The sequence below is a fragment of the Anaeromonas frigoriresistens genome, from assembly GCF_016820655.1.
GTDB classification, from domain to species: domain Bacteria; phylum Bacillota; class Clostridia; order Tissierellales; family SIT17; genus Anaeromonas; species Anaeromonas frigoriresistens.
The window spans coordinates 1-57,671 of record NZ_WSFT01000050.1; the positions used below are offsets into that span (position 1 = coordinate 1).

Consider the following 57,671-nt stretch of genomic DNA (forward strand, 5'->3'; position numbering starts at 1 on the left):
GAGTCAGTTTAGTTTGGCAATATGCCTCTTTTTTAAACTGTCTACTTTATAGGGTCCATTTTATAGTTTAGTCTTATGGTCCCTTTTTATTTCACATTCACAAATCTAATAACCTCTTATTTTCGTTTTATTAAATAGCCTTTATTCTTGTAGTAGTAATCTTTCCTTCTACCTTGTTCAGACTTTTAATCTTTAAGGTTGGATCTGTTACACCACATTCATTCATAATACCTTCAAGTATTTTGAATTCTTTTCTTCTTATAACAACTTCTAACTTATATCTTCTATCTCCGTTATTTCCTCTAGCTAAAAAGTTATTAACTGTATATCCTTCCGCTCTAAGTTTTTCTGCTAGTTCTATCATTTTGTTTTTATTATTTAAAAACAGATCTACTTCTAAAATACCCAGTGCAATTCGTTCTTCAATTTTACCACCTATAAAAACTCCTAGTGTTTTACCTAGAGCATAGGCCACTGCAAAATGAATACCTTTTGAACTAGTTACTTTTCCTAGTACAGTTGCAAAAATAATAGCATCTATGAATACTAGGAAGTATACTGGATTCATTATGTTCTTTGCAAGCAATATACTCTTTAATGTGGCTAAAATATTTGTAAAAGCTGTTACTAAAAATAATACTATAAGTGTCAACATTATACTTTGTGTCATCAAGACACCTCCTTTTAATTTCTATTTTCTTTTAATATAATTAGATATATTTGTTCTTATATTATTTGTTGAATTTAAATATTTCACAATAAAAAAACTAACATAAGAATATGTTAGCGAATAATCAATGTTTTAAAACACTAAATTAAGCCTAAAATAAGTGCAGAGAATATGTACTTTCTACCATTAGAGTATAATAGAAAACATCCTATACAAAACTTATAAGGATTAACCATATAATTATTTATTTAAAAAATTCATATTGAAAATTCCAGAATAGAATAATCTACTTTCATCATGAGATATTTCAAATATCTCTAGTATATATAAGGAAGGCACCTAAATTCTCATACTCTTTAGATATAAAATGAAAAGCATTTTCATAGCAGTTTTAACTCTAACCATAAAATAAATATAAAAAATAATTTAACTTTAATCCGACTAACAATCAACCTTATAAGTATATCATGGGTTTATTTATATTGCAAGCTATATTTTTATGAAAAAATTGACTTAGTTATGTTCCTAGTGAATATCTATATAAATTGATTTTATCTATTTGCTCTTTAGCTATTTTACCAGTTATAGGAAACTCATACCATTTATTTTTATATTCTTATATTATTAGAGGATTCCTTGAATTATTCAAAGAATCCTTTAATACTCTATGACTGGTTTTTACATTTCTATACTTTCATAATAATTTATTATAAAACTTACTTCATCTCCATGATATAAAAGTATAGTGCTAGTTTTTATAGATTTATTAGGGTATAACTCTTTACTTTCTACAGAATCTTCTTCATATACTCTCCCTTAGCTCTTAATTATTTCTGCTTTTCATCAATGCCTTAACTTGAGCAGTAAGTACTAATTTATCATCTTGATTATGTACAGTAACCTTATTAACCAGAACTCCCTTTCCCCCTTTTGAAGATGGAATTAAATCTACTACTTCTATTATTCCTCTTAAACTATCTCCTGGATATACCGGGGACATCCACCTTAAGTCATCTATCCCTATTCCCCCAATAACTTCACTATCAGTTTTATTCATCTTTACCCATTGACCCCAAATAGCTACTAAGGTGTGAAAACCAGAAGCAATTATCCCTTCAAACCTACTTGATTCAGCAAATTTTCATCAAGATGTAATGGAAGAGGGTCATATTTAATAGCAAATTCTTTAATTTCTTCTAATGATAATTTAATAGGCTCTAAATAGAATTTTTGATTTATGTAAAATTCATCTAAGTACATTATTCAATTTCCTCCTTGGTTATAGTTTATTTGTTTCTATTCTTTTCTTAACAGATATCTCTTTTTATATTTTATACTGGCATACTTTCCTATTTTATTTATAATATTATAGTTAACTATACCTCCAACGGCTCCAATAATGGGAATACCTTGAACGAATTTTGCAGCAAGCATTGAATCTGATAAGATATTAGATGTAACTCTTATTTGCTCCTCTAGATTTACCTCATTATAAACACCTTGATCTATATTGTGACCTAGCCTATCTATTTGGTCATTAAATGCTAATTGAGGTTTTCCTTGGGTCATTGCACCACATATTATTAGAAGGATATACACCCTTTCTTCCTCTCGTTCATAATCATATCCATAACTAAGAGCAATTTCATAAATGTTCTTCATAATAGTAGCAATAAAAAGAGGAATATCTGGTAATCCAATACCAAGGACACCTAGAGCTCCTCCTTCTAGTATAGAAAAAGAAGAATTGAATATTTTAGATCGTCTAGATTGTCTATCTAACTCTTTGATATGCTTTCTGTTTACTTTCTCATCTATTTTATAATTATTTAAATCATGCTCCAATTTAATCTTATCTTTATCATAGGTTTTTTCAATATATTGATTTCCCTTTTCAAAAACTAAATGAAATCCCTTGAAAAAAGCTATATCTAATGCATTCTTTACTTTATCTGGTATTTTACTTTCAATTTTATCTCTAATGGGATTTATCTTTAATTTTACTAATTTGTTTTCTTTTTTATTTAAAATTTTCTTTTCTTGTTTATTTAATTTTTTTAATTGCCTTTTAAATTTTGAGTTCATCTTTTTCCTCCCTATTAAATATCTACTTTAATTATATATCTAAATTTCTAATAAATAAAAGTCACTCTAAAATAAAAATTTTAGAGTGACTTTTATTTATTACTTCATTTAACCTTCCGAGTTTTTCTAGTCCAAATATATGCTGAAACAATAGTGGCGATGGATAATAGCATAACTTTAAGAATAGCTTTACCTATAATAAATATAGTAGAAAACCCTATGGTTAACCATATTAAAAATATTGCTTTCTTTTTTGCCTTTATTGGAATTCCCTTGCCGGAGATATAATCATTTACATAGGGACCTAAATATTTGTTAGTAAGAACAAAATTATATAATTTTTTACTACTTCTCATATATAACCAAAGAGATAATAATAAAAAAGGAGTAGTGGGAATTACCGGTAAAAATATACCTATAACCCCCAAACCTAAGCTAATACTTCCAAGTACAATTAACAATATCTTCTTCATTAGTACCTCCAATGTTTCTACTTCTTAGTATCTATTTCATCTACTATTTTATCAATAAGTCCTTGAGTTTTAAATCCTCCTCTTTTACTAACCATTTCTAATGTGGCCATAGAGGACATGGTTTTAAATAATACTGGGTTCTTTAATTTACTAAACTTAGGTGATAGATTAATTAAGAAACCCTTTATAAATGGGTATTCTTTTACTAAATTTCCTATATTAGTTTCTTTAGTAATTCTATATTTATTTTCTTTTTCCTCAGAAATATTATCTGAAGTATTATTATCTTCTTTTTTATCATTCCAAGATAATAACCTTTGGCTTCCCTCTAAACTTCTGATATGGGTAACATCCTGCATCATCTCTAATACTCCTCTGAAATTTCCCGTTTCATCTCTTACGGCATTATAGATAATATAGATAAACTTATCTCCCATCTCTAGCCAGAACTCAGCTTCATCCTGCTCCCCTTCTCTAAAGGCTTTAATAATTTCTTCTACCGTATCTACACTTTCCCTTGGATGGCAATTTTGAACCTTTCTTCCAATTACTCCTGCACTTCTAGGGAATACCCTATGCTTAGTATCACTGTAAAATTTTACAATTTCATTTTCATCCACATAGGATAAATCTACTTGTAAATGTTTAAAAATAAGATTGATCTGTTCTAAAGTTAATTTTCCTTGACTAACATCTAATACTTCACCTTTTGAGGATGGATTCATTACTCCATGCTTTTGAAGAACACTAGCTAAATCTTTTAATAATTCATTATTTGAAGATTTACTTTTCTCTTCATTCGTAGTATTGCCATAAGCAGGAGGGGAATCTATCAGACAATATCCTATTTCATCATCCCCTTTTCTCATTTGGACGAAGTCTTCCTCTGAAAGAAGATCTATAGAAGTTGGCAATAATATTTCTTCTTCTTTTACCATCATATCTTCTACCATTTCAATTACTTCATCTTGTAATTTTAAGAATTCATCATCTTTATCGGCCTCTAAATATTCCTTTGCTTTCTTTATTATATCTCTTATATCATTATCTAAAGTCCACATAATTTGTGAAGGTTTGTCAAAGCCTTTTCTTTCTAGGGCAGCAAATAACTGATTCTGTTTTCTAGAAAAATGAATGTTAATTTCATTTAATTTATCATAAAGTTCAGCCCACTGATTCTTTATAAACTTCCTATGAAGCATACCTCTCATTTTATCTAGGACCTTTCTGATATTTTCTATTTCATCTAAGTAAGTCCTTATAGGATGGCCTTTGGGTACTTCTAGTTTATTAGTTACCAATACTCCCTCAAATATTTCTAGTATTTCATCCATTCTTTCCGTTAATTCATCATCACTTATCTCATATTGTTGAAGATATTGTTCACATATAGCAAATTCCTGAGCAGTTACTTGTTTAAAATTAGCCTTCATTTCTTTTTTTGCATCTTCTAAAGAAATATTTCCTTTTAGATAATCCAGTTTAATTTTTATAATCTTATTAATTTTTTCATCATCACTATTTATATATTCTTCCATTTGAAGCTTTTTAGGCTTAACTTTTGGAATAAAATAAACATGAAATTCTTCATCACTTACTTTTTCTAAGGTGTAATCAAATCCTTTTTTATCCATCATTTGATACATTGGAAAGGGTTCAAAATCTTTGATTACATGAATCCCTTCATCAGGCTTCAGATCCTTAATTGTTTGAGTGATACAATCTCTAAAAGACTCATGCTCTCCTCGACCATCGATAGTAATATACTTTATATCTTTTTTCACTAGCTATCATCCCCTCTTTTTATTTTACTTATTTATTTTTAATCAATGATTTCATTATTCTAGATGTATATTTAATTGATAATTCTTCTCATCTATATCCTATCATTTTAAATAATCTGAATATGTGATTACCGTCACATATAAGTAAAATCTCTTTAACAAAATAAAAATCTCCCCAAAAAACTGGGGAGATTTAATATGATATAAAGTTTTTATAGTTGCTTTGCCTTAAAACTAGGATTTACTACAATTACCATCCTTATATTGGGAACACTTATAACAACTAATTCCACTTCCCTTTTCTTTTTTAAATCTTATAATTGGTTTAATGGCAAAATATAATATTGTAGCTATAACTAATATTACAATTAAGTTTTCCATATTATCCCTCTCTCTTTATTAGTTTTATGCAACTTCACTTGCTAGAACTAGAGATTTTTCTTTCTTACCAGCATTAATTAATTTCATTAAATAAATACTAATAGCTGTTAAAATAACTACTGAAGCCATAAATCCATCACCTAATCTCCCATAAGCTATTAATGTACCAACTTGATATACAATCATAGCAACCGTATACCCTACACCAAACTGTAACATTACTCCTCTTCTAAGCCATGTGGAAGATTTTAATTCTGCTTTCATAGCTCCTATAGCAGCAAAACAAGGGGGTGTAAATAGATTAAAATACATAAATGCAAGGGCTGCTACTGCTGTTATTCCCATATTTTCCTTTAATAATAATGAATTAGTTAATTCAAAGTCTTCATTAATTGCTGCTCCCATAGAATATACTACTGCTAATGTTCCAACTACTTCTTCCTTTGCTATAAATCCTGTAATAGCTGCTGCTGCCAGTTGCCATACTCCTATTCCTACAGGAATAAGTAGAATAGCAAAGGGTGATGCCACATTAGCTAAAATAGAATTTTCTACTGCATCTCCTACAAGAGTAAATCTAAAGCTAAAGGATGCCATAATGAATACTATTGTATTACATGCAACTATTATTGTACCAGCCTTCATAATAAATTCTTTACCTGTTTCTAACATTTTCATAAAAGCTCTTTTAACACTTGGTATACGATACTCAGGTAATTCTACAATAAAGTAATTATTTACATCATCTGCTCCTGTAATAGCCTTTATTAAAAGTCCTACTAAAATAATCACTGCAAAAGCCACTAAATATGTTAGTGCAAACAAATATCCGTGATTAGGGAAGAATGCTGCTGTAAATAAAGCTATAATAGGAACTTTAGCTCCACAAGGTACAAAAGGTGTTAATAATGCAGTCATACGTCGTTGTTTTTCATCTTTAATAGTTCTTGAAGCCATAATTCCTGGTATACCACAACCATATCCTACAATCATAGGTACAATTGATTTTCCTGATAAACCTATTTTCTTAAACAATGGATCAAATATCATTGCTATACGGGCCATAAATCCACTATCCTCTATTAATGCTAAACCGAACATTAATACCATAATAAGAGGCAGGAATCCCATAACAGCTCCAAAACCACCAATTATACCATCAGTTAGTAATGAGTTAAGGAAATCACTAACACCTGCATTTGTCATCATCTCTGCCAAGCTCCCTTGGAACCCTTCGATTATACCCACTAAGAAGTCTGCGATATAAGCTCCTAAAGTATTGATAGATAAATCAAATATAAAACTCATTATTAAAACAAATAGTCCAATACCTATAATAGGATTTGTTACGAATTTATCTACTTTATCTTCTAAAGTTTCATCAGTAGACTTTACTTTTTTCATCTCTACGTTTGATGCAATCTTATTTACTATCTTAAATCTAGCTTTATCTTGTTTCTCAATATTATTATACTTAGAAAGCTCAGAAAAAACATTTTCCTGCTTCTTATTATTTGAAACTTCAATAGCATTATCGATAAGTTCTTTTAGTCCCTTCCCTTTTAGGGCAATAGTTGGAACTACTTTACATTTTAACTCATCTTCTAATTTACCAATATTTATCTCTGTTTTAGCTTTGGCTAAGTCTGACTTATTCAAAGCTACAATCAACGGTATTCCAAGCTCTAATAACTGCGTTGTAAAGAAAAGACTTCTATTTAGATTAGTACCATCCACTACATTAATTATCACATCAGGAGCTTCATTCTTAACGAAATCCCTTGTTATACTTTCTTCACTAGTAAAAGGTCTTATAGAATATGCTCCCGGGAGATCGACTACCGAAACATTCTTTCCAAAATTCTCTTTAAGTCTTGCTTGTTTTTTATCAACTGTTACGCCAGCCCAGTTACCAACATGTTCTTGCTTTCCAGTAATTGCATTATATAATGTGGTCTTCCCACTATTGGGATTACCAGCTAAAGCAATTTTCATAATAGCACCTCCAAAATATTTTATTACTTGTTTTTAAATTATAGATAAGGATGAATCTAAATCACTTCTATAACACTAGCAAGCTGTTTATCTATACCATATCGTCCATCTTTAATATTAATAATAAAATTAGAACGCATTTTTTTAACTATAAGTATTTCTTCTTCCTCAAAACAACCTAAAGAAAAAAGAAAGGTATTCATTTCTTCATTTCCATTTACTGACTTAATAGTATAGGGTACACCTTTTTTACCTTCTGATAATTTCATATCTATTATTAATCCCCTTTCAGTTTCAAAATCCTAATTAATATATTAATTTAATCATTGTTTATTATTAAAATACTGGAAATGATAATCATTGTCAATAAGAAGACAAAAAATATAGATTTGCTATTCTATTATATTTATTAGGTTATTTCTACTCTATTATGTATTTAATTTTTTATCTTACTACATGATATATAGAATTTTATAGACATTAATATCTTAGATAAATCATATAAAACAGCTATTTCCTGTTATAAAAAGTTATTTAAAATCATCTATATTAATTCAGTTAAATGATATTGATAATTGTTATCATTTATCTTTATGATAAGATATTAACAGTTAATTAATGCTATGTCAATAACTAAATTAAAAGTTTTGTTTTTATAATTTTAAGGACTCACTTTTAATTAAAAGTGAGTCCTTTTATTTCAAAATCAACTATTGTAATTTATTTGATGAATCAATATATCCATCTTTAGCTATATTACCTTCACGATCGATTAAATGATCCATTCCTCTTACTAAGGTATCATCTTCTAATACGCTGTATAGATGATAACCTAAATCCTCTCTATCTACTAACACTTCTTGTAAAACTTGAGAAGTTCCATAGTCCTTTAGCGCATGGGCACGATCTATAGTTTTTCTCAACATATTTTGAAGTTTTAATTCATGCTCTAAATCATTACGAATAAAATCTCTCATTGTATATCGGCCTTCAACCTCATGTTTGATATAAGAAAGTTCGTGTTGTGTCACTGGATGGGCTGTTGGTACTCCCCCTAATCTTGCAACCCTTTCTCCTATCATATCTATATGTTCTACAGTTTTATTACGATGTTCTTCTAATAAATGATGTAAACTTAGAAAAGATTCAGCCCCTTCTGTTAACCAGTGATGTTTATTATATTGATGTAATGCCACAGTTAAAGCACATTGATGATCATCAAGTTGAAGGGCCATTTCTTTTCTTGTATCTATTGGCAATCCAATTCCTGCATTGGTTTCCTTTATTGTCCTGGGTTCTTGACGAAATATCATATGGTGATTACTGTTATGACCGGGCATATTTTTGTCAAATCCAGACTTTGTCATATTAAATTCACCAGCAAAATTAGCCATGTTTTCATTTATTATAGCCATATCATTATTAGATTGATTAGTATGATTCATAATTTACCTCCCTAAATTTTAATTATTACATCTATATTATTATCATTATTAGTATTTATATGTAAAAATACTTAATTTTCTTTATATAGCTTCTCTTAGTTATATCTCATAGATATTAGAGACTTCTGCTTTTTCTTAATAATCATTGACAGTTGAACTAGAAAGGAATATGCTTAAGAAAGCTATGCTTTTAAATATGGATAATAATAAATAATATAGATAAAGGAAGATAAAAATGACTCAAAAAAAATTAAGCTTTATTGATGAGGTTAAAAGAAGAAGGACATTTGCCATTATTTCTCACCCAGATGCTGGTAAGACTACATTAACAGAAAAATTCTTATTATATGGAGGAGCTATCCGTTCAGCAGGATCAGTTAAATCAAGAAGATCTAGCAAACATGCTGTATCAGATTGGATGGAAATTGAAAAACAAAGAGGTATTTCTGTTACATCAAGTGTTCTTCAATTTGAATATAATAACTTTTGCATTAACATTTTAGACACTCCTGGTCACCAGGATTTTAGTGAAGATACTTATAGAACTCTTATGGCAGCAGATAGTGCTGTTATGGTTATTGATTCATCAAAGGGTGTTGAGGACCAGACAAAAAAGCTTTTTCATGTTTGTAAAATGAGAGGTATTCCAATCTTTACATTTATCAACAAACTTGACCGTGCCGGAAAAGATCCCTTTGAATTGCTAGAGGATATTGAAAAGGTGCTAGGTATTCGCTCCTACCCTATGAACTGGCCTATTGGTGAAGGAAAAAACTTTAAAGGTGTTTTTAACCGTCATAAGAAACAAATCGAAGCTTTTGGCGGTGGTAACCATGGCCAATCTATCGCAAAAGCAGTAAGAGGAGATATCTATGATGAAAAATTTAGTGATTTATTAGGAAGTGACCTTCATGAGCAAATAAAAAGTGAAATGGAACTTTTAGATATTGCAGGAGATGACTTTAACCTTGAAGAGATATTACAGGGTAATTTAACACCTGTATTCTTTGGAAGTGCTCTTACCAATTTTGGAGTAGAACCCTTCTTAGAATCTTTTCTAGATATCACTATGCCACCAAAACCTAGGGAAAGTAATTTAGGTGAAATTGATCCTAAATCTGATAATTTCTCTGGATTTATATTTAAAATTCAGGCCAATATGAATTCTGCCCACAGAGATCGAATCGCATTCTTAAGAATTTGTTCAGGTAAATTTGAAAAAGGTATGGTAGTTAATCATGTCCAAAAAAATAAGAAAATACGTTTAGCTCAGCCCCAGCAGTTTCTAGCTCAAGATCGTGTTATCGTAGATAATGCTTATCCTGGTGATATTATAGGAATACATGATCCTGGAATATTTAATATTGGTGATACCCTATCTGAAAATCAGTCAGATTTAAAATATCAAGGTATCCCTCAATTTGCTCCTGAACATTTTGCTAAAGTATATACTAAAAATGCCCTTAAAAGAAAGCAATTCTTAAAAGGTATTACACAACTCTCAGAAGAGGGTGCTATTCAAGTATATAGAAAACCTAATATTGGTGTAGGAGAATTAATCATTGGTGTAGTTGGTGTCCTACAATTTGAAGTATTAGAGTATCGTCTGAAAAATGAATATGGCGTTGATCTTGTAATGGAACGTCTACCATATCGTTATATACGTTGGGTGGAAATGGATAACTTTGATTCAAGCACTTTCTCTATTACTATGGATACCATGATTGTAGAAAATGAAGAGAAAGATCCTGTACTTTTATTCCAAAATGAATGGTCAATTAAAACTGTAGAAGAACGAAATAAAGGTGTAATATTAAGAGAAGTTTCCTTATTAAGATAATAAGTCTACAATATAAGAAAGAGGTAATAACTTGAGATTATTAAAGAAGATTGTAAACAATAATTTAGATACACTAGAAGGGAATGTATTTGAAAGAATAACAGGTAGGGGCATCATTTTAAAAGGTTCAAAGATTCTTCTACTCTATACAAAAGTATATAATGATTATAGTTTCCCTGGGGGTGGGATTGACCCGGAAGAAGATATCATTCAGGGACTTAAAAGAGAGTTATCAGAAGAAACTGGAGCCAAGAATATAAAAATAATAAATGAGTTTGGCTTTATTGATGAATATAGACCACATCACAAGCCAGAGTATGATTTAATGCATTTACTATCTTATTTTTATATATGCGAAATAGATGAAGACTTTGATAACACTAAGTTTGAAGATTATGAAGTAACCAATGGCATGTCTCCTGTTTGGGTTGAGATAGATGAAGCAATCTCTCATAATAAAAATGTTATGGCTAAAAAAGAAGCATCTATGGGCTTTTCTATTCAGAGAGAAACCCTTGCTTTAGAATTGATTGCTAGAGAATTACTAGGGAAAAAATAAAATAGATGACGATTATACTATAGTATAATCGTCATCTATTTTATTCTTTTTGAATCATTAAGAACTTTTCTAAAAGAAAATTTTAAAATACTAGCAACTATAGATCATAAGTTTGTTATAATATCTTTATTTTGCTATAATGTAGATAACTAAATATATTGTAATATTTCTAATTTAGACATATTATTGATAAAAATTTAAAAAGCTAAAAGCATTTTTTATATTCTATACATAATGACTGTACAAGAAATATTAAGTGTAAAAGCAATTTGAAAATAAGAAGGTGGAGTTGTTTAATATGGTAAAAACTTTTAAAACAGATCTTGGAGGCAGACCTTTTGTTGCTGAATTTGGTAAAGTAGCAGGACTTGCTCAAGGATCTTGTAGAATCACTTACGGAGATACGGTTGTTTTAGTTACGGCATGTGCGTCTAAAGAACCTAGAGAAGGTCTAGACTTTTTCCCACTAAGCTGTGATTACGAAGAAAAACTTTATTCTGTTGGTAAAATACCAGGAGGATTTATAAAAAGAGAAGGAAGACCTAGTGAAAAAGCAGTATTGACTTCTAGACTAATTGATAGACCTATTAGACCTTTGTTTCCAAAGGGATATCATAATGATGTACAAGTTATAGCTACTGTTTTATCAGTAGACAATGATTGTCCCCCTGATATTACAGCTATGATCGGTGCATCTCTTGCTCTATCAGTATCTAGCATTCCATTTATGGGACCAACAGGATCTGTCTCAGTTGGTATGATAGACGGAAAGTATATTATAAATCCTACTAGCTCAGAGAAAGAAGAAAGTGTTTTAGATCTTATAGTTTCAGGTACAAAAGATGCAGTTATGATGATTGAAGCTGGAGCTAATGAGTTAACAGAAGCTGAAGTTTTAGATGGAATTATGTTTGCCCATGAGGAAATCAAAAAGATAGTTACATTTATAGAAGATATCGTATCAGAGATAGGAGAGCCTAAATCTGAAGTAATAATTAAGGAAATAGATTCAAACCTTGAATCAGAAGTTGAAACATTTTTAAGTACTAGATTAATCGATGCTATTAAAATTCCTGATAAGACAATGAGAAATGAAAGCATTGATCTAATTAAAACAGAAACGGTAGAGTATTTCGAAGAAAAATATGAAGATTCTTCAAAAGATGTTAAAAAAATTATATCAAATCTTATAAAGTCAGAAACCCGTAAAATGATTATTTCTGAGGGTCTTCGTCCAGATAAGCGTAAGCCTGAGGAAATTAGACCAATAAAAAGTGAAGTAGGACTTTTACCTAGAACTCATGGTACTGGTCTATTTACAAGAGGAGAAACTCAAGTATTAAGTGTTGCTACACTAGGAAACTTAAGGGACGTTCAAAGGATAGATGGTATCGGTGAGGAAGAAGAAAAAAGATACATGCACCATTACAACTTCCCTCCTTATAGTGTTGGAGAAACTCGATTCTTAAGAGGTCCAGGGAGAAGAGAGATTGGCCATGGTGCCTTAGGAGAAAGAGCCCTTCTACCTATGATTCCAAGTAAAGAAGACTTCCCTTATGCTATTAGAGTGGTATCAGAAGTTCTTAGTTGCAATGGTTCTTCATCCCAGGCAAGTATTTGTGGTAGTACCCTTGCTTTAATGGATGCCGGTGTTCCTATTAAAAGTATGGTAGCTGGAATAGCTATGGGACTTATTAAAGAAGAAGATAAAATTACAGTCTTATCAGATATCCAAGGTATGGAAGATGCCCTAGGAGATATGGACTTAAAAGTAGCTGGTACTGATAATGGAATTACTGCAATGCAAATGGATATTAAAATAGCAGGGATTGATAAAGCAATCATGGAGACTGCTCTAGAGAAGGCTAGAATAGGAAGACTTCATATATTAAATAAAATGAAAGAAGCCATAGACACACCTAGAAGCGAATTATCTCCTTATGCTCCTAAAGTTACTAAAATGAAAGTTCATCCTGATAAAGTTAGAGAAGTTATTGGTGCAGGTGGTAAGGTAATCAATAAAATTATTGATGAAACAGGTGTTAATATAAATATAGAAGATGACGGTACAATATTCATATCTTCACCAGATCAAGCATCTGCTAAAAAAGCTTTAGAAATGATTGAAAACATCGTTAAAGATCCTGTTGTAGGTGAAGTATATACAGGTAAGGTTATAAAGATCATGAATTTTGGTGCCTTTGTAGAGATTCTACCGGGTAAAGAAGGATTAGTACACATTTCTAAACTAGCTCACGAAAGAGTTAATAAGGTAGAAGATATCCTTAGTGAGGGTGACTTAATCGAAGTGAAATTAACAGAAATTACTCCTCAAGGAAAAATCAACTTATCTAGAAAAGCTTTGTTACCAAAGCCTGAAAAGGAAAACGAAGATAAAGGTGAATAAAGAAAAAATAAAAATGAGTATAAATAAACAATTGTTTATTTATACTCATTTTTTAATTTATATTTTTTTGAAAAAAGGAATAGAATATATCCATTTCTTCTTTAATTAATTCATTTTTTAAATGAATAAAATTAAATTCTCTTTTTACAATAAAGTCAGATACTTTAATCTCTGCTAGTTGGTTATTTTTTATTTCCTCATTTACAGAATCTTTATATAAAAAACTAATACCTACTCCCTTTTTCACCATGTTTTTCATAGCATTCACATTACCTATTTCAATAGTATTTTTAAAGTTTTCAAGGGTGAAGTTCCTATCAAATAGTCCCCTCTCTAATATTTCTCTAGACCCCGAACCCTTTTCCCTTATTATTACTGTTTCATTTTTTAAATCCTCCAAAGATACTACTTCTTTACTAGCCAAGGGATGAGTAATAGGTGCTGTTAATATAAAATCAGCAATTTTACATAGTTTGCTTTCATACTCTGCTTTATTAAATAAACCTTCAACTAGTGCAAAATGTACTTCTCCGTTATTTAACATTTTTAGAGCAGTCTTAGTATTATCAACATACATAGTTATATCATATTTATTAAACTCATTTATAAAATCATTGAGAATTGGTGAAAGAGTAAATTCCCCTATTGTTAAAGTGGCTGCAAATTTTAGCCTTTTACTTTTTTTACTTATTTCCTTTAGCTTTTGGGCTATAATATTATCATTTGTCTTTGCATTCTGAAAATGTTTATAAAGAAGTTCTCCACCCTTTGTAAGTTTTAATTCTTTATTTGAATAATTAAAGAACTTACACTCATATTTCTTCTGAAGATATTGAATATGCTGAGTTACAGCAGGTTGAGATATAAAAAGTTCTTCTGATGCTTTAGTATAACTTTTATATTTACATACTGATAAAAATGACTCCACTCTAGAATCTAACATTTTATTTCCTCCAACTATTAAAATATTTATAAGTATATATTATAGATATATAAGTATTTATAATTAGATTTTATGGTAAATAGATGGTAGAATCAAGTGTAAAATTAAAAAGGAGTTGAGTTTATGGCATTCATCAAAAAAAACATGGGAGGAATATTCCTTTCTGCTATTCTTGCAACCTTATCAATCTTTATAAGTAGATTTGTTCCATATCATATAATAAGTGCAGGAGTTTTTGCATTATTAATTGGTATGGTTCTAAATCCTGTAATTTCAACACAAAATATTTTTATTGAAGGTCTTAGTTTTACCTCAAAGAAAATATTACGGCTTGCAATTATACTTATGGGATTTACCCTTAGTTTTTCCCAAGTATTAGAGGTTGGTAAATTCTCATTAATTGTTATGGTATTCACTCTTTTTACAGCCTTTGGAGGTGGATATCTAGTAGGTAAGCTTTTTAAAATGAATTGGAAGTTATCTGGACTTATATCTGCTGGTACAGGAATATGTGGTGGATCTGCTATTGCTGCTATTTCCCCGGTAATTGACGCAGAGGATAGTGATATAGCTTATGCAATCTCAGCTACATTTATTTTTGATATTATCATGGTTATTCTTTTCCCAATAATGGGTAAGTACTTTGAAATGAGTAATTTAGGATATGGTCTATGGACAGGAACTGCAGTTAATGATACCTCATCAGTAGTAGCAGCTGGATATGCTTTTTCTGATGTAGCTGGTAACTTTTCTGTTATAGTAAAACTAACTCGAACTTTATCTATTGTGCCCGTGGTCATCATATTTTCTTTTATCAATGAAAGACTTATGAAAAAATCAAATAATGAAAATATTAATATAGATACTAAAGTGAACATTAAAAAGATTTTTCCATGGTTTATACTTATGTTTCTAGGAATGGTTTCTATTAAAAGTACAGGATTAGTCTCAGATGATGTTAGTCAATATGTTTCTAATACAAGTAAATTTTTAATGGTTATGGCTCTAGGAGCAATAGGTCTAAAAACAAACTTTAAACATCTTTCTAAGTCAGGACTGGCTCCTATGTTCCATGGTTTTATTATTTCTTCTATGGTGGTTATAGTTTCTTTTTTAGTACAAATAGTTTTAAAACAAGTTTAAAAGATTATTCTTGTAAAGTCTTATTGATCTTAGTTAACTGTTTTCTAGCCTGGAATAACTCAACTAATATAAATAAGAAAACTATAACGATGGCTCTACCCATAGCTTGACTTTTTGTTTTATGAGAGAACTCTTTAATCAATCGATTTAAAATATATCCTCTGAATAGTAATTCTTAAGCTAATCCAACAAAAATCCTCCCAGGCATCAGCTTAAGAGGATCTAATAATATATTAACTTATATTACTTATTTAGAAGTGTTTTAAGAGTTTGAATGCCTCCAGAAATAACTTGAGGATCATATCCTTTACTCTTTATAAAAGATGCTGCAATAGTAGATCTTTCTCCTGTCCTACAAAGAACGTATATAGTCTTATTTGAAGGTATTTCTTCCCAATCTTTATAAAGGTTTTGAAGAGGAATATTCATTCTATTTTTAGAAGGATCTTCTTCTTCAAGCTCATTGTTTTTTCTAACATCTAGTAGTATATAATCCTCATTTTCATTAGCAATCTCTATATATTTTTCTGCAGTTATAGTTTGAAGTGTTTCTAAATCTTTGCCTATACTTTCCCACTGGCTGATTCCATTAGCCACAAATCCTTTAATCTTTTCAAATCCCATACGTCTACTAAACCAATATAAATCTTTCAACTTTTCTTCTTCATTATCATCAATTATAAATGCAATCGGTGTATCAGGGTGTAGTACAGAACCCATATAACTTGAAATGTTTTCTCTAATAAAGTAAATAGACCCTGGAATATGACCTCCAAAATAAGCCTCTTTAGATCTAGTATCTATCAAAGTAAGGTCTTTATCACTTTTTTCAATTTCTTCAAGCCACAATGATTTTAATAGAACTTCTTCACCTACAAATTCTGCCCCTTTAACATTACATTCTTCAATTCTCTCAAAATAACGAGGTTTCAATCTCATCCGAGCAAACCCTTCAATGAATTCTTCTTTAGATCTTACTTGAAGTTCACTGTTATTTGCTTTTTCATAACCTAAAGTAGTATAGGGCCTTTCATCTATAGTATCTCCACAGGCAGATCCTGCTCCATGAGCTGGAAAAATTAATACTTCATCTCCCAGGGGGATTAATTTATTAAATATACTATCATATAATAAACCTGTCATTTTCTCTAAATTTTCTTCTCCATAAAAGTCTGTTCTTCCTAAGTCCCCCATAAATAAACAATCTCCAGTAAAAATCATATAAGGTTTTTCATGATTTTCTTCATAGAGACCATAACTCATATGTCCTAAAGTATGACCGGGGGTATGAATCCCTTTGATTGTAAGACTTCCCACCTTTATTGTGTCTCCATCGTATAGTTTTTCACCGTATACATGTCCTAAATCTTCGTGCCCTGAAATATAGACTTTAGCATCAGTTTTCTCTTGTATTTCTAAAGAACCAACAATATAATCCTCATTTCGATGAGTTTCAAATACATATTTAATGTTCATTCCAGCTTTTCTTGCCTCTTCTAGATAAATTCCTATATCTCTCCGTGGATCAATAACAGCCATTTCTTTTCCGTCTCCTATTAAATAAGAAAAATGAGCTAATCCTTCTGTTTTTATTTGTTTGAAAAACACAGAATAACCTCCTATAATTTAACTTTATATTATATTTAATTCTATTATTTGATACCCTAATTTAAGGTTTTTAAATCAATATTGATTTTAAAAAAAGACTTCATTCCCTATTTTAAGGGTAATAAAGTCTTTTTTACTCTATAATCATTAATTAGTTATTTAAGTCCTATAATTACAAACATTTCTTCATTATCAATTTCTTTTACCACCTTTAATCCTGCTTCCAAGAAATATTCTATTATGATTTCCATTTTAGGTAAATTGTCTTCTTTAACTGTATCCTCTGCCTTTTTATGAAGATTATTGATAGTTTCTCTACTCTTAGAATGACAAATGGTAAGTTTTCCGCCCACTTTCAATTTTTGTGAAAGTTTAACTATTGCTTCTCTTTTTCTAGATTGAAAATGAGGAAACATGGAATAGCAGATGACATGGTCATAACTATTCTGATCTTCATTAGTTTCTAGGACATCTCCACATTTAAAGATAATATTTTCATACTTATTTTTTTGTCGGGCAACCTCTATCATTTTTTCAGATACATCTATTGCCTTTATATACCCTGAATTAGTGACTTGCTGATACAAACTGGGGATAAGCACACCCGTACCTGTACCTACATCTAATATATGACTTCCAGTATCGATATCAATTAAATCCAATATAAATTCAACTTTCTTCATATCGTGTTTACAAATTTCATCCCAATCCTTTGCTACCTTATTAAAAAAATCCTTTTGTTCTTTCATTAAATACATCCATCCGATTGTTGAGATTCACTTCTACTTTTATATTTTTTTATTGAAATAATAATTACAGGTATAAAGATCAACTGAATCATTATTCCTGGGATGCCCTTAATAACTGCCCCTTGTATAAAAATAATAGGACTTGGTAGTTCAGCCATAAAAAAGGTTGCCAATATCCATACCATCATTCCAGCCATAATCCGACCAAATAACATGCTAGTAATAAGTGATACATAAATATTCATATTATATTTTTTAGAAAGCAAGCTTATTATAGCACCATAAGTGGCAAGTTCAACAGCCATGAAAGGTAGTACTGGAAAAATTGGTGGCATACCCGTCAATAAAGAACTTAATAATGGTGTTAGTACACCCACTGCCACCGCAAATGGTATATTTAGAAAAAATCCTCCAATCAATACAGGGATGTGCATAGGCAAAAACATAGAACCTCCCCCACCAATAGTATGGAATACTATTGGTAACACCAATCCCAATGCTATAAATACAGATGATAATATTAGTTTTTTTGTCATTTGATTTTTCATAATAACCTCTCTTTCAACAAGCAATTATTTCTTTAATTAAAAACTCTTTTCCGCTAAGTAATTCCCATTCATCACTACTGCAGTTCGGACATTGACTGTGGCTCTTGATCAAATTAAAAACCTTATAACAGTTATTACATCTACCATTCCCTGGTAGTATCTCAATTTTCAACTTAGTATCCTGCATAAGAGTCCCATCAACAGCTGCTGGATAACAAGCTTCAATATATCTAGGTATCATTGAAGATAGCTCCCCAATCTGAAGAACCAATGTATCAATTTTTTTGACCCCATTTTTTTTTGCAAAATCTTCAACAGTTTTAACTACTTTAATCACAACACCCAATTCATGCAAATTACCTCACCCCTACTTCAAAGTTTAACTATAACCATTAGCAACTCTAATTTGCCATATGCTTTGATTTTTCGTATCCTTTAGTATCGGTCCAAATCTCATCATTTAACGGATTAAGACGATATTTTACAATTCGATATAATTGCCAAATAGCAAGAAGAGCATTAGATGTTAAAGCTAACAAAGCAAGGGTCCAGTTGGCTGTAGGATTGTAACTCAAAGCTACTCTAAAAGCACTATCTGTTCCTGCAAAGAAATATGGGAAGGTCATTACCCATATCATCCATACTGACAAAGTATGTGCGCGATTTTGTATCCAGGTCCCTTTTGCCCAAAATAGTGCAGGAATAATTGGTGCTATATTCAGTGCAAAACCTGAATAAAAAGCATTTCCCGGTGCACATGAATACACATATGAAATATTCCAAAAAGCATAGGCTATGACATACATAGTGGTCTGATCTGGCCATACCATATCCTTACGTTTACCTGTCCTTCTATAGATACCAAACCACCCACATATTAATATTATGCTAAGAATACCTGCTGAAGCATTAACATAGTTCCAGCCACCAGAGATATAATTCACACCATCAACCATCCCATTAAATCCTTCTAATCCAACTTGAAATTCTCTTATTACTGCTTCCAAGATATTTAATCCTAATATAATTGGAACTAAAGTAAGATACCATTTATGCTTCTTATGAAAATTAGTAAATCTTATAACCATAAATATGATACTTCCTGCAACAGCGGAGTATACTTTAATCCAAGTAAACCAAGATGTAATTTCACTTCCACTATTTAACCAAACTGGAGTAAGTATCACCGGCAGTACCATAAAAATAGCAATACTCCCCCATTTACTTGCTCGTATAAATTCATTTATCCCTATAAGAATACCTAAAACTACTAACCATATAATTGCATTATACCACGGCATTGCTTCAAAGAAAAACATTTAAAATCCCCCTTTTGGATAATTAATTTAAATAACAATGTTAGGACCAGCTATACCATGTTCATTACTAATAAACCACTGGTCCTTCCATTGTCACCTCCCCTTAACAATTAACTTTTCTTAGAAAATGCACCCAAAGATTTTTTGACTTTTTTAACTGTAATTCTTCCTTTACGCTTAATTGCACTCTTAACAATAATAGGCTTAAGTTTTTCAAGAGGTACGCTTTCAGCATTATATTTTCTAACAAGTGAAATAGCATCGAACTTACATCTAGTTGTACATGCACCACATCCTACACACATGTATTCATCAACAGTTGTAGCCCCACAACCAAGACAACGTTCTGTTTCTAGCTTAACTTGATTTTCTGTAAAAGTCCTACGCAAGTCCTTGAAAGATTTTTTAGATTTGGCATCATCAGTATGACTTGCTTTTTGTCTTGGAGTACGGTCATATCCTTCAAATATCAAATTTTCTTTATCAAATACATGATAGGTTCTGTTGTCACGACCAATGACTAAACTCTGACCAGGTTGAACATATCGATGTATTGAAATAGCAGCTTCTTTACCCTGAGCAATGGCATCAATAGCAAAATTAGGACCAGTCATTGCATCTCCCCCTGCAAATATATCCGGATCTCCTGTCTGAAGGGTAAATGAATCTACCTTTATTGTCTTGTTTAGATTCAATTCTATTTTGCTATCTTCTAGTAAATTTCCCCAGTCCATTGCTTGACCTACTGAAATTAAAACATTATTTGTTTTAACAATCGTGGTTTCATTGTCATCAAATACAGGATTAAATTTCCCATTTTCATCAAAAACTGAAAGGCATTTCTTAAATTCTATACCAATAACTTGATTTTCTTCTGTGATAATACGAACTGGGCCCCAAGAGTTATTAATTCCAACTTCTTCTGACAATGCTTCTTCAATTTCTTCTTCAAGAGCTGGCATTTCTTCTCGGCTTTCAAGACAGAATATATCAACTTTTGAAGGACCAATCCTTGTAGCTGTTCTTGCAACATCAATGGCAACATTTCCTCCACCGATTACAACAACATCTCCTTCAAGTTTTATGTCCCTACCTAAATTAACATCTCGTAAGAAGTTAACACCAGTAAGAACTCCTTGGGCATCTTCACCTTCTATACCAAGATTTCTACCTGCTTGAGCACCGATTGCAAGATAAAATGCTTCATATCCTTCTCTTCTTAAGTCTTTTAGGGTTATATCTTTACCAACTTCAACTCCTGTTTTGAATTCTACGCCTAAATCTTTTAAAATATCAATCTCTGCATTTACTACATCCTTTTCCAACCTATAGGATGGAATACCAAGGGTCAACATACCTCCAAGGGCTTTTTGTTTTTCAAATACTGTAACCTTATATCCATCAATAGCTAAATAATAAGCACAAGATAGCCCGGAAGGACCAGCACCAATAATAGCAATTTTATTTCCATATTCATGTCTCAATTTTGGTACATAGCGGTTATCTATATTTAAGTCTTGTTCTGCTATGAATTTTTTGATTTCATCGATAGCAATCGGATCATCAATGTCACCTCTTGTACAATCAGATTCACATTTTCTTGGACATATACGTCCACATACTGCTGGAAAAGGATTTTCATGTTTGATAAGTTCTAAAGCTTCATTATATCTTCCTTGAGAAGCTAATTTTATATAACCTTGAACGGAAATATGTGCTGGACACTGTGTTTTACAAGGACTTGTTCCAGTTTCAACAACATTTTCTCTATTAATACGATAATCAGGATTCCATTTATCTGGCCCCCACTCTGTATTAGATGGAAAATCTTCTCGCTTATTTTCAATTTTTGGTGTCTTAGTACATAATTTTTGACCTAATTTCAATGCATTTACAGGACAAATCTCAACACATTCACCGCAACCAACACACATATCTTCATCTATTTGTGAAACATAGTTTGATCTTACCATATCAGTGTTCAAGAACATTCCTGCAATCCTCATAGCAAAACAAGAACAACCACAGCAGTTACAAATTGCATGAGTTTCTCCAGGACCATCTGTATTTGGTATACTATGCATCAAACCATTTTCCTCAGCTTTTTTAATAATTTCAAAAGCTTCTTCCCGGGTAATCTCACGGCCTCTACCTGTCCGTATATAATATTCAGCAGCATGCCCCATTTGTATACACATATCTTCCTTCAAATGACCGCAACCTTCCCCCATAGATTCTCTTGAAGTACGGCAAGAACAGTCTGAAACTGAGAATATAGTGTTCTCATTGAGATATTTAGATACTTCCTCATAGGAGGCCCTTCTAGTTTCACCCTCAATAGCTGTTTCAATAGGGATAACACGCATAGGTCCTGTTCCTACAGGAAAAATACCTGCCGCCATTGGACCTTTTCTCTTTCCATAATCATCAAAGGCCTTAGCTATTTGTGGATACTTTTTCACATTTTCCTTGTTGTTAGCCATCATTTCCATATGTCCTGGAACCCAAATGTCATGCCAGTATTTATCAGTACCATCAATTTTGTTGACAAAGGCAACACCTGCAACTGCTAATTCCCATAGAAGTTTAGCTGTTACCTCTAAAGGCTTACCACACTCAAATGCAATTTCTTCTGCACTCTTCGGTTTACGTAATTCAAGACAAAGTGCTACTTCTGCCATTTCTTCTGAAACAACAGGCTCTAAAATTTTGTATTCTGGATGTTCCGGCTTAATTTCTGATTTTGTACCACGTTTTGTCCTACTAATCTTATTTGCAAGATCCAATACTCTTTCATTTACCATTCCCTTAGCCCTCCCCCATAAATCATTACAACGGTATTACTTTTCATTCCAATTTTTAACTTCTGAACGTACCCAATCTGCCCACTCATCAATACCTTCACCTGTTCTTGCAGAGATAGGAATAATCCTAATATTAGGATTTAGTTTTTTTACGCGATTTTTAACTGCCTCTAAGTCAAAATCAAAATAATCTATTGCATCAATTTTATTAATCAATAAAACATCCACAATCGAGAACATCAAAGGATATTTTAATGGTTTATCATCGCCTTCGGGTACACTAAGTATCATAGCGTTTTTTGATGCTCCTGTATCGAATTCTGCAGGACAAACTAAGTTACCTACATTCTCTAAAATAGCAAAATCCACATCTTCAATACCTAATCCTACAAGGCCCTGTTTAGTCATATCAGCATCCAAATGACACATTCCACCTGTGTGTAGTTGGATGACCTTTGCTCCGGTCTCTGCAACCTTATGGGCATCTACATCCGAATCAATGTCCGCTTCTAACACCCCAATACGCATATCTGATTTCAACTCTTCAATAGTTTTAAGAACTGTTGTTGTCTTTCCTGAACCTGGTGAAGACATCAGGTTCAATAAAAAGGTCTTATCCCTTTTCAATTCATCCCTAAGTAAATTTGCTTGAAGATTATTGTCTTCAAAAACACTTTCCTTGATTTCAAGTACTTTAAAAGTATCCATTATCTTCTCCCCCTCTATCAACATTTAAAATTAATATAATTCCAATATTGTTATTATTTTGTCAACTTTATTTTATTTAAAAAACAAATAACTGTCAAAGAAAGATAAACGTTGATATTTCAATGCTTTAAGTATTAAACTTTCAAGTATAGTTTACACTCTAAGTTTGAGATAGAATGCATAAATACTACTTTTTGATATTTTTTTAACAATTAAAATTGTAAATACAACTTGAAAGTAAAAAATCTTGAAATCAAAAAAAATCTCCTTAAAGGAGACCTTGAAGAAGATTTTTAAAAATAACGTTTAATTAAATGTTTCGCATAGCAGATACAATTATTCATAGAAAGTGTACTCATGATTTCTCCTGCAAAAAAAATATTATTTTTTCCTTGTATAGCTGCCATCTTATTATAAAAGCCATCCTGTAATTCACGGGTATCTACATATGGACAATGATGCCAGAGTTTTGCTTGATAAAGCCTTGGATTGCATACACCCAATTTTAATAAGTCTTTTTTTATAATTTCAAAATTAGATTCTTTCGAGTTGTTTAAAGGACTATATGCATAAACTATTATCATCTCTTCACCATTACTCACATCCCATCTAGAGTCCCATAAAATCATATGTCCATTTTTATAATTATACAAATTTTCAAGAATACAACCACAACCTCTGGGAACATTCTTTCCAATTATGGCATAAACATTAAAGGATTGATACTTTATTACACTTAAATGTTCCATCATTCCCTCTCCCATAATGGAAAGATGGTCATATTGTTCTAAAGGAGCAGTGATTATTATCTGATCGAATTCAAGGGTTTCAAATGGTGTTTGAACCCACAAATTTTCATTCTTTGATAAGAAAATATTTGTTACTTTTTGTCCAAAACGAATGTCCTTTATCTCCTCTATTAAGTACTTAATCAAAGAAGAAACACCATCTTTCCATGTGAGGAACTCTGGTAATTCCATAAATGACATCAAATTCTTATCATTTAAAATTCTTAGTACGTAAAGTGCTGGAACTTCATTAATATCTCCTAAGCCAAATATTGTAAAATACTGAATATAAATAGTTTTTAAAACATTAAAATTATGTAAATCACACCACTCTGAAAAAGGAAGCATCAATGATACTTCAATATCATGTATAAAAATATCATCTAGTGAGGGATAGTGAGCTAATACTTTAGGTAATCTATCCAGTTCTTTAAGAAAATCTCCCAGGGCTACCTTTGGTATGGGCATGATTTTATGGCCATTGGAATCATAATTAATTCTAGATAATTTTGGCCCATCAGTTTTTATATGAAGCTCTTTCATTAGTGATTTAAGGTATATCTGAGAAGGTAACCCAAAAATTGCACCCAACTCATAGGATCTTCCATTGTAGTAAATCGTGTGCAATTTCCCCCCCAATCGTTCTTCCTTTTCAAAAATCGTGACATTTTTATATCCTTTTTTTTGTAACTCCGAAGCTGCGACAAGGCCTGTAAGTCCACCACCTATAATAGCCACTTTGTTATTTAATTTATCCATCTTTATCACCTCCCCTAGAAACATTAAGTAAAGCCTGAATCCAAAGGGGTAACGTATCTAAATCAGCATTATTTTCAGCAGCTCTCTTAAGAACAACTTCAGCAGGTGTCTTTCCTGCATTCTTACCATTAGAAATTACACTTGTAAAATTATAATTTCTTACAAATTTATTGAGTTCTCGCTCTACCTTAAAAAAAGAGTCTAGAGCAGAGTTTTTAGTAATCTTGTTATAAAACTCATTCATTAAATATTCATTAAACACCTTCATATCATTCCATAGAGTATCCTTCTCAGAAGAGACAAAATAATGATTAATATTAAGATCTTCTATAATTTCTTTATATTTATTGCCTTTAACAAAGTAAGGAAAAAAGATTTTCGTCCTTTCACTTACTAGATTTTTAATGCTTAGATTAAATGTCTTCAAGAGATAAACAAGTTTAAGTTCAAAAAAATTCCAAATATCAATATCCTGTTTTTTATTGTATAGTTTTACCACTACCCATTTTGATGTAGTATCATAAAAGCTATACTGATATATTTTGCCAATCCTATCAAATGTGCCCATAAAATCAATGCGCTGAGTTACTAAAAACCCTGGATAAATTTCTTTCATCCTATCAAAACATATTGTACTCTCTCTATGTTTTCGTCGTGATTTGATCTGCATATCTTTATTCTCGGAATAGTCCATCCGCTGTTCCTTTCTTGATAGCTTGTATCTTCTTAAGACATTATAAATACCTGACTCCCCAATCTCAAACCCTTCCGCCATTAACTCATAATATATCCGTTTAGGTCCATCCTCTGGGTGTCTTGCAACATATAACAAAATCTCTTGCTCAATGACTTCATCTACCTTGTTAGGCATCTGGGGTTTCTGTGGTTCTTTTATTTCCAAACCCATCATACCGTTTTTCTGATAAGCTCTTTTCCATTTATAATATGTCATCCGGGAAATTCCAAATAACTTACAAGTATGGGTCACATTCTTCTCTTTTAAAGCATGTTTTAAAATTATATACTTAGTATGTGCATTAAAAACTCCAGCTTTCATAAAAAAGTGTCCCCCTTATCATTGCTATTATTTTATAATGGTTAACAAGGTGAAATAAATATAGTCATTAAAATATAATATTAACCATATTTTATCATATTAACTTAGAAGTAAATATAAAATACCTATTGTTTTCTTTTATAATTTTCAAAAAAAATTCTCCCAAACATAAGTCTGAGAGAAAATATAATATACTATTAAATTAAATTAAACTAACTCTTAATCTTAATCCTTATCTTCAAGATCTTCAATTAATTTCTTCATCTCATCAATTTCCTTCCGCTGTGCCTTTATTATCTCGTCTGCAAGTTTACGAACTCTTGGATCTGATATTTGAGCCCGTTCACTGGTTAATATTGCAATGGAATGATGTGGTATCATCGCTTCCATATAATCAGTATCATCAACGAGAGTTTGACTACGTAATAAGAATAGTGAAATAAGAAATACGGTTATACTCCCTGCAAGAATTCCTATATTTAACTTACGATTCTTTAGCATATGAAGCATAAATCCAAGCATAATTATAGCCATTGTAGCCCCCATTAAAAGTGCCATATAAGCTCTAGTTTCGCTGAAAAATACATGCTCAACTTTAAATGTACTCCAATATTTAAAAATAAACATAACAATAGTAGATGTTACAATCATTCCAGCAAATTTAGCATAATTTTTCATGATATCCTCTCCTTCTTCTGTTGTTTTCTTAGTCATTATATACCCAGTTGATTTTTCAATATTCCTAAAATTATTTATTATAGTATTCCAACCAAACATCCATATTTCTTTTTTTCTTTGCTGATAGCAAATAAAAACCTACTGGTTATTATTAAACCAGTAGGTATATTGCTAATTACTTCCCAACTTCAAAACTTCCACAATCAGTAGCCTCTACAGAGTTAGCTCTATCATGATGCTTAACAACGTTAATATGATCCAAGCTACAAAAAGAATCCTCTTTTGCATGATATTTACACTCATTTACTGTACAACCAATACTTTTATTAATTTTCATATATTTCACCTCCAAATAAAATTCATATATAGTTTAATCCTTTTTGAAGTCTATTATGCAAATTAAATCCTATATATTTATATAGCTAAAAGGAATTATTTATTATTTAAAATGCCGGTACTACATTACCTTTACATACTTTATTAATAACATCTTTTGTTGCTTGTTCTTGGTATGCCTCTATCAATCTTTTAAGAACTTTATTATCTTTATACGCTTCCTTAACAGCAGTTATATTGATATAAGGTTTTGCATTATCACTACTTACATCTTCATTGAATTTTTTAGAGTCCCTAAATAATAAAGATTATTATTTTATATAACTTAATATATAATATTAGGGAATGTCAAGCCTTTGCTATGAGACAATATTAAACATATTTTATTTTCTATATATTATTAACTTTTACTTCTCACCACAGATTCAAATTCCTGTTGAATATCTTTGGATGGCTCTTTACCTAAAAGACTTACTACTACAATTATTATACAAGATAGAAAGAAACCAGGAATCATTTCATATAATTCAAAGATTCCACCTGATAATTTACCCCATATGAATACTGTAACTCCCCCTATAATCATACCAGCTATTGCACTCGCCTTTGTCATCCTCTTCCAGAATAATGAGAATAAAACCACTGGTCCAAAAGCTGCTCCAAATCCAGCCCAAGCATTGGCAACAATATCTAGTACAGAACTTTCTGGATTTAATGCAATAATATATGCAATAAGGGCTATTGCTAAAACTGTAATTCTACTTATCATTAAAAGTTGATTTTGAGATGCATTTTTATTTATTAAAGGTTTATAAAGATCCTCAGAAAAAGCTGATGAAGTAACTAACAATTGTGAATCGGCAGTGCTCATAATTGCAGCTAATACTGCAGATAAAAATACACCTGCTATAATTGATGTAAGTAAATCATCAATCAAGACCATGAATACTTGTTCAGAGTCTACTAATACTTCAGGAATGATTACCCTTCCTACTATACCAACCAATATAGCTGCTCCTAAACTTATTATCACCCAACTCATAGCAATTCTTTTTGATTTTTTAATTTTCGAAACTGATTTTATAGCCATAAAACGTACTAAAATATGAGGTTGTCCAAAATATCCTAAACACCAAGCAAAAGATGACAAGATTGCTAACAATCCTAGAGTATTACCATTTTCATCTGTAAGTGGATTTAAAAACTCTGCATTTAAACTCCTAATGCTATCCAAAGTAGCAAAGGGTCCTCCATTTACTATAATACCTACAGCGGGTACCGCTACTATAGCAATAAACATCACAATTCCTTGGATAAAATCAGTAGTACTAACTGCCATAAATCCCCCCAAAAATGTATATCCTACTATAACAATAGCTCCTATAGTAAGGGCTAATGTATAATCTAATCCAAATACTGTAGAGAAGAGTTTTCCTCCGGCTACAAGCCCTGATGCTGTATAAATTGAAAAGTAAAAAACAATAATTATAGAAGATACAATTCTTAAAATATTCTGATCATCTCTAAATCTATTTCCAAAGTAAGAGGAAAGGGTCAATGAATTTCCCGCTATTTCTGTATACTTTCTAAGTCTCGTAGCCACAAACTGCCAGTTTAAAAATGTACCTACTGCCAGTCCTAATGCAATCCATATTGTACTCAAACCTGAAAGATATGCTGCTCCTGGAAGTCCCAGTAAAAGCCAACCACTCATATCAGAGGCTTGAGCACTCATTGCAGTTACCCAACTTCCCAGACCCCTTCCTCCTAATACATAATCAGATAAATCTGTTGTTTTCTTATAATAATAAATACCTATCCCTAACATAAGTCCTAAATATAATATAAAAGCTACCAATATTGCAAAACTATTACCTAACATAAATTCTCTCCTTTAAAATTTTTTATCAAAGTAAATATTGTCTTTCAGACTCTATTCACTATAAAGTAAACATTACATTTTTTTACTCATGGAGTGTGCTCACAAATGTTAACATAATGTAATAATTATAAAGTATACCGACTATTCATACCTTTGTCAACTATTTGTGATGTAAAGTATGAAAAACTGCTAGGCTTTTAAGGTTAACAGGTTTCATTAAGTACTATTCTGATGGTTCAAAATTTTTGCATTCACTTTCTCTACTCCAAAGCATATTATAATAAAAAGCCTATGAAAGGAATGAACAATATGTACAACGATTATAAACCTTATCCATGTCCATACTACATTAATAGACCAATGTATAATCACCATAATATGTATAATTTTTATAAAAGATATCCATACCCATACTGGCTCAATACACCAATGTATGACTCAGACTCCTGGGAAGAGTATAGTAACTTAATGGACTATGGACCAGAGCCTTTTGTAATTAATATTGAAAAAGCTACTAAACAAAATAATAATTTCCGTACTGCTCTATGGACAGGAACCCATTTACAACTTACCTTAATGAGTATAGATGTTGGAGAAGACATAGGTTTAGAGATTCATCCCGATCTTGATCAGTTTCTCCGTATTGAAGAAGGTGAAGGACTGGTTATAATGGGTGATAGAAAAGATAATTTGGACTTCCAAGAAAAAGTTTATGATGATTACATCTTCATCATACCTGCTGGTAAATGGCACAATTTAATAAATACAGGCTGTAAACCAATTAAATTATACTCTATATATGCTCCACCTCAACATCCCTATGGTACGGTGCATAGGACTAAAAAAGAGGCTGAAGAAGCTGAGGAAAACTATAACCACTAGTATAAAAAAGGAATAAAAAATAGTGTTCTATCATGATTGAACGCTATTTTTTATTCCTTTTACAACATCTATTATATTATCTCTTATAATATCTACTACTTCATTGAAAAAATGTAGATATCCAGCTAAGTATACTGTAGATATTGTAAAGTTTCCATTAGTTATACTACTAGATCCAATGAATTATACCAGAAGTAATTTTGGGACGAGTAGAATGATGTATATGAGAAGTAATTGGATTAAAGGTAATTGTTTAATATATATATAACTACACAAATAAAAGGCTTTGTTCCAAATTTACACAATTGAACTATTTTGATTATTTACTATCTTTTTTTTAGAATATATTATTTAAGTATACTAAAATTCTTAAATTAAAGGAGGATTAATTAAATTTTGAGAAATTATGAAAGAATTAACACTTTAAAACCTAAAGGAATTGAGAATAAAAAAGCATATTTAATTGGTGGAGGTATCGCTTCATTAGCTGCTGCCGAATACTTAATCCGTGATGGTCATATGGAAGGTAAAAATATTACTATTTTAGAACAAGATGATATTATCGGTGGTGCTTTGGATGGATCTGGAAATGCAGAAGATGGATATGTTGCTCGTGGTGGCAGAGAAATGGAAGAACATTATGAATGTATGTGGGATTTATTTGGAGAAGTACCATCATTAGAAAATCCTAAAAGAACTGTTTTAGATGAATTTAGAGAGTTAAACATTGATGATCCTAACTATTCTAATTGCCGTGCTGTTGCTAAACGTGGAGAAAAACTTGATTTTTCAAGTCTTGGATTAGCTGAAAATCATGTTAAACAACTTACTAAGTTATTTCTTGTAACAGAAGATTCTTTAGGAACAATTACTGTTGAACAATTTTTCGATGATTCATTCTTAGAAACTGATATGTGGTTATATTGGAGAACTATGTTTGCATTTGAAACTTGGCACAGTGTCGTAGAAATGAAACGTTATATGCATCGTTTTATTCACCACATCCCAGGAATGAGTAGAATGAAAGGTTTAGTATTTACTAAATATAATCAATACGATTCAATGGTTCTTCCACTTAAAAAATGGCTAGAATCACAAGGTGTAATATTTGACCTAAATACACAAGTAGTTGATTTAGATATAGATATAACCACAGATAAAAAAACTGTTACTGGAATTCATTTAACTCGTAATGGTGAAAAACAAGAAGTTATTAAAACTACTGAAAATGATTTAGTATTCTTCACTAATGGATCTATGACTGAGAATTCTACATATGGAAGCATGGATAAAGCACCTATATTAGATAAAAGTGAAGGTGGATGCTGGAGTCTATGGAAGAAAATAGCTGAAAAAGATACTTCATTTGGAAACCCAGAAGTATTTTGTGGTGATATTGATAAAAGCAAGTGGGAGTCATATACAATCACATCTAAGGGTCCTAAAATGAGAAAACTTATCGAGAAATTTGCTGAACGTAAAATAGCTCCACATAAAACTGTAACAGGGGGAATAATAACGATTAAAGACTCAAGCTGGTTATTAAGTGTTACTGTTAATAGACAACCCCAGTTTATTGATCAGCCTGATGACGTAATAGTACTTTGGGCATATGCTTTATTCCCTGATAAGAAAGGTGATTTCATTAAAAAGAAAATGAGTGACTGTACAGGTAGAGAATTATTACAAGAACTTTTATATCATTTAGGTATTGATGAAAAAGATATGCATGAATATATTGATACATCAATTGTAATTCCTGTTATGATGCCTTATATCACAAGTCAATTTATGCCTCGTGTCAAAGAAGATAGACCACAAGTTGTACCTGAAGGTAGCACAAACCTTGCATTTTTAGGTCAATTTACAGAAATTGAAGGTGATTGTGTATTTACTGTTGAATATTCAGTTCGTTCTGCTATGATAGCTGTATATACTTTGCTTGGACTTGATAAAAATCCACCTGAAATATATCCTAGTCAATATGATATACGTGTTATAGCTGATGCAGTTAAAACTTTAAATAGTGGAAGACCATTGCCAGCTGAACCAATCATTAAAAAGTTATTAAATAATACAACTTTAGAAGGTTTAATATAAATATGTTTTTTTGTTAAAAACATAAAAAAATCTATACTTTTTGTGTAAGAAGTATAGTACTTGTCCTCCTTAGCTAATATTATGATAATAAATCAAAGCTAAGGAGGATTTATTATGAATATATTATCAATAGCCAAGCTAAATATTTAATCTATGAGGGTAGTATCTAGTCAGCTGAAGATGTTTCAAGGGAAAATATACCTGTAAATACCTAAATAAGATCAAGTTATAAATCAATTTCAATTGGAAATTTGTACAATTACACAAAATTATTTACATACTTTCAATTTATCATATTTTAATAATGCTCTATAGATTTCTCCACTTATTATTTTATCAAGATTATTGACAATTTCTTCAATATCTTCGATCATATTATTCTTTATCCAATCGATTATTATACCTACCAAAGCAATTTTATAAAAGTTAGTTACATATCTTTTATCTTTATCTGATACTTTTAACTCTTTTGCTAGCTCATTTACAACTTCTAAAATAATATTGAATGATTCATTATATAAATGATTTTCTAAAATGTCTCTATCAATAGAATTATAAGTGTTTAATACCATTTTTTTATTCTCATGCAAATATTTGAATATTTCCAAAAATCCTTTTTGCCATGACGAATATGTCTTGTTTTCACCAAGGACTTCTTTAAGTTCAGTTTTAAAAATCCATTCTAAAAGATCATAGATGTCATTAAAATAATAGTATAATGTACGTCTATTTAATCCACATTCTCTAACAATATCATTAACTGTGATTTTGGCTAGTGGTTTTGTTTGCATTTGTTTTTTTAATGACTTAGCTAATGCTTTTTTAGTAATCTGCATTATATATTTCACTCCTTATATAATATAGTTTATATCAATCGTTTTTATCTGCCAATGCTTTAGAATCTATTTAGTCCGTATGTTCTATAATTTTTTCTAACATAGCTAAAACATCTAGACACTTTGATATATATTATGGAGTGTTTAATATGACTAATTTCTAGTTTAATGACATAAGCCTAAATGAGCTTTTCTTGTACTCTAAATTGACTTGATATTTCTCTTTGCTAATTTTCACTATAAACCTCTGATATCCTGACTCCTAATCTTCTTATTATTATAAGGGCGGATATCACCCTTGAACCGAGTGATGTAAGAGAGAAAAGCATACTATAGCAATTAAAGTAAACTAAATAGTATATTTTATCCTGTTCATATTTTCATGTAAAATTTTGCTATTTTAAATAACTACTGAAGATTCAAATGTAGCTAATTTCTCTAACTTCCTATATTTCAGTTTTAGATAAATTATTAAGTTATATAATTAGATAACTTGAATTATAGCATAGGAGAAATGAGTCTAACATTTTTATCTAGAAGCAAAACCAATAAAACATAATATATTATCTAATCTAACCCTCGAAGCATTAGGATATAATGGCACTACACCTATAAATTTCAATGTTGGCAGGCAGGTACATTTTTTTATTATTCCTCTGAAACCTTCCAAGTATCGCAGGGTTTGATAGGTGCATTCGTCGTGGTCCCTAAAGAAGAAGATATCCTCCCTGAAATGATACCCTACCATGACTATGTTATGCTTATCCAGCAGTGGGAAGTTCCACAGCCTGAATTAGGAAAAGTCTTTCCAGGAACATATAAACCTAATAAATTTGATCGGAATCCAAATTTCTTCACTATAAATGGAAAGGCCTTTCCATATAACACACCTCTTTACTTTAAGTATGGTGAAAAAATTCGATTAAGATTTATTACCAAAACAAGCACATCTCACTCCATGCATTTACATGGCCATGTTTTTCGCATTGTATCTGTAGATGGATTCCCAAGACCTGGATGTTGGGACGACACTGTTCATATTGCATCGGGTAAAAGAATAGAAGTTGAATTGATAGCTAACAATCCTGGCATTTGGCCATTAAATGGCACAAAAACCTTCCACCAGTCAAATAATGGGAAAGTACCTGGTGGCATGATTACAAAAGTAATATATGTAAATGAATAATATAAAAGACACTTAAATAATTTATCTTATATAGCTCTTTCTTGATTATTGTAGCTATTTTCCTCTAGATCATGATAATCAAAAACACCCTGTTATTTTATTTGCCAAATTTACTGACTTTTATAACAGGGTTACTTTTTGTATACTTTTTACACTTTTTAAAATTACATTGCAACCATTTTTCTACATTCTTCAGCACACATACGACAAATATCCTCGCATTTTTGACAGTGGTCATCTTTGAACATAGCACATTCTTCTGCACACTTATCACAAATTTTAGCACATAATTCACAATGCTCCTTAGAAAATTGTCCACTCATTGACATCATTGCTACTGACATTTGGCACATCATAGCACATTCAATTAGTATGCTAACACAGTTTTTTCTTGCATTTAAATCCGGTTCATTAAGACATTCATTAAAACACTCATAACATGCCTGTGTACATTTTGTACAAGCATCTATACATGCTTGAAATTGATCAGTTTTTTTTGTTACCACACCCATCATCAACACTCCTTTAGCTAGTTTTTTTTCAGTTGTATTATTTGTTTTAATGAAAGTTTTTATACCTAACCTTAATAAAGTCTTTCTTAAATCCCTAACAAAAATATCCCTCAAACCTTAGTCTGAGGGAACAAAACATACTTAAATATTAATTAAAATCCTTGAAAACCTTTAATATCAGTCTATTTCTTACCTATCAAGAAAACTGTATTAAATTAATTTTACAGTTTATCTATAAGCTCAAATATTTCGGAATTTTCAGGGATATCCTTCATAGAGTGTCCATAATGTATATATCTTAATACTCCTTCTTTATCTACTAACATCTGCGCTGGCATTCTTCCTAGCTTAAATAAATTAATCTTTTGTCCATATAATTTAAGTACAGATTGTTTTTCATCAGGAACACCATAAAATTTAAAATTATTCTCCTCCCAATAGTCCTTAAACTTCTTTGCATTTTCAGGCCCAATTGCAACTATTTTAGTATCTTTTTCTAAAAACTTATTATATCCTTGATGCAACTGCATCATATGCTTTCTGCAAAATGGTCAAACAAATCCCCTATTTAATACAATCAATATATTACTCTCTCATAAAATCAGAAAGCTTAAATTTATTCCCTTTATAATCTTCAATCTCAAAATCTGGTGCTTTTGTGTTTAATTCTATACTAGCTATTTCTATCATCTCCTCAGTTTCTTAGTTTTTCACTATTATATGCTATATTTCTTTTTTAATATATGGCTCTAACTCCATAGGAGATATAGCAGATTCAAATCGTTTTACAATATTTCCATTTTTATCAACTAAGAATTTTGTAAAGTTCCATCTAATGGAATTGCCCGTAGTGAATTCTGGAAACTTTTCCTTAAGTATTGCATCCAAAATTTTATTTGATGAGTTTTTCATATCTAATCCGTCAAAAGTAGTACTTTCTTTTAAATATTTGAATAGAGGATGAGCAAACTTTCCATTAACCTTTATTTTTTCAAAAATTGGAAAGGTAACTCCATATTGTAAATCACAGAAAGACTTAATATCTGCACTATTTCCTGGTTCTTGCTCCATAAATTGATTACAAGGAAAACCTAGAATTTCTAAACCCTGTGAATGATATTTGTCATAAAGTTTCTGTAAGTCCTCATATTGCGGAGTAAAATCACATTTACTAGCAGTATTCACTATAATGATAACCTTCCCCTTATAATCTTGCAAAGATACTGGATTCCCATTAATATCATTTGCTGTGAAATCATAAATATTCATTGTTTAATTCCTCCATTTGTATAATTTAAATTAGAAATATATATGTTGATTTATGTAAATTTAATTTAACTCAATCAATTAGTGCTAAATATAGAGTTTCCTTTTAAGAACAAACTCTATTTAATATTTTTTAGAAGGCTATCTAAATATTTTTTTAAAGATACAAGATTATCTTCTTCATCTTTAAATTCACAATATATTTTTTCAGGAACTTCAATTATTTTTTCTCTTAAGTCCCTTCCTTCTTTTGTTAATTCAACAGTTACAACTCGATCATCTTCTTTATTTCTATATTTAATTATTAATCCCTTAGACTCTAATTTTTTTAACACAGGAGTAAGAGTTCCTGAATCTAAATATAATTTTTTGCCTAATTCTTTAAATATAATTTTTTCTTCTTCCCATATGACCATCATGGTAATATATTGTGTATAAGTTAAATTAAATTCCTTTAATAGAGGTTTATACATTTTAATAACTTCTCTAGATAGTGCATATAATGAAAAGCAAAGCTGATTTTCTAGTTTTAGAGCATCATATTTTCCCATAATTACTCTCCTTAATTTTGATTGGTGTAAATTAAATTTGTATAAACTGATTATATTTTAATAATAGAACATTGTCAATAGAAAAAAATACTTGGGGGACCTTCCCCCAAGTTTACATATCCTATTTTATTCTTTAACCCAAGAAAAGACATATTCCATATGTTCAGGCAATTCTAATTCTGGCTCACGTGTTGCATCAAAATAACCTTTTATCATCTTTTCTTTGACAGCAAAATCAAAGTGGACTGCAGCAATTCCCATATCTACTCTTTGAATATCATATGGAAATCTATCACTGTATCCAGGTTCTTTATACTCATAAAAATGGCATACATTATCTTTTACTATAACTCTCCAGGGCTGTTTATTTGATGCTGATGGTCCTAAACGAACCATTTCTAAAGGAAATTCCAACTCTCCTGCTTCTTTTTTTGTCAGAGGTGATTGAAAATCATCTTTATAAAACAGTTGATCCCATTCTTTACGCTGATCTGCTTTAATCATTTTTCTCATTGCAATTTCTTTGAGATGCTTTTTCGTAGCAGCATATCCATAAGGTGTTATGATTGGAAATATTTCATCTTCTCCTATATTCATAGCCTTTGCGAATCCTTTACGATTAAATGTCCCACCTAACCAACAGGTTCCAAGATCGAGATGAGCTAAATAGAGGATGACTGCTTCAAGTTCATATCCAAGTGCTTCTAATCCCATTGGTTCTAATTTAATGGTTGTTCCTATATATTGCTTAGCACCTTTAATAACACCATAAGTTCCAAGCTTTTGTTCATTTTTCATGTCTCCATGATCAAGATAATGAAAGTTCACTTTTTTCCCAAAAGGATTATCTAAAGAATCTACAAAGGATTCAATTGCCTTTCTTTTATCTGCTTCAACCTCTTGTTCTTTATAATTTCTTACGCTGTATCGTTTTGTTACTGCTTCTTCTATTGAAAAATCAATATTCACTGACATTTCTCCTTTCAATGATAACTACTTCTTGATTTAAATGTATAATACATTAATCTTATATTGTATACCCAAAAGAATTATTTATAAAACATAAAGCAGTAGGGACGGTTCGGGACCAGTGAAAAAGTCCCCTGCTTCACTCTTCAATAAATAATATTAATTTTTAATCTTATATTATTTTATTTTCCGTTTTTTAATCAATATAATATTTCCCCTTTTTTATTCAACTTAATTGTATCAAATCATATTTCTTAATTAAAGGCAGGATTCTGGTAACATAATAAAGCTTTATTACATAAAATAATTACTATCTAAACAAGAGAGGAGGATTCTCCTTAAGATGCCAGCTATCATAGAAAATGTTATTTCTTTGTTTATCATAATATTAGTAGGAGTTTATGGAAATAAGAAAAATATAATTACTGAAGAAATAAACAAAGCATTGATCAATATACTCATTCAAATTGCATTGCCTTTTATGATTCTTTCTTCTTTCATTTATACCTATGATGATGCAATTAAATCTAATGTTACAAAGACATTTTACTATACTATTATAGCCTATGTAATAATGATAATTACTTCTTACATAATGCTATTACCTATAAAAAATGATAAAAAAATAATACTACATTTTGCTAATATATTCACTAATACTGGCTATGTAGGTTTTCCAATACTAAATTCTATCTATGGTCCTGAAGGAGTTATCTATGGATCTATATTTAATATGTTTTTTGTAATACTCCTATGGACCTATGGAATTATATTATTTAAAGGTAGTCTTGAAAGGAAGAAATTAAAAAGTGAGCTAAAAAAAATACTTTTAAATCCATCTATTATTGCTGTGTGTATAGGTATCATAATAATGATGTTTGACCTTCAATTACCTAATGCTTTATTATCTAGTATAAAAAATATTGGAAGTATTACTGGTCCTTTATCCATGATTATTATAGGAGTTATACTCTCAAATACAAAAATCAAGAAATATATAGGAGACTGGACATTATATTATGGAGTAACCATTAAGCTAATAATTATACCTACTATCATGTACTTATTCTCTTTGGTTATTGGAGTTAGTTCTAAACCAATAACCACAATAATAATTATGAGTGCCTTGCCAGCTGCTGCAATGACTGCCATACTAGCAGAAAGTTTTAATAAAGAAAAAGAATATGCAGCAGTTATTGTATCTGTAACTACATTGCTTTCTTTAATTACATTGACTATACTATTAAAATTCATTTTATAGCGATAGATTAATAAAATAGGCACCTTAAGACTTAAGTCTTAAGGTGCTTATAGTTAGTTTAGAAAACAATATAAAGTTTAAATAGATTTTATATTATATTAGACTATTATCAAAGACTATTTCTCTTTAGTATATCAGTTATAAATTTCTCTGCTTTTCTAAAGTCTTGATCATTGGGATGTCCTTGAGATAGTTTTCCCATAAAATCAAAGATTTTATTGTTAGTAAATTCTTCTGCTATAAAGCTTCCTTTACAAGCAAAACTACCTTTATTTATTGCTCCTTTTAACACTAACCTTTTTATTAGTTTATTATTATAAAACTTCATTCCAACTCCGCTAGTTGAGAACACAAAAACATTTTTATCTTTTAAACTCAAATTATCTACAAGTTTAAATATCTTTGGTGACATACTCTCTCTATATACTCCCGACCCAAATCCTATCAACTTATAGTTTTTTATATTAATATCATTAATATTCTTTATCTTAATTAAATCCGCACCAATTTTCTCGGCAAACAGCTTTGCAATTTTTTCAGTATTATTCTTATAATCAGAATAATATATAATGGCAGATTTCATTGATCATTCCTCCTTATCTAATAATTTACCATGAATTTTCAAATGTATTTAAAGCTTTTTTTGAATTCACGTAATAACTTACTTTACTATTTCTAATAATTTATTTTAATTATATAATATTTTTATTAAATAGTGCGATAATTTATAAACTTAATCGTATATATAATAGAACCATATATACTAAAGCTAATATAAAATAGAGTTGGAGGTGACAGTTTGGAGAATGACATATTTATTAAAATTTATGAAGAATATTTTCCCTATGTCTATAGATATCTTTATGGACTTACATATAATCACCAGACATCTGAGGATTTAGCTCAAGAAGCCCTTATTAAAGCATTGTGTGTTCTTCAATCTCCTAATAAAAGTATTAAATCTTGGTTGCTAACTGTCGCTCATAACCTTTATATTGATCATATTAAAAAAAATAGAAGATTAGATCTTAAAGAACATAAGCTATTGGATCAAATTAATGTACAGGATTTTACTGAAGAACTAATTCTTAAAGAAAGTACTAAATCTGCTTTTATATTAATTAAACAGCTTCCTGAAAATCAGCGTCAAGCAATACTATTATGTATGATAAATGAACTTTCATATCAAGAAGCAGGAGAGATATTAGGAATAAGTATTTCAGCAGTAACAAACTTGATCTATAGGGCTCGTAAGACCCTTAGAAAATTAAGGAGGAATATAAATGAATAATGAATTTCAAGAGAAGCTTCACTTATATAAAGAGGGAAAATTAACTCCTAAGGAAATGATAGAAATAGAAGAGGAAATAGACAGATTCATTGCCATACAGGATTACCTTGATAATGATGAAAAGAAATTTTTTGAAGAATTGAAACAACAGATACCTATACAACAAAAAGAGAAAAACAAAAACACTAGAATAATAAAGCGAAAAGTTAATTTACGAATTCTTACTCTGACAACAATTACTGGACTTTGCATTGGTACATTGATTATAGCATTGTATATTTTAGCATCAAATATAACTACCTCATTATTTGAGTTAGATCATAAGGAAGCCTATGTAGAAAGAGCAACAATAGTTCAATTGACAGAAATATTTCATCCTCAGTATGACTCTCATAGAAGTGGAGTCCAAAAATTACCTTTTGCAAAGCAAAATTTTGTGGTATCCCTTCAAAATTTTTTAGGAAATACATTAATAGATGAATCAAGTATAAGTATTCGATATAACTTTGGAAAACCCAAGAAATTACAAGGAAGTACAAAAGAACTTCAACTTTTACCAATTGATGATCCTTCTTGGATAGATAACCCTGAGTATAGTTTATTATCAGGTTTTGATCCATTACAAAATGCTCCTTCAGGCACAAAAGCAAAGATTTTTGTTGGGTTCAATAGAGCTTTAACCCCTCAACAGATAAAGAAAAATTTTATGAATCCATTAAATATAGATTTTAATGACATTACACCTCTAGTAACCATTGATTCAAAGTATATTATAGCAAATGCTTCCTATTATCAATTTACCCCGGTTTTCCCCTACGATGCTAATAATGCAGAGCAGTTGGAGGATAAACCTTTAAAATTAAGCCAATATGAAAATATGGATAACCAGGCTCACCAAGAATCTTTAATTGGTAACTTAAATCTTATAAAAAATAATAAAAGGCTACTTCAAATAATGTACTATCAAGATATGTTCGAAGATATAAATATTGATGCTATTATTAATCAGGTTGAAAATGAAGGGGTTGAATATATTGGTATGTATATTTCTGCAGATAGTAAAGAGCTTTTAAAGCTTAAAGATAATCCCTATATTCATTTTATAACAGTAGAAAACATAGTTATATGGTAAATAATCAGTAAGCTAACTGAATTTATTATTGCTTATAAAAAGTTTAACTCCCTTTTAAATTAGGGAGTTAAACTTTTTATTTGAAACTAATATGATATTGGCTTATTATATTCCACTTCAGTAACTTCAAAGTTAAACCAATTAAAATCTCCTGTATCTAATTTCCAATTAACTTCTCCTTTAGTAGGAATCTTTATTCCTTCAAACTCTTTATATTCTCTCACAGGAATTGACCAAGTCTCTAATGTCATCTCTCCATCAAATTCTCCATACCTTTCAGCTTCAAAATTAACAACTTCGCCCTTATCATTAAATGTAAAAATTCCTGAAGCCGTTATATCCCCATAAGTCATAGTTACTTTGGCATTATAATCATCTATTTCTTCCCATGTTATGTATTCATTTAAAGCTGCAGTAGGAAACCACATTGTCTCTGCTAAGTATCTTAATAATGTACCTTGATCAATCTTTTTTCCCTTGGAGTCAGCCACAGGAAATATTGAAAGAATTTTAATGAGCATATTTCCTTTACCATTCTGATACTTATCTCTTCCTGAAATATGAAAGAACGGAGCTACTTTAATATTTGCCTTCCAGATAAAACCTGGATCTTCGGTAGTGAAATATTGTTCTGCTTCCACAGACATCCAGGGCTTATCTTTTTCCAATCTCATATCTGCTTTTTGTTTTAAACGAACAGCTACTATTTTTTCTTTTCCAACAACTCCAGTGTATACAAGCCACTTTTGAACATTATTAGGTAACTCTGCAATATCTGCCTTAGTTACAATTTCATCTTTATTTTTTACTGTCCTAAAAAGTTCTTCAACTTCCTTCTCTACATTTCTGTCAAATGAAATTTTAGCTATAAATTTAACTGCTATAAGCAGCACTAAAAGTACAACAATAATAATTAATATCCATATTAATTTTGACACATTAAAACCTCCCCTAAAATCACTATACTCTACCCATTTTAATTATATTCTAAGTCAATCTAAAATTTTCTTTTTATTCTCTTCTTTTTATGTATTAAGGTTGTTTTTGCCATAAATTTTACTAATTTTTGAATACAATTTAACATTTTAACACTGTTCAATTATATTGTAGAATAAAACTACTTCATTTATCAAGTAATTTTGCTTATTAATACTTATTTAATTGAGGATTATCTATTTTTATCGCTATCAACATATAGTGATTTTTATTCTTTTAGTACATTTATTAATCCCATTGTAAGCTTCACAACCATTTCTGCCATTGAATAAGGTGTTTTTTTCATCCCTTCATCAAACCATTTTTGAACAATACCAACACATCCAGTTATTGTAAATGCATAGACATATTCTGCATCTTCCTTAGTAATTTTATTGTTATCAGTTATTTCATTAATAATATTGTGGTATACAAGCATCATTATTTGTTTTTGAAAATTGAAATCTCCCCGTTCACTTAGTAGCAATTTAAATAACCGTGCATTTTCTTTTAAATACTCAAATATTTTTTCTGTAACCAATATAACGTCCATATTATTGCTTTTTTGATCGAATTCTGTAAGATAAATATTGAAATTATCTAGTAGTTCATTTTCTATTTTCTTTAACAAGTCATATTGATCACTATAATGGGAATAGAATGTAGATCGGTTTATATCGGCATCATTGCAAATTTCTTTTATAGTTATTTGTGATATGTCTTTATTTTCCAGGAGGGTGATGAAGCTTTCTTTTAATACCATTTTAGTATATTTTATTCTTCTATCAACTTTCTTTTTTTTCATTTTAAAACCTCCATTTTTTTAAAATATGTTAGATAATAAACATTTTAATTATTTATGTTTATTATCTAACATATTTAAATTATCTGTATGTTGAACTATAAACACACCTTCATTAAACTATACATATAGTAGTTTTGTCAACACTGTGTATACTAAAAAGGAGGGAATTTAATGGAGAATTTTTCACAAATCGTGATCAAATACAAAAAGAGTATTTTAATAACATTTTTACTACTTGCAATATTAAGTGGCATTTTTACATCACTGGTTTCAGTGAACTATGATATGGTAGATTATCTACCAAAAGATGCCCAATCTACTACTGCCATTAAGATAATGGAGGAGGAATTTAGTGGTGAAATGCCCAACGCCCGGGTTATGCTTGAAAATGTATCAATACAAGAAGCCTTAGAATACAAGGAAAGAATCTCAGAGATAGATGGAGTTACCTCAGTAAATTGGTTAGATGACATTATAGGTTTAAATACTCTTAAAACTACACCTCTTGATTTTTTAGATTCTGATATACTCAAAAATTATTACAAAGATGATAACGCTTTAATAACCTTATCTATTGAAAGTGGTCAAGAAACAACAGCAGTAAATGCTATCTATGATCTAATAGGAGAAGAAAATGCAGCTGCAGGAGAAGCAGTGAATGCAGCAGAAACTCAGTCAATGTCAGTGTCTGAGGTAGTTAATGCAATGATAATATTAGTTCCTATTATAATAATTATTTTAATAATTTCCACCACTTCCTGGATAGAGCCCTTATTGTTCTTATTTACTATAGGTATTGCAATAATAATAAATATGGGAACAAACATTATTTTTGGGGAAATATCCTTTATCACTCAAACAGTAAGCCCTATTTTACAATTAGCTGTATCTCTAGATTATGCTATTTTCTTACTCCATAGTTTTAATGATTATCGCTTAACCCATGAACCTCCAGAAGCAATAAAGCTTGCTATGAAACAAGCGCTACCAACCGTTGCAGCCAGTGCTGCCACAACAATGATTGGTTTTTCAGCATTAATATTCATGCGATTTGGTATAGGTGCAGACTTAGGTCTCAATTTATTAAAAGGTATTGTCTTTAGTTTCATTTCTGTTATGGTATTTTTACCTGTAATCACATTGATGGGTTATAAGTATATTGATAAAACTAAACATAAGAAGATTATGCCAGACTTTAAAAAGTCAGAAAGATGGATAATGAAAATAAGGATTCCATTTTTAATCCTTGCACTTTTAGTTGTTATGCCAAGCTTTCTTGCTCAATTAAATACTCAGTTTTTGTATGGAATGGGGGCTGTTACAAATTCATCTCGTGCTGGAGAGGATACTTTATATATTGAAGAAAAATTTGGTAAGGAAAATCCCCTTGTATTACTTGTTCCTAAGGAAAATGTAGGTAAGGAGTCTGAGCTTAGTGACGACCTATCTAAAATTCCTCATATAACAAGTGTAATATCTTACTCTACGTCTGTAGGTGAAGAAATACCTCCCCAATTTGTACCAGAAGAGGCTGTTGAACAGTTTTACTCGGAAAATCATTCCCGAATCATCCTTTATACAGATACCGAGGAGGAAGGTGATGAAGCCTTTAATACTGTTGAAACAGTTTTAGATACAGTGTCAAATCATTACAACACATATTATCTTACAGGTCAAAGTGCAACACTCTTTGATATGAAAAATGTTGTATCGACAGATACAACCAGGATTAACCTCATAGCCATAATAGGAATTTTTGTTGTATTACTAATTGCATTCCGTTCACTGAGTCTACCATTTTTATTAGTATTTACGATTCAAACAGCAATATGGATTAATCTTTCCTTTCCATATTTCTCAGGAAAATCCTTAAGTTTTATCGGTTACTTAATTATTAGTACAGTACAACTTGGAGCCACAGTGGACTATGCTATATTATTTACTAATGCTTATTTAAATAACAGAAAATCACTTCCAAAAAAGGATGCCATGAAAGTAACTATTGAAAATAATTTAGTAGCAATACTTATATCTGCGGGAATTCTTTCAATAGCAGGATTCACATTAGCCTTTACTACAAGTAATCCTATTATTGGTGAACTTGGAATATTACTCGGTAGAGGAACTCTACTATCTCTTACTATGGTAGTCTGTGTATTACCAGCTCTACTTGTATTATTTGATAAAATTATCCAAAAGACTACTATTAAAAATGACTTTCACTAATTATAAGGAGTGTGATTAAAATGAAAAAGATATTATCCTTTATTTTGATACTTACATTATTATTTACATCAGGTGTTTCTGTAATAGCCACAGATAATCCTTCATCAAAAGAAGAGGTTGTATATGGCTTACTTAATTTAGATGGAAGTGTAAACAATCTTTATGTAGTTAATATCTTCAATGAAGGTACAATTACCGACTATGGAGATTATTCAAATATACGTAACATGACCACTTCTAAAAAGATTAATCAAAAAGGAGAAAAAATAACTGTAGACACTAAAGCTGATAAATTTTATTATCAAGGGACCCTTGAAGCAAAAGAATTGCCTTGGGATATTGCTATAAGATATTTTTTAGATGATAAAGAAATTTCTGGAACTGACCTAGCTGGAAAAAGTGGTAAGCTAAAAATTAACATGTCTGTAAATCAGAATACTAAAATTAATAGTAATTTCTTTAATAATTATGCTCTACAAATTTCTTTATCCCTTGATAACAAGATGTCTTCCGATATCAAGGCTCATAATGCTACAATTGCTGAAGCAGGAGGTAAAAAGCAAATCTCTTATACAGTTTTGCCAGGAAATAGTATGGATATTACTGTAACAGCTGATGTTCAAGATTTTGAGATGGATGCAATAACAGTAAATGGTATAAAATTATCCCTTGGTATAGATATTAATCCTGATGAATTTACAAGACAAATTTTAGAACTTACTGATGCGATAAAAGATCTTGATGATGGTGCCAGTAAACTACTAAGTGGTCTTAATCAATTATCTAGTGGAATGCAAACATATGTTAATGGAATGAAGGCCTTCAATGAGGGTATAGGACAGCTTCCTGATAGTGCAGATATGTTGAATACAGGAGCAACCGGACTAAGGGATGGTTTATCAGAATTAACAAAACAAAATAATTCTTTAAATGAAGGGGCTTTAGCAATACAACAATCTACCTTCGATTCTGTAAATGTTAAACTTAACCAAATGGGTTTAGGTCTTCCTGTTCTTACAGCTGAAAATTATACAGAAATACTATCACCAATCCCTGATCTTGCTGTAATTAAGGAACAACTTGATGGAGTAGTGAAATTTACCCAAGGCTTAAAAGGATATACAAATGGTGTAGAGCAACTTGGCAAAGGTGCTTCCGATCTAGCAGATGGTACTTCTAAATTCAAATCTTCCTCATCTGAAATAGCATCTTCATCAAATGAACTTTATAATGCAGGAGTAGAACTTAATAAGGGAATAAAAGATCTTCATAAAGGTCTTGCTACCTATAGAGAAGGTACAAAAAAATTAAAAAATGGTACCTCAGATATGGATTCTGAAATAAACAATCAAATTGATGAAGTTCTGGGAAGCATTTCTGGAAGTGATGATAAAGTAATATCCTTTGTATCAGATAAAAACACTAATGTTTCTGCTGTTCAATTTGTATTAAAAACAGATTCCATAACTCTTCCAGAAGTCGATAATTCTATTGAACAAAAATCTGTAGAACTAAATTTTTGGGAAAAATTATTGGATTTATTTGGACTTTATAAGTAATTAAGTAAGATAAAACATGATTCTTTAAAGAAGTCTGTAAATAACTTTATAATTTAAGGTTGAATAGTTCCAATCTGACAACAACTAAATTTTTTCTAGAATTACAAAAATTATTGTTATATATTTATAAAAAACTTTAATTTTAGCAATATAAAAAATGAGCTACTTTAAAGTAGCTCATTTTTTATATTGCTCACTTAATACTTCTTCTAGAATTTCTGATCCTTTTATTATTAAAGGTTCACAACCTTTAACTTCATCTCTTTTTGTTTCTTTTATAATCTTACAATCAGCACTACCAAATTCGTTTTCAAAAGTTTTAACCCATTCTATTGTAACTTCTTTCATCTTAGTATTTAAACTAGGCTTATCTTCAGCGAACATAATACCTATTGCTGAAACTCCTCCTGTCAAAATACCACAGTTTTTTTCTGAGTTTAAACCTCCACCAAAAGGTACAATCATTTTTAAAGCTTTTGAGTCTAAACCCAACTTATAATAGTCATTACAAGCATTCAATATTATCTCTGAACAATTATAATGATACATATCTTTTTTATCTCCATACTGTAATTCAGAGTCTATATACTTTCTTGCCTCATCTTTTAACATGTTTTTTTATCCCCCTTTATAATAATATAAATTATTGAAGTATACTATTTTAAAATTCTACTTTTTCTAAATAAAGTCCACTTGCATCTGCCATAATACCTACATGTTTTCGTTCTTTAGAATCTATGATTTTTAATATATTATCTGGATTCATTTCATGGATTCCAACTTCGATTAATGCTCCTACCATTTTTCTAACCATGTTATAAAGAAACCCATTACCTCGAACTCTAATTTCGATAAACCCTTGATTTTCTTCTATATCAACAGAGTATATTTCACGAACCTTAGATTTTTTCTTAGACTTAGCATTTGAAAAAGCAGTAAAATCATGTTTACCAATGAAATGTTCAGATGCTTTTTCCATTCTTTTAATATCCAACTTTCTATCAACATGCATACTATATTTTCTCATGAAAGGATTTGTATAATCCTTATTCCATATCTTATAAAGATAAGTTTTTTCCTTAGCATTATATCTTGGATGAAAACTTTCAGAAACTAATCTAACTTCAGTTATACTAATATCTTGAGGTAAATATTTATTTAAATACTTTTTTACTTCACCTTCACTAAATTTTTTATTAGTTTTAAAATTAGCTATTTGAGCCAGAGCATGAACCCCTGCGTCTGTCCTACTACTTCCATTAATTTGAATTTCTTCATCTACTAACTTACTCAAAACCTCTTCGATTTTTCCTTGAATTGTATTATCATCATTACCAAGTCTTTGCCACCCTCTATAACGTCCACCATCATATTGTACTTTTAATTTATAATTATTCATATTTTTCTCCTTTACATAAAACAACTGTCCTTATCTATATTTTTCACATTAATATATACTTATTATAATGTATTATTTGGCATTTAGATAGGCTATATACAATATGATCTACGTGAACTACAGATAATTCTAATGTATTTGCATGTTTTTCTGTAAATAATTAGATAAATAAAAAAAAGATTCTTGAACTTTAATTGTCGATTTTTTATAACTTTTTTCATATTTTCTAAGCCTTAGTTATACATCATATTCTAGAAAAACTCTATGCTTTTTATTTTATTATCTTGATATGCCAAATATTGCACCTGAAATAAAAGGTATTAGCCATATAATCCAAACAATAATACTCAATTTGTGAAAATTTAATTTGGATTTTTCATCATTTTTAACTAATACTACTGTTGCCCAAAGTGCATGGAAAAGCATCAAAAGAATTGCAATTAAGCCTGTAATACCATGAAAATTAAGCTTAAAGCTGCTGGAAGCAATCTTGCTCATAACTGCTGTTCCAGTAGTATCAAATACCAATCCTATATAAAATAGAACTAAATGCCATTTTTTAAGCTTACCTTGAGTTTTCTCACTCCATACACCTATTGTATAGAATACAAGCGCCAATGTAATTGTTGTTATTGCAGAAATTAACATAATAAATACCCCCTAATTTAAATATCAATTTACTTTCTTGTTCTTGAGCATTATTTATAGAATTAAACCTATTATCACTTATCTGAACACCGTTCATTTACAGTTAAAAATTTTTGCTATTTTAGAGTAAATGACTATAGACATTACTACATAGATTTGTATAAGAACCTCCTTTTAAAAATAAAATTTAGATATATATACGAACTTTATGAACCATGTTCATTTGAGAGGCTTATAAAATCATATCAATATAGATATGATTTATTCCAACAACTCTTTAAGAAATAACTCAAAGGATTCATATTTAAAAAGCGGCATCTGAACTATTGTTATAAAATTCATTATTATAAAACTTGCTGTTTCTTGTGCACTAAGCTTGATTTGAATATTTTTATTAGCTTGTTCCTTTAGTAGCATATCTTCAATTATAACTATAAGTTTTTCCATGAAAACATACTGTTTTTGTAGTCCGCCTTCTACATATTCTTGGCTATCATATAGTTCTGAAGTAAGCCAATACTGTCGAAAGCTTCGGATAAAGGCTTCTAATTCATTGAAAATATTATTTAATTTAATATAAATATTAGTATTTGATTTTACTATTTTGTGAACCGAATCAAGGTAATTCTGCCAATAGTCTGTCATCATTTCAATAATCAGGTCTTTTTTTGTAGGATAATAATTATATATTGTACCTAGAGCTATATTACATGCTTTTGATAAAGCTCTCATACTTAGCTTATGATAACCTTGATTATATAAAATTTCCTTGGCTTTACTTAATATAAGCTGTTTTGGATTTTCAATTACTCTAGCCAATATACTTCCTCCTACATTTTTCAAATGAACTATGTTCATTTTATTATATTTATTTAAGTCTGTCAACAGAAAGTTTATATATATATATATTTATAAATAATCACATAAAATCCTGTACCTTGACACTAGTTAGATGCCCTAAAGCAAAATTCCCTCAAACTTATTTGTTTGAGGGAACATAAAAAACACTCTAAACTAACTCTATCAGCACTACAGTTTCAACATTGGTTATAGTATTTTATTGATACTAAAACACATAATAGTTCTTCTACGAAAATTGCCCTTAGAAACAGAAGGAATAATTTTAATTCTAAAATGATCAATACTTTCTCTGATAGCTTTACAACCAATCTAGAGGATGATTCATAGCATATTTAACATCATCTAAAAATTGTTTCACATGCCATCCGTCTGTTGTGGCATGATGTAATGTTATGGAAAAAGGAAGCATTATTTTTCCATTTTTTTCAACAAAACTACCAGCTTCAACAGTTGGAAAATAATATGGCTTATTTTCAAAACTTTGAAGTGAAAAATGCTTAAACTCAATCCACGGAATACAGGATATAGAATAGCTGTTTTCAGGAGGCATTTTATCAGGTTGTGATAAAACCCCATGATTATTTGCATATTGTTGATAATTTTCTAAATACCGATCGTAAAATACAGAAAATTTATCATCGTATTCTGTCCACATCAATGAAATTGTTTGATCATCTTCATGAAAAATTGGATATATCGGTGTTAATGTATCCCAATATCCAAGCACCTCATCTTTAACTGCTACTTTAAATTCAACTTGTTTATTAAGCATTGATGTGATTAACCACAGATATGCTGGAAAAAATTTGATTTTCCGCTCCTTTAAAGTAGTTTTCATAACAGTAATATCTAATTCAACTGTCAATGAGTATCCTGTTGGTGCTACCTTAGAAAAATAATAAAACATTTGACCACGAGGCCATTTTTGTAAATCTATAGGATGAAAGTTTCTTTCTATTATCATTTTTCTTTCACCCACAATCCATGTTGACTGCAATAGAAATATAGTCTTCCTCCATACATTTTAGGAAATCGTACTTCTGCATTTTGCTCAGGATAAAGTTTTACTAAAAGTACTCTATCACAAGCAACATAAGCTACAAATGAAATATAGTGTGACTTACTCATTTCATGCGGTATAATAATATAATAATCCATTTCAATTTCGTCTATTTTTAAGTTATGTTCATCATCCTCTGGCTTTGCAATTAACGGCTCCAATTTTCTCCCACAACATGAAATTTCTGCTTGACCTGTATTACTTATTATATTCTTGCAATTTGGACATACGTAAAATTTAATTCTTTTCATATTTCCTACATCAGCATCATTAGATTCCAAATCACCCAATAGAATTTTTTCAATATTTACTCCTAATATATGAGACAGCTCTCTAAGTAAAGATACATCAGGGCATCCCAACCCTCTCTCCCACTTTGAGATCGTTTTGTCACTAATGTTCATAGCATCTGCCACTTCTTTTTGTGTCATATTCTTCTCTTTACGAATTCTTAAAATCAATTTTCCTATTTTACTACAATCCATAATACTCACCTCCATACATCTAGTTTAAGAGTTAATAGATTTTTTTTCAATAAACGTTCAGTAGAGTTACATAAATACTTTAATAAATGACTTTTAACTAGTATGCTAATTTCCTTTATTTTTAGTGCATTTGTATATTTCTACAGAAAAGTAGCCTCTTCAGTATCTTAAAATCCCTCAAACTAAAAGTCTGAGGGAATATACACTATCATATTAATTTTCACACAAAATACTTAAGTCCTTTACATCAACCTATTTCTTCTCTATCAAACAAGCTGTCTCAATATGGGGAGTATCACATAAGTCTTATACAATTTAATAAATGAAAGTTCATAACTCAGCCTAAAAATTATAATTTCATAAGATAGTAGATATATCTAAATCATCTTCGAGAAAGCTAAGAAACACCATCCCCACCGATAATCCTAAGAACATAAACCCCATGAGTATATTCCCAGAGACAGTGAAATAATCTCCATCTTTAAGGTGCATTCTTGCAAAAAATAAACCTTCATTAATTATAGCTCCCGAAACTCCATAACTAATAAGATTGGCTAAGTACTGAAAAACCATCTCCCTAGGCTTTCTCTCTAATACATGTACCCCTTGCTTTTTAAGTTTACTACGGCGTTTTTGAAGTTCTACACTAATAACAATCACAACACTTTGAAGAATTACCAATATTCCAATTCTTTGAATGCCATGTTCTCTGAGAACTATAAAATATAAAAACATCATCACAAACGATATCAGGTTAATCCATCCAAAGACCTTATATATGTTTTGCAAATACATGTAAGGCTTTTCTTCTATTACCTCGAGTTCTTCAGGATAAATCTCTTCAATCACCTTTCCATCATTAAGGGCAGAAAGTAATTCTTTTTTTTGGTAATGTTGAGTGAGAATTTTTTCGTTCTCATTCATTTTTCGTATTACTACTTCTTGCTTTTTCGATTCTGACTCAAAGAACTTTTTAATCTCTTCAATAGAAAACCCTAATTTCCGAAGTTTTTTGATCGATTTTAATTGCTGGACATTTTCCTCACTGTAATTCTTATATCCATTAGATTTTCTGGATGATTCGAGCAAGTCACAATCCTCATAATGACGAATGGCTTTTTTCGTCAACTTTGTTTCTTCTAATACTTCTTTTAACTGCAAAATATCAACTCCTTTCCCTATGCAGAGTATCATGTGCCCCAAGGGCACAGTCAAGTATTTTATTAATTTTGTAGATATTTTTCATCTTTTGACATGCTAAACATCATTATAAAAATTTCAACTTATCTAATAAAATATGTTTCTAAGGTTCTGACCCATTTCTAATATTCCCTTTTAACACGTCCCCAACACTACCAAGCTTTTTGTTATCTAGAATTTTATTCATCTAGTAATACCTCTGACATTGAAATCTTTAAGATTAAAACTATATATTATACAATCATTTTTTCTAATTATAATTTTATTATTTTTTAATTCTTGATTATATGTTCTATTATATTTCTAAACAATAAATTCCTCAACATATACTAGTTAATGATTCCAATAGTCTATTTTGATAATAACAGTCCTTATATCAAGAAAATATATTTACATAAGTAATAGTTCTTATATGTCGTCAGTTCAATCATTAATTCACAGTTATCTTAAGTGATCTGTAATTATCTAATATTTAAATACCTTGCCCTCATTTTGTTTTTGCACATTTGTATAATCTACGTAAAAGTAAGACCTCCATACATAAAAACTTCCCCAACCATTAGTTTGAGGAAGTATATGATCCACTATTAAATTAACTAAAATCCTTGAAAACCTTTACATCAACCTATTTCTTCTCTATCAAACAAACTGTCTCAACATGTGTTTTGATAGACTGATGATATTATTACGCAGAAATATTATTTTACATAAAGGCGCGACCCCCTAAAAACAAGGGGGTCGTAGAGTTCTTTGGATGAATCTTTTATGCAAATTACATAACACATAGCGATATTATTAACCAGACATCATATTATTTATCTCTTGCTGAAGCTGAGTTATCTGCTGCATTTTACTATCTCTTAATTGTGTTAGCATTTGTCTCAATTCTGGATTCTGTATCTCCATCATGTATTTGTTGTACATAGATTGGTTCATCATCTCGGTATGGAGCATATCATTCAACCTATTTATATCATTCATGCTTCCACTCCTTCCTACTAGATTATTATTTGATTCTCATTCATTTTTTCTGTAATCGACTTATAGTTGTTTCTTGCCGCCATTTCCATCCCCTTTAAGATGTTTTGAAGTTCCGGCTTAGTTATCTTTTGTGTGAGATCAGCATACTTCTGAGCCGTCAAATCCTCTATATAAAGCATTTCCTTTAAAGCATTGTTGATAATTTCTTGTTCTGTTAACATAAACATTCCTCCAATATTACATCATTGAATAATATATTTCTCCTGCTCTGTCTATTGTAGCAAGATAAACACTTTTTATGTCGCTTACCCCGCATTTTAAAAGCTCATCCTTTAACCATTTTCGGTCATATCCTAAAGACTTTAAGTTTCTATCTATTATTTTACCATCATTTACAAGTATTACTGGAAGTCCTCCTTCGACTATATGTATATTCATATCTTTAGGTGTAACTGGTGCATATTCTCCTTTTTTTAATATACTCACCCTTCCTCCAGTTTCAAGTATAGCTGTATCAACCTCTGCTATATTTGATACATCAATTTCTCTCATCTGCGCTAAAAGCATTTCTATCGGAAATAGTGACTTTAGCATGTTTTTCTTTTGTATCTGACCTTTTAAAATGAGTATTTCAGCCTTTCCATGTACAACCCTTGCAAAAGTTCGCGATTTAATCGACAAATAAGATATAAGATAATGTGTTATAAAAATTGTTATAGCAACAATAATGGTATTGTTAAAATTAATATTTGAATCAAATAGAGGAGCTGCAATTAGTCCTCCCATCATCCAGAAAAATGTAAAATCAAATCCCCCATATTGGCCCCCAGCTCTATGAGGGATAAAGCGTCCAGTTATGTACAGCATAAATCCTACAATAATCGTCCTTGCAGCAAATCCCAATACGTTTAGTTCCTCAACTGAATTCCATATACCTTGCAATCTATCACCTCCTGTTATGCACTGACATGAAGCGTCCCGTCGCCTTCTAGCATGGCAAGAAAAATATCCTTCACCTGCAAAAATCCTTTTTCCTTTATTTTATTATCTAACCATTTCATATCATATCCAAGACTTCTCAAGTTATCTTCCTGGACTTTTCCATCGTATATTAAAATGGTAGATACACTTACATTTTTTATAGGAAACTTCATCTGTTTTCTTGTAACCGGAAGTGTTGACTGTTTTTTTACTACATTGATTTTTCCTGTGGGTTCTACCACTGCCAGAAACACATCTGACAGGCTGAATATATTCTTTATCCTTAACTGCCCTAATAGATTATCTATAGTAATTCGAGCATCCTTCATATTTTCTTTTATGAGTTTACCATTTTCAACTAGAATAATCGCACGACGGTCAACCTTCCGAGGTATTTTTACGTCAATATATGATATAAAAACGTTGGCAGCTGCATATAAAATGATTACCACTATCCCTGCTACCAGAGATGTTTCTGGGTTTACCATCCTTACTGCTGCAAGACTTGCAATGCCTGCTGCAACAAGGTAATTGTGTCCTGCAAGTATGGCAATTTGCCGTTGTCGCATAAATCTTGTAGCAAAAATAAGAAAAGAGTAAAGTATTACTGTTCTTAATGATACTGCCCAAAAAGGTATTTCTTTTGCTCCGTATAAAAATTCATTCCATGTCAATGTCATCACCTATCTATCAGCTTAATTTTTAAGCCCATTTGTTTCCTTATTTTTTATTTGTCAGACTATCGATTGTAATCCATAATAAATAACCCACTTAAATTTATATTCTAAATATATTTTTATATATTTTATTTTTAGATTAGACAAATTGTTTCTTAGTTTTTGTAATATTACAAAAACTCGTTATGTAACCTTTATAAATATTAATATCTTTCTTTTGGGATTTAAGTATTTTTCAATCTTATTATGGGATGTACCATAGCTTTTTATACCTAACCTTTTTAATTTAAAAACAAAAATCCGGTCGAGGTAAAATTCACCTGGACCGGTATGTCTTCAATATATTCAATTCCATGATCTATATTTTTTGCGTTTTAGTTCGACCACTAAAGCACACTTGGCCTAGAGTCATTTATCATAATATAAACTACGAAATACTCTAAAATCAAGATTTACGACTTCTCTATCAAACAAACTGTCTCAACATGTGGTATCGCATTAGTCTTATATAATTTAACAAATCTAATTGTCTATGGGGTAATTTATGAGATTTTACCCGGGTATACATTTCGCCACATAGTATACTGCTTAAATATTATCTATTTCCAATACTTTCTTCGCCATATGGACATATTCCTCCACACCAGATACTATAGCAAACTCAGCAACTGAAACCGGATATACAGCGACCAATTCAATAATATGCTCTTTCATCTTAGGCCAGTAATAACCTCCAGCTTCTTTATAAGCAATTATTAAAGCTTCTAGTCCTTCTTCTCCAAAAGCCTTGTAATTAAAAACAAAGTCATTTGAAATATCTGTAACCTTAGCTTCAGTCCAGTCGATTAATCCAGTCACATTAGCCTCTTTATCAATCATAGTATGTCCGGCATGAACATCTCCGTGAATCAGTCCAGTTTTCTTTGGCCACATTTCATCATCATTAATCCATGTCTGCCATCTCTTCCATAGATTCTCACCCACACCAAACTTTGTTCTTACATCATCCATACGCTGCTTCATCGATATTCTTGCTTCTTCAGGTGTTTGCACTACTAGTCCAAATTCTGCAGCTTTATCACCAGGTATGCTATGAAGCTCTGCTAACACTCTTCCCAGCGACTTGTGAAAGGATTTCGGAACATTATTAATATCGATTTTCCAAACATAGTTTCCGATATTATGATCAATAGTTCCTGCTGGCACACCATCTAACTTCTTGTATGCGATTAGCTCATCCGTGTAAATAATCCAGTTTGGTGCCTGAAAAGATTTTGCATATTGATTAACCAAATCTAATGCTTGTTTTTCTATCTTTGTTCTTGGCATTACATCTTCTCGTCTAGGCAATCTAAGAGCCCAATCAATGCCACTCTCATCTTGTGCAAATACAACTTGAAAATCAAGTCCGGATTCATTAAACTGTATTGTTTCTTCCTTTAAAATAAGATTATGTTTTTTAGCTATTTCCATAACCTGTTTCATATCTTTACTCATTCAAATCACTCCTATCTAAAATTCTCATATTTTAATCATAAATTAGCTATATGCTTTGATAACTTCTTTATCATACACTCAATTAAGGCCTAGCAACTTGATTAGCAACAGCATTGGCCATGTAATATAGCATATTTGACTGCGTATTATTAGATAATATATTTTCTGAAGGAAAATTTATAGTAGACTGAGATTTAATTTTCTCTTAAGTTACTTCAATTTATATTTTTTTCATTACTTGATAGTTTTATATTTTGATTTTTAGATTCTTTCTTAGATCTTTCATTTGTATTAGACATGACAGCCTCCATATTAATTTGATTTACTTTGTAATGTCCAACTGTTTTCTGTCTAAATTAGTGTAGCCTATCCACTATTTCTTTATAATGTCGTTCCAACAATTTAGCGGTGTGAAAATTCTTATTTAACTTCTAAATTATAGTGCGGAGATGAAGGTATATAACTAAGGAAATAAATCCTAAAATAAACCTTAATACTCTACTTTTCTTATTTATCGCCGTCTCAATAAATAATACTGCCGCAAATAAAATCAATATCCTCTCTATCAAAAACAAACCTAAAAATGTCAGAATTGAAAATTCAAATATAGGAGACATCAAGATTAACGATATTAAAAAAAATGCACCTAAATATAAAAGTCTTGTCTTTAACGGATATTGTTTATAATATGAAAATGCTATGAAGTATATAATAATTAATAAGACTATCCATTGAATAATAATCTTTAAATCCTCCTTTTTGATAAATTAATAATACGGTTTAACTTAATACGTTAAGTAGTAAAATTATACAACTATTCATCAACCATTTATCGTCAAACTTCTTTAATAAATTCATTAATCCTCAGTTTATCCTATGACGTAACGTAAATGTCAATTTCATTCTTTATCTTGGGAATCTAATAACAAAGTAGCGATAACTATTCTCTACCTCTATTGAAGAATCATTTGGCAAATTGTTCAACTATACTCGCAAAACTCAATCCCATTACCGCTAATCAAAATGTACTTTTCTGTTCCCCTAGACTTAAAACACATGAAACTGTCTGATTAATAATTTCTGTAATCCTTGATTTTACTACTTATTTTCTCGTCAGCATACAGACGGTCTCAACGTGAGTTTTGGAAGAATAGTGATAATATTTTGCAAAAAAATAATGTGTTTCCCCCGGGGTGTTATGTTGAAACAATCGTAGGTTCCATAAATCTTTTAATTTAAGTGTTATAATTTCAGTTTTATGCTTACAGGTTCTTCTATAATTACTCCCGTTACTAAATAATTATAGCATTTTTAATCATTCTTATTACCTATCAAACCATAATAAAATAGTTTATTAATATCCATACGGA

At 30.4% G+C, this 57,671-nt stretch carries 58 protein-coding genes and 3 pseudogenes (1 of these 61 running past the window's edge); 14 read left to right on the forward strand and 47 right to left on the reverse strand.

All coding sequences use genetic code 11. From position 1 onward, the window contains the following. Positions 1-130: 130 nt before the first annotated feature. The 10 genes from GOQ27_RS13025 to GOQ27_RS13070 all read right to left on the reverse strand — a co-directional run bounded on the left by GOQ27_RS13025 (position 131) and on the right by GOQ27_RS13070 (position 8,833). Complete coding sequence (locus GOQ27_RS13025; protein ID WP_203367314.1) at positions 131-670, reverse strand: DUF5698 domain-containing protein; 540 nt, start codon at positions 668-670, stop codon at positions 131-133. Between the two features lie 823 nt (positions 671-1,493). Beyond that, complete coding sequence (locus GOQ27_RS13030) at positions 1,494-1,781, reverse strand: MaoC/PaaZ C-terminal domain-containing protein (protein WP_203367415.1); 288 nt, start codon at positions 1,779-1,781, stop codon at positions 1,494-1,496. Beyond that, positions 1,778-1,930, reverse strand: coding sequence for a hotdog family protein (locus tag GOQ27_RS13035; protein WP_203367315.1), 153 nt, complete (start codon positions 1,928-1,930; stop codon positions 1,778-1,780). Before GOQ27_RS13035 ends, GOQ27_RS13030 begins: the two co-directional genes overlap by 4 nt. A 36-nt stretch (positions 1,931-1,966) precedes the next feature. Continuing rightward, positions 1,967-2,755 carry an EcsC family protein gene (locus GOQ27_RS13040; RefSeq protein WP_203367316.1) on the reverse strand — a complete coding sequence of 263 codons (789 nt, stop codon included), beginning with the start codon at positions 2,753-2,755 and terminating at the stop codon, positions 1,967-1,969. A 104-nt stretch (positions 2,756-2,859) separates the two neighbouring features. Next, positions 2,860-3,228: a YbaN family protein gene (locus tag GOQ27_RS13045; protein WP_203367317.1), complete on the reverse strand. Its 369-nt coding sequence runs from the start codon at positions 3,226-3,228 to the stop codon at positions 2,860-2,862. A 17-nt stretch (positions 3,229-3,245) separates the two neighbouring features. Further along, the gene (locus GOQ27_RS13050) at positions 3,246-5,012 is read right to left on the reverse strand and encodes a PAS domain-containing protein (RefSeq protein ID WP_203367318.1); all 1,767 of its coding nucleotides are present in this window, start codon (positions 5,010-5,012) and stop codon (positions 3,246-3,248) included. Positions 5,013-5,246: 234 nt separating this feature from the next. After that, positions 5,247-5,393 carry a FeoB-associated Cys-rich membrane protein gene (locus GOQ27_RS13055; RefSeq protein WP_203367319.1) on the reverse strand — a complete coding sequence of 49 codons (147 nt, stop codon included), beginning with the start codon at positions 5,391-5,393 and terminating at the stop codon, positions 5,247-5,249. A 24-nt stretch (positions 5,394-5,417) separates the two neighbouring features. Continuing rightward, a complete protein-coding gene (gene feoB, locus GOQ27_RS13060) occupies positions 5,418-7,388 on the reverse strand; it encodes a ferrous iron transport protein B (RefSeq protein ID WP_203367320.1) in 1,971 nt (656 codons plus the stop codon). Between the two features lie 56 nt (positions 7,389-7,444). Beyond that, positions 7,445-7,657, reverse strand: coding sequence for a FeoA family protein (locus GOQ27_RS13065; protein WP_203367321.1), 213 nt, complete (start codon positions 7,655-7,657; stop codon positions 7,445-7,447). Between the two features lie 441 nt (positions 7,658-8,098). After that, positions 8,099-8,833, reverse strand: coding sequence for a Dps family protein (locus GOQ27_RS13070; protein ID WP_252187843.1), 735 nt, complete (start codon positions 8,831-8,833; stop codon positions 8,099-8,101). A 235-nt stretch (positions 8,834-9,068) separates the two neighbouring features. Between GOQ27_RS13070 and GOQ27_RS13075 the strand changes: the two genes are divergently transcribed. The 3 genes from GOQ27_RS13075 (at position 9,069) to GOQ27_RS13085 (ending at position 13,639) form a co-directional block, all read left to right on the forward strand. Then, complete coding sequence (locus GOQ27_RS13075) at positions 9,069-10,673, forward strand: peptide chain release factor 3 (protein WP_203367322.1); 1,605 nt, start codon at positions 9,069-9,071, stop codon at positions 10,671-10,673. A 31-nt stretch (positions 10,674-10,704) separates the two neighbouring features. After that, on the forward strand, positions 10,705-11,232 hold the full coding sequence (locus tag GOQ27_RS13080; RefSeq protein WP_203367323.1) for an NUDIX domain-containing protein: 528 nt from the start codon (positions 10,705-10,707) through the stop codon (positions 11,230-11,232). Positions 11,233-11,530: 298 nt separating this feature from the next. Beyond that, positions 11,531-13,639: a polyribonucleotide nucleotidyltransferase gene (locus GOQ27_RS13085; protein ID WP_203367324.1), complete on the forward strand. Its 2,109-nt coding sequence runs from the start codon at positions 11,531-11,533 to the stop codon at positions 13,637-13,639. Positions 13,640-13,691: 52 nt separating this feature from the next. Here the strand turns inward: GOQ27_RS13085 and GOQ27_RS13090 are convergent, their stop codons facing one another. Next, complete coding sequence (locus GOQ27_RS13090; protein WP_203367325.1) at positions 13,692-14,582, reverse strand: LysR family transcriptional regulator; 891 nt, start codon at positions 14,580-14,582, stop codon at positions 13,692-13,694. Between the two features lie 123 nt (positions 14,583-14,705). Here GOQ27_RS13090 and GOQ27_RS13095 point away from each other — a divergent pair, with 123 nt between their 5' ends. Continuing rightward, positions 14,706-15,725, forward strand: a complete 1,020-nt coding sequence (locus GOQ27_RS13095) for a YeiH family protein (protein ID WP_203367326.1) — start codon at positions 14,706-14,708, stop codon at positions 15,723-15,725. 4 nt (positions 15,726-15,729) lie between these two features. Here GOQ27_RS13095 and GOQ27_RS13100 read toward each other — a convergent pair whose 3' ends face one another. The 14 genes and pseudogenes from GOQ27_RS13100 to putP form a co-directional block, all read right to left on the reverse strand. Next, positions 15,730-15,867 (reverse strand): hypothetical protein, encoded by a 138-nt coding sequence (locus tag GOQ27_RS13100; RefSeq protein ID WP_203367327.1) that lies wholly within the window; start codon positions 15,865-15,867, stop codon positions 15,730-15,732. A gap of 101 nt (positions 15,868-15,968) precedes the next feature. Continuing rightward, positions 15,969-17,333: an MBL fold metallo-hydrolase gene (locus GOQ27_RS17540; RefSeq protein ID WP_203367328.1), complete on the reverse strand. Its 1,365-nt coding sequence runs from the start codon at positions 17,331-17,333 to the stop codon at positions 15,969-15,971. A gap of 155 nt (positions 17,334-17,488) precedes the next feature. Next, a complete protein-coding gene (locus GOQ27_RS13110) occupies positions 17,489-18,082 on the reverse strand; it encodes a class I SAM-dependent methyltransferase (protein ID WP_203367329.1) in 594 nt (197 codons plus the stop codon). After that, positions 18,082-18,630, reverse strand: a complete 549-nt coding sequence (locus tag GOQ27_RS13115; RefSeq protein WP_203367330.1) for an ECF transporter S component — start codon at positions 18,628-18,630, stop codon at positions 18,082-18,084. The genes GOQ27_RS13110 and GOQ27_RS13115 overlap by 1 nt, the downstream gene beginning before the upstream one ends. Positions 18,631-18,643: 13 nt before the next feature. Next, positions 18,644-18,976 carry a hydrogenase maturation nickel metallochaperone HypA gene (locus tag GOQ27_RS13120; protein WP_484477128.1) on the reverse strand — a complete coding sequence of 111 codons (333 nt, stop codon included), beginning with the start codon at positions 18,974-18,976 and terminating at the stop codon, positions 18,644-18,646. A 55-nt stretch (positions 18,977-19,031) separates the two neighbouring features. Then, positions 19,032-19,949: a DUF5692 family protein gene (locus GOQ27_RS13125; RefSeq protein ID WP_203367332.1), complete on the reverse strand. Its 918-nt coding sequence runs from the start codon at positions 19,947-19,949 to the stop codon at positions 19,032-19,034. Positions 19,950-20,059: 110 nt separating this feature from the next. Next, positions 20,060-22,753: an FAD-dependent oxidoreductase gene (locus GOQ27_RS13130; protein ID WP_203367333.1), complete on the reverse strand. Its 2,694-nt coding sequence runs from the start codon at positions 22,751-22,753 to the stop codon at positions 20,060-20,062. Positions 22,754-22,789: 36 nt separating this feature from the next. After that, positions 22,790-23,461: a hydrogenase nickel incorporation protein HypB gene (hypB, locus tag GOQ27_RS13135; RefSeq protein ID WP_203367334.1), complete on the reverse strand. Its 672-nt coding sequence runs from the start codon at positions 23,459-23,461 to the stop codon at positions 22,790-22,792. Positions 23,462-23,754: 293 nt separating this feature from the next. Continuing rightward, on the reverse strand, positions 23,755-25,008 hold the full coding sequence (locus GOQ27_RS13140) for an FAD-dependent oxidoreductase (protein WP_252187844.1): 1,254 nt from the start codon (positions 25,006-25,008) through the stop codon (positions 23,755-23,757). After that, on the reverse strand, positions 25,001-26,065 hold the full coding sequence (locus GOQ27_RS13145; protein WP_203367336.1) for a helix-turn-helix domain-containing protein: 1,065 nt from the start codon (positions 26,063-26,065) through the stop codon (positions 25,001-25,003). Before GOQ27_RS13145 ends, GOQ27_RS13140 begins: the two co-directional genes overlap by 8 nt. A 225-nt stretch (positions 26,066-26,290) precedes the next feature. Next, on the reverse strand, positions 26,291-26,842 hold the full coding sequence (locus GOQ27_RS13150; RefSeq protein WP_213018403.1) for a DUF305 domain-containing protein: 552 nt from the start codon (positions 26,840-26,842) through the stop codon (positions 26,291-26,293). A 76-nt stretch (positions 26,843-26,918) separates the two neighbouring features. After that, the gene (locus GOQ27_RS13155) at positions 26,919-27,080 is read right to left on the reverse strand and encodes a DUF1540 domain-containing protein (protein WP_203367337.1); all 162 of its coding nucleotides are present in this window, start codon (positions 27,078-27,080) and stop codon (positions 26,919-26,921) included. Positions 27,081-27,186: 106 nt separating this feature from the next. After that, a pseudogene (locus GOQ27_RS17545) lies at positions 27,187-27,330 on the reverse strand (MetQ/NlpA family ABC transporter substrate-binding protein); the annotation flags it as partial. Positions 27,331-27,479: 149 nt separating this feature from the next. Continuing rightward, positions 27,480-28,961 (reverse strand): sodium/proline symporter PutP, encoded by a 1,482-nt coding sequence (gene putP, locus GOQ27_RS13165; RefSeq protein ID WP_203367338.1) that lies wholly within the window; start codon positions 28,959-28,961, stop codon positions 27,480-27,482. A gap of 291 nt (positions 28,962-29,252) precedes the next feature. On the opposite strand from putP, the gene GOQ27_RS13170 reads away from it, so the two are divergent. The 3 genes from GOQ27_RS13170 (at position 29,253) to GOQ27_RS13180 (ending at position 31,943) form a co-directional block, all read left to right on the forward strand. Further along, entirely contained in the window at positions 29,253-29,843 is a 591-nt protein-coding gene (locus GOQ27_RS13170; protein ID WP_484477129.1) for a cupin domain-containing protein, read from the forward strand. Positions 29,844-29,946: 103 nt separating this feature from the next. Then, positions 29,947-30,111 (forward strand): hypothetical protein, encoded by a 165-nt coding sequence (locus tag GOQ27_RS13175; protein ID WP_203367339.1) that lies wholly within the window; start codon positions 29,947-29,949, stop codon positions 30,109-30,111. A 128-nt stretch (positions 30,112-30,239) separates the two neighbouring features. Next, the gene (locus tag GOQ27_RS13180) at positions 30,240-31,943 is read left to right on the forward strand and encodes an oleate hydratase (RefSeq protein ID WP_203367340.1); all 1,704 of its coding nucleotides are present in this window, start codon (positions 30,240-30,242) and stop codon (positions 31,941-31,943) included. Between the two features lie 269 nt (positions 31,944-32,212). Here the strand turns inward: GOQ27_RS13180 and GOQ27_RS13185 are convergent, their stop codons facing one another. Next, positions 32,213-32,779 carry a TetR/AcrR family transcriptional regulator gene (locus GOQ27_RS13185; protein ID WP_207751314.1) on the reverse strand — a complete coding sequence of 189 codons (567 nt, stop codon included), beginning with the start codon at positions 32,777-32,779 and terminating at the stop codon, positions 32,213-32,215. A gap of 610 nt (positions 32,780-33,389) precedes the next feature. On the opposite strand from GOQ27_RS13185, the pseudogene GOQ27_RS17550 reads away from it, so the two are divergent. Beyond that, positions 33,390-33,482, forward strand: a pseudogene (locus GOQ27_RS17550) (multicopper oxidase domain-containing protein); the annotation flags it as partial. A 30-nt stretch (positions 33,483-33,512) separates the two neighbouring features. Further along, positions 33,513-33,965 carry a multicopper oxidase domain-containing protein gene (locus tag GOQ27_RS13195; RefSeq protein WP_203367341.1) on the forward strand — a complete coding sequence of 151 codons (453 nt, stop codon included), beginning with the start codon at positions 33,513-33,515 and terminating at the stop codon, positions 33,963-33,965. Between the two features lie 164 nt (positions 33,966-34,129). Here GOQ27_RS13195 and GOQ27_RS13200 read toward each other — a convergent pair whose 3' ends face one another. From GOQ27_RS13200 to GOQ27_RS13220, 5 genes and pseudogenes are all read right to left on the reverse strand, one after another. Next, on the reverse strand, positions 34,130-34,477 hold the full coding sequence (locus GOQ27_RS13200; RefSeq protein ID WP_203367342.1) for a four-helix bundle copper-binding protein: 348 nt from the start codon (positions 34,475-34,477) through the stop codon (positions 34,130-34,132). Between the two features lie 221 nt (positions 34,478-34,698). Continuing rightward, positions 34,699-35,016, reverse strand: a pseudogene (locus GOQ27_RS13205) (peroxiredoxin family protein); the annotation flags it as partial. 184 nt (positions 35,017-35,200) lie between these two features. Further along, a complete protein-coding gene (locus GOQ27_RS13210) occupies positions 35,201-35,746 on the reverse strand; it encodes a glutathione peroxidase (protein ID WP_203367344.1) in 546 nt (181 codons plus the stop codon). 116 nt (positions 35,747-35,862) lie between these two features. Further along, positions 35,863-36,294 carry a MarR family winged helix-turn-helix transcriptional regulator gene (locus tag GOQ27_RS13215; protein ID WP_203367345.1) on the reverse strand — a complete coding sequence of 144 codons (432 nt, stop codon included), beginning with the start codon at positions 36,292-36,294 and terminating at the stop codon, positions 35,863-35,865. A gap of 126 nt (positions 36,295-36,420) precedes the next feature. After that, positions 36,421-37,263 carry a nitroreductase family protein gene (locus GOQ27_RS13220; RefSeq protein ID WP_203367346.1) on the reverse strand — a complete coding sequence of 281 codons (843 nt, stop codon included), beginning with the start codon at positions 37,261-37,263 and terminating at the stop codon, positions 36,421-36,423. A 343-nt stretch (positions 37,264-37,606) separates the two neighbouring features. On the opposite strand from GOQ27_RS13220, the gene GOQ27_RS13225 reads away from it, so the two are divergent. Then, positions 37,607-38,524, forward strand: coding sequence for an AEC family transporter (locus GOQ27_RS13225; RefSeq protein WP_203367347.1), 918 nt, complete (start codon positions 37,607-37,609; stop codon positions 38,522-38,524). A gap of 109 nt (positions 38,525-38,633) precedes the next feature. Here the strand turns inward: GOQ27_RS13225 and GOQ27_RS13230 are convergent, their stop codons facing one another. Continuing rightward, the gene (locus GOQ27_RS13230) at positions 38,634-39,107 is read right to left on the reverse strand and encodes a flavodoxin family protein (protein ID WP_203367348.1); all 474 of its coding nucleotides are present in this window, start codon (positions 39,105-39,107) and stop codon (positions 38,634-38,636) included. A gap of 216 nt (positions 39,108-39,323) precedes the next feature. Between GOQ27_RS13230 and GOQ27_RS13235 the strand changes: the two genes are divergently transcribed. Continuing rightward, positions 39,324-39,815, forward strand: coding sequence for an RNA polymerase sigma factor (locus tag GOQ27_RS13235; RefSeq protein ID WP_203367349.1), 492 nt, complete (start codon positions 39,324-39,326; stop codon positions 39,813-39,815). Further along, positions 39,808-40,947, forward strand: a complete 1,140-nt coding sequence (locus GOQ27_RS13240) for an anti sigma factor C-terminal domain-containing protein (RefSeq protein ID WP_203367350.1) — start codon at positions 39,808-39,810, stop codon at positions 40,945-40,947. The genes GOQ27_RS13235 and GOQ27_RS13240 overlap by 8 nt, the downstream gene beginning before the upstream one ends. 86 nt (positions 40,948-41,033) lie before the next feature. Here GOQ27_RS13240 and GOQ27_RS13245 read toward each other — a convergent pair whose 3' ends face one another. Next, entirely contained in the window at positions 41,034-41,885 is an 852-nt protein-coding gene (locus GOQ27_RS13245) for a DUF6544 family protein (RefSeq protein WP_203367351.1), read from the reverse strand. A 266-nt stretch (positions 41,886-42,151) separates the two neighbouring features. Next, the gene (locus GOQ27_RS13250) at positions 42,152-42,727 is read right to left on the reverse strand and encodes a TetR/AcrR family transcriptional regulator (protein WP_203367352.1); all 576 of its coding nucleotides are present in this window, start codon (positions 42,725-42,727) and stop codon (positions 42,152-42,154) included. Positions 42,728-42,898: 171 nt separating this feature from the next. Between GOQ27_RS13250 and GOQ27_RS13255 the strand changes: the two genes are divergently transcribed. Together GOQ27_RS13255 and GOQ27_RS13260 are read left to right on the forward strand one after the other, a co-directional pair. Continuing rightward, positions 42,899-44,953 carry an efflux RND transporter permease subunit gene (locus GOQ27_RS13255; RefSeq protein ID WP_203367353.1) on the forward strand — a complete coding sequence of 685 codons (2,055 nt, stop codon included), beginning with the start codon at positions 42,899-42,901 and terminating at the stop codon, positions 44,951-44,953. Positions 44,954-44,973: 20 nt separating this feature from the next. Then, positions 44,974-46,512 (forward strand): hypothetical protein, encoded by a 1,539-nt coding sequence (locus tag GOQ27_RS13260; RefSeq protein ID WP_203367354.1) that lies wholly within the window; start codon positions 44,974-44,976, stop codon positions 46,510-46,512. A gap of 177 nt (positions 46,513-46,689) precedes the next feature. Here GOQ27_RS13260 and GOQ27_RS13265 read toward each other — a convergent pair whose 3' ends face one another. The 13 genes from GOQ27_RS13265 to GOQ27_RS13325 all read right to left on the reverse strand — a co-directional run. Continuing rightward, entirely contained in the window at positions 46,690-47,124 is a 435-nt protein-coding gene (locus GOQ27_RS13265) for a C-GCAxxG-C-C family (seleno)protein (protein ID WP_203367355.1), read from the reverse strand. Positions 47,125-47,173: 49 nt separating this feature from the next. Beyond that, a complete protein-coding gene (gene truA / locus GOQ27_RS13270; RefSeq protein ID WP_203367356.1) occupies positions 47,174-47,911 on the reverse strand; it encodes a tRNA pseudouridine(38-40) synthase TruA in 738 nt (245 codons plus the stop codon). A gap of 279 nt (positions 47,912-48,190) precedes the next feature. Continuing rightward, a complete protein-coding gene (locus tag GOQ27_RS13275) occupies positions 48,191-48,559 on the reverse strand; it encodes an HsmA family protein (protein ID WP_203367357.1) in 369 nt (122 codons plus the stop codon). A 261-nt stretch (positions 48,560-48,820) separates the two neighbouring features. Continuing rightward, positions 48,821-49,378 (reverse strand): TetR/AcrR family transcriptional regulator, encoded by a 558-nt coding sequence (locus tag GOQ27_RS13280; RefSeq protein WP_203367358.1) that lies wholly within the window; start codon positions 49,376-49,378, stop codon positions 48,821-48,823. Positions 49,379-49,718: 340 nt separating this feature from the next. After that, positions 49,719-50,417, reverse strand: coding sequence for a CatA-like O-acetyltransferase (locus GOQ27_RS13285; RefSeq protein WP_252187846.1), 699 nt, complete (start codon positions 50,415-50,417; stop codon positions 49,719-49,721). Beyond that, a complete protein-coding gene (locus tag GOQ27_RS13290; RefSeq protein ID WP_203367359.1) occupies positions 50,381-50,965 on the reverse strand; it encodes a helix-turn-helix domain-containing protein in 585 nt (194 codons plus the stop codon). Before GOQ27_RS13290 ends, GOQ27_RS13285 begins: the two co-directional genes overlap by 37 nt. Before the next feature lie 357 nt (positions 50,966-51,322). Continuing rightward, positions 51,323-52,126, reverse strand: a complete 804-nt coding sequence (locus GOQ27_RS13295; RefSeq protein WP_203367360.1) for a MerR family transcriptional regulator — start codon at positions 52,124-52,126, stop codon at positions 51,323-51,325. An 834-nt stretch (positions 52,127-52,960) separates the two neighbouring features. Beyond that, positions 52,961-53,146, reverse strand: coding sequence for a DUF2383 domain-containing protein (locus tag GOQ27_RS13300; protein WP_203367361.1), 186 nt, complete (start codon positions 53,144-53,146; stop codon positions 52,961-52,963). A gap of 17 nt (positions 53,147-53,163) precedes the next feature. After that, positions 53,164-53,367, reverse strand: coding sequence for a hypothetical protein (locus tag GOQ27_RS13305; RefSeq protein ID WP_203367362.1), 204 nt, complete (start codon positions 53,365-53,367; stop codon positions 53,164-53,166). A 16-nt stretch (positions 53,368-53,383) separates the two neighbouring features. Further along, positions 53,384-54,088 (reverse strand): DUF421 domain-containing protein, encoded by a 705-nt coding sequence (locus GOQ27_RS13310; protein WP_252187847.1) that lies wholly within the window; start codon positions 54,086-54,088, stop codon positions 53,384-53,386. A gap of 14 nt (positions 54,089-54,102) precedes the next feature. After that, complete coding sequence (locus tag GOQ27_RS13315) at positions 54,103-54,801, reverse strand: YetF domain-containing protein (RefSeq protein ID WP_252187848.1); 699 nt, start codon at positions 54,799-54,801, stop codon at positions 54,103-54,105. A 591-nt stretch (positions 54,802-55,392) separates the two neighbouring features. Next, complete coding sequence (locus GOQ27_RS13320) at positions 55,393-56,301, reverse strand: Mph(B) family macrolide 2'-phosphotransferase (protein WP_203367364.1); 909 nt, start codon at positions 56,299-56,301, stop codon at positions 55,393-55,395. A 1,311-nt stretch (positions 56,302-57,612) separates the two neighbouring features. Then, on the reverse strand, positions 57,613-57,671 hold the 3' portion of the coding sequence (locus GOQ27_RS13325) for a TetR/AcrR family transcriptional regulator (protein ID WP_203367365.1). 532 nt of this gene lie beyond the right edge of the window; only the last 59 of its 591 coding nucleotides appear in the window; the start codon falls outside the window, past its right edge; its stop codon occupies positions 57,613-57,615.

Coding starts and splice junctions, on each gene's coding strand:
- GOQ27_RS13025 (WP_203367314.1), bottom strand. CDS start 670: ATGACACAAAGTATAATGTTGACACTTATAGTATTATTTTTAGTAACA.
- GOQ27_RS13035 (WP_203367315.1), bottom strand. CDS start 1,930: ATGTACTTAGATGAATTTTACATAAATCAAAAATTCTATTTAGAGCCT.
- GOQ27_RS13040 (WP_203367316.1), bottom strand. CDS start 2,755: ATGAACTCAAAATTTAAAAGGCAATTAAAAAAATTAAATAAACAAGAA.
- GOQ27_RS13045 (WP_203367317.1), bottom strand. CDS start 3,228: ATGAAGAAGATATTGTTAATTGTACTTGGAAGTATTAGCTTAGGTTTG.
- GOQ27_RS13055 (WP_203367319.1), bottom strand. CDS start 5,393: ATGGAAAACTTAATTGTAATATTAGTTATAGCTACAATATTATATTTT.
- feoB (WP_203367320.1), bottom strand. CDS start 7,388: ATGAAAATTGCTTTAGCTGGTAATCCCAATAGTGGGAAGACCACATTA.
- GOQ27_RS13065 (WP_203367321.1), bottom strand. CDS start 7,657: ATGAAATTATCAGAAGGTAAAAAAGGTGTACCCTATACTATTAAGTCA.
- GOQ27_RS13070 (WP_252187843.1), bottom strand. CDS start 8,833: ATGAATCATACTAATCAATCTAATAATGATATGGCTATAATAAATGAA.
- GOQ27_RS13075 (WP_203367322.1), top strand. CDS start 9,069: ATGACTCAAAAAAAATTAAGCTTTATTGATGAGGTTAAAAGAAGAAGG.
- GOQ27_RS13085 (WP_203367324.1), top strand. CDS start 11,531: ATGGTAAAAACTTTTAAAACAGATCTTGGAGGCAGACCTTTTGTTGCT.
- GOQ27_RS13090 (WP_203367325.1), bottom strand. CDS start 14,582: ATGTTAGATTCTAGAGTGGAGTCATTTTTATCAGTATGTAAATATAAA.
- GOQ27_RS13095 (WP_203367326.1), top strand. CDS start 14,706: ATGGCATTCATCAAAAAAAACATGGGAGGAATATTCCTTTCTGCTATT.
- GOQ27_RS13110 (WP_203367329.1), bottom strand. CDS start 18,082: ATGAAAGAACAAAAGGATTTTTTTAATAAGGTAGCAAAGGATTGGGAT.
- GOQ27_RS13115 (WP_203367330.1), bottom strand. CDS start 18,630: ATGAAAAATCAAATGACAAAAAAACTAATATTATCATCTGTATTTATA.
- GOQ27_RS13125 (WP_203367332.1), bottom strand. CDS start 19,949: ATGTTTTTCTTTGAAGCAATGCCGTGGTATAATGCAATTATATGGTTA.
- GOQ27_RS13130 (WP_203367333.1), bottom strand. CDS start 22,753: ATGGTAAATGAAAGAGTATTGGATCTTGCAAATAAGATTAGTAGGACA.
- hypB (WP_203367334.1), bottom strand. CDS start 23,461: ATGGATACTTTTAAAGTACTTGAAATCAAGGAAAGTGTTTTTGAAGAC.
- GOQ27_RS13140 (WP_252187844.1), bottom strand. CDS start 25,008: ATGGATAAATTAAATAACAAAGTGGCTATTATAGGTGGTGGACTTACA.
- GOQ27_RS13145 (WP_203367336.1), bottom strand. CDS start 26,065: ATGAAAGCTGGAGTTTTTAATGCACATACTAAGTATATAATTTTAAAA.
- GOQ27_RS13150 (WP_213018403.1), bottom strand. CDS start 26,842: ATGTTTGGTTGGAATACTATAATAAATAATTTTAGGAATATTGAAAAA.
- GOQ27_RS13155 (WP_203367337.1), bottom strand. CDS start 27,080: ATGAAAATTAATAAAAGTATTGGTTGTACAGTAAATGAGTGTAAATAT.
- putP (WP_203367338.1), bottom strand. CDS start 28,961: ATGTTAGGTAATAGTTTTGCAATATTGGTAGCTTTTATATTATATTTA.
- GOQ27_RS13170 (WP_484477129.1), top strand. CDS start 29,253: ATGAAAGGAATGAACAATATGTACAACGATTATAAACCTTATCCATGT.
- GOQ27_RS13185 (WP_207751314.1), bottom strand. CDS start 32,779: ATGCAGATTACTAAAAAAGCATTAGCTAAGTCATTAAAAAAACAAATG.
- GOQ27_RS13195 (WP_203367341.1), top strand. CDS start 33,513: ATGATACCCTACCATGACTATGTTATGCTTATCCAGCAGTGGGAAGTT.
- GOQ27_RS13200 (WP_203367342.1), bottom strand. CDS start 34,477: ATGGGTGTGGTAACAAAAAAAACTGATCAATTTCAAGCATGTATAGAT.
- GOQ27_RS13210 (WP_203367344.1), bottom strand. CDS start 35,746: ATGAATATTTATGATTTCACAGCAAATGATATTAATGGGAATCCAGTA.
- GOQ27_RS13215 (WP_203367345.1), bottom strand. CDS start 36,294: ATGGGAAAATATGATGCTCTAAAACTAGAAAATCAGCTTTGCTTTTCA.
- GOQ27_RS13225 (WP_203367347.1), top strand. CDS start 37,607: ATGCCAGCTATCATAGAAAATGTTATTTCTTTGTTTATCATAATATTA.
- GOQ27_RS13230 (WP_203367348.1), bottom strand. CDS start 39,107: ATGAAATCTGCCATTATATATTATTCTGATTATAAGAATAATACTGAA.
- GOQ27_RS13240 (WP_203367350.1), top strand. CDS start 39,808: ATGAATAATGAATTTCAAGAGAAGCTTCACTTATATAAAGAGGGAAAA.
- GOQ27_RS13250 (WP_203367352.1), bottom strand. CDS start 42,727: ATGAAAAAAAAGAAAGTTGATAGAAGAATAAAATATACTAAAATGGTA.
- GOQ27_RS13255 (WP_203367353.1), top strand. CDS start 42,899: ATGGAGAATTTTTCACAAATCGTGATCAAATACAAAAAGAGTATTTTA.
- GOQ27_RS13260 (WP_203367354.1), top strand. CDS start 44,974: ATGAAAAAGATATTATCCTTTATTTTGATACTTACATTATTATTTACA.
- GOQ27_RS13265 (WP_203367355.1), bottom strand. CDS start 47,124: ATGTTAAAAGATGAGGCAAGAAAGTATATAGACTCTGAATTACAGTAT.
- truA (WP_203367356.1), bottom strand. CDS start 47,911: ATGAATAATTATAAATTAAAAGTACAATATGATGGTGGACGTTATAGA.
- GOQ27_RS13275 (WP_203367357.1), bottom strand. CDS start 48,559: ATGTTAATTTCTGCAATAACAACAATTACATTGGCGCTTGTATTCTAT.
- GOQ27_RS13290 (WP_203367359.1), bottom strand. CDS start 50,965: ATGGATTGTAGTAAAATAGGAAAATTGATTTTAAGAATTCGTAAAGAG.
- GOQ27_RS13300 (WP_203367361.1), bottom strand. CDS start 53,146: ATGAATGATATAAATAGGTTGAATGATATGCTCCATACCGAGATGATG.
- GOQ27_RS13305 (WP_203367362.1), bottom strand. CDS start 53,367: ATGTTAACAGAACAAGAAATTATCAACAATGCTTTAAAGGAAATGCTT.
- GOQ27_RS13320 (WP_203367364.1), bottom strand. CDS start 56,301: ATGAGTAAAGATATGAAACAGGTTATGGAAATAGCTAAAAAACATAAT.